General features: G+C 71.1%; 56 protein-coding genes and 1 pseudogene (2 of these 57 only partly in view). 42 read left to right on the forward strand and 15 right to left on the reverse strand.

Going from position 1 to position 55,690, the window contains the following annotated elements:
- Positions 1–654: the 5' portion of a cytochrome P450 gene (locus tag NQU54_RS04835; RefSeq protein WP_257629921.1), read on the reverse strand. 564 nt of this gene lie to the left of the window's left edge; only the first 654 of its 1,218 coding nucleotides appear in the window; the start codon lies at positions 652–654; its stop codon lies off the left edge, out of view.
- A gap of 121 nt (positions 655–775) precedes the next feature.
- Entirely contained in the window at positions 776–2,269 is a 1,494-nt protein-coding gene (locus NQU54_RS04840) for an MFS transporter (RefSeq protein ID WP_257629922.1), read from the reverse strand.
- 276 nt (positions 2,270–2,545) lie between these two features.
- Here NQU54_RS04840 and NQU54_RS04845 point away from each other — a divergent pair, with 276 nt between their 5' ends.
- The gene (locus NQU54_RS04845; RefSeq protein ID WP_069868705.1) at positions 2,546–3,217 is read left to right on the forward strand and encodes a TetR/AcrR family transcriptional regulator; all 672 of its coding nucleotides are present in this window, start codon (positions 2,546–2,548) and stop codon (positions 3,215–3,217) included.
- A 342-nt stretch (positions 3,218–3,559) separates the two neighbouring features.
- Here the strand turns inward: NQU54_RS04845 and NQU54_RS04850 are convergent, their stop codons facing one another.
- Both NQU54_RS04850 and NQU54_RS04855 read right to left on the reverse strand, forming a co-directional pair.
- Positions 3,560–4,729 carry an amidase gene (locus NQU54_RS04850; protein WP_306278365.1) on the reverse strand — a complete coding sequence of 390 codons (1,170 nt, stop codon included), beginning with the start codon at positions 4,727–4,729 and terminating at the stop codon, positions 3,560–3,562.
- Positions 4,722–5,297 carry a TetR/AcrR family transcriptional regulator gene (locus NQU54_RS04855; protein WP_257629923.1) on the reverse strand — a complete coding sequence of 192 codons (576 nt, stop codon included), beginning with the start codon at positions 5,295–5,297 and terminating at the stop codon, positions 4,722–4,724. The genes NQU54_RS04850 and NQU54_RS04855 overlap by 8 nt, the downstream gene beginning before the upstream one ends.
- Positions 5,298–5,394: 97 nt before the next feature.
- On the opposite strand from NQU54_RS04855, the gene NQU54_RS04860 reads away from it, so the two are divergent.
- Entirely contained in the window at positions 5,395–6,321 is a 927-nt protein-coding gene (locus tag NQU54_RS04860; RefSeq protein WP_257629924.1) for an oxidoreductase, read from the forward strand.
- Between the two features lie 70 nt (positions 6,322–6,391).
- On the opposite strand, the gene NQU54_RS04865 is transcribed toward NQU54_RS04860, so the two are convergent.
- From NQU54_RS04865 to NQU54_RS04875, 3 genes are all read right to left on the reverse strand, one after another.
- Complete coding sequence (locus tag NQU54_RS04865) at positions 6,392–7,315, reverse strand: GNAT family N-acetyltransferase (RefSeq protein ID WP_306278385.1); 924 nt, start codon at positions 7,313–7,315, stop codon at positions 6,392–6,394.
- A 408-nt stretch (positions 7,316–7,723) separates the two neighbouring features.
- Positions 7,724–8,896 (reverse strand): 4-hydroxybenzoate 3-monooxygenase, encoded by a 1,173-nt coding sequence (locus NQU54_RS04870; protein WP_257629926.1) that lies wholly within the window; start codon positions 8,894–8,896, stop codon positions 7,724–7,726.
- 228 nt (positions 8,897–9,124) lie between these two features.
- Positions 9,125–9,691: a TetR family transcriptional regulator gene (locus NQU54_RS04875; protein WP_257629927.1), complete on the reverse strand. Its 567-nt coding sequence runs from the start codon at positions 9,689–9,691 to the stop codon at positions 9,125–9,127.
- 102 nt (positions 9,692–9,793) lie between these two features.
- On the opposite strand from NQU54_RS04875, the gene budC reads away from it, so the two are divergent.
- The gene (gene budC / locus NQU54_RS04880; RefSeq protein WP_257629928.1) at positions 9,794–10,564 is read left to right on the forward strand and encodes a meso-2,3-butanediol dehydrogenase; all 771 of its coding nucleotides are present in this window, start codon (positions 9,794–9,796) and stop codon (positions 10,562–10,564) included.
- A 20-nt stretch (positions 10,565–10,584) separates the two neighbouring features.
- Positions 10,585–11,550: an alpha/beta hydrolase fold domain-containing protein gene (locus NQU54_RS04885; RefSeq protein WP_257629929.1), complete on the forward strand. Its 966-nt coding sequence runs from the start codon at positions 10,585–10,587 to the stop codon at positions 11,548–11,550.
- Between the two features lie 168 nt (positions 11,551–11,718).
- Here the strand turns inward: NQU54_RS04885 and NQU54_RS04890 are convergent, their stop codons facing one another.
- Positions 11,719–12,201 (reverse strand): hypothetical protein, encoded by a 483-nt coding sequence (locus NQU54_RS04890; protein ID WP_069868375.1) that lies wholly within the window; start codon positions 12,199–12,201, stop codon positions 11,719–11,721.
- Positions 12,202–12,506: 305 nt separating this feature from the next.
- Between NQU54_RS04890 and NQU54_RS04895 the strand changes: the two genes are divergently transcribed.
- Positions 12,507–13,127, forward strand: coding sequence for a hypothetical protein (locus tag NQU54_RS04895; protein ID WP_257629930.1), 621 nt, complete (start codon positions 12,507–12,509; stop codon positions 13,125–13,127).
- Positions 13,128–13,279: 152 nt separating this feature from the next.
- Here NQU54_RS04895 and NQU54_RS04900 read toward each other — a convergent pair whose 3' ends face one another.
- A complete protein-coding gene (locus NQU54_RS04900; protein ID WP_257629931.1) occupies positions 13,280–13,624 on the reverse strand; it encodes a hypothetical protein in 345 nt (114 codons plus the stop codon).
- 267 nt (positions 13,625–13,891) lie between these two features.
- On the opposite strand from NQU54_RS04900, the gene NQU54_RS04905 reads away from it, so the two are divergent.
- From NQU54_RS04905 to NQU54_RS04950, 10 genes are all read left to right on the forward strand, one after another.
- Positions 13,892–14,887, forward strand: a complete 996-nt coding sequence (locus NQU54_RS04905) for a substrate-binding domain-containing protein (protein WP_257629932.1) — start codon at positions 13,892–13,894, stop codon at positions 14,885–14,887.
- Between the two features lie 65 nt (positions 14,888–14,952).
- Complete coding sequence (locus NQU54_RS04910; protein WP_069868701.1) at positions 14,953–16,014, forward strand: galactitol-1-phosphate 5-dehydrogenase; 1,062 nt, start codon at positions 14,953–14,955, stop codon at positions 16,012–16,014.
- Positions 16,011–17,528 carry an FGGY-family carbohydrate kinase gene (locus tag NQU54_RS04915; protein WP_257629933.1) on the forward strand — a complete coding sequence of 506 codons (1,518 nt, stop codon included), beginning with the start codon at positions 16,011–16,013 and terminating at the stop codon, positions 17,526–17,528. Before NQU54_RS04910 ends, NQU54_RS04915 begins: the two co-directional genes overlap by 4 nt.
- Complete coding sequence (locus NQU54_RS04920) at positions 17,525–18,508, forward strand: sugar-binding transcriptional regulator (protein WP_257629934.1); 984 nt, start codon at positions 17,525–17,527, stop codon at positions 18,506–18,508. Before NQU54_RS04915 ends, NQU54_RS04920 begins: the two co-directional genes overlap by 4 nt.
- On the forward strand, positions 18,505–20,043 hold the full coding sequence (locus NQU54_RS04925) for a sugar ABC transporter ATP-binding protein (RefSeq protein WP_257629935.1): 1,539 nt from the start codon (positions 18,505–18,507) through the stop codon (positions 20,041–20,043). The genes NQU54_RS04920 and NQU54_RS04925 overlap by 4 nt, the downstream gene beginning before the upstream one ends.
- On the forward strand, positions 20,040–21,047 hold the full coding sequence (locus NQU54_RS04930) for an ABC transporter permease (protein WP_257629936.1): 1,008 nt from the start codon (positions 20,040–20,042) through the stop codon (positions 21,045–21,047). The genes NQU54_RS04925 and NQU54_RS04930 overlap by 4 nt, the downstream gene beginning before the upstream one ends.
- Entirely contained in the window at positions 21,040–22,005 is a 966-nt protein-coding gene (gene deoC, locus NQU54_RS04935; protein WP_257629937.1) for a deoxyribose-phosphate aldolase, read from the forward strand. The genes NQU54_RS04930 and deoC overlap by 8 nt, the downstream gene beginning before the upstream one ends.
- A 3-nt stretch (positions 22,006–22,008) precedes the next feature.
- Positions 22,009–23,448 (forward strand): aldehyde dehydrogenase family protein, encoded by a 1,440-nt coding sequence (locus NQU54_RS04940; protein ID WP_257629938.1) that lies wholly within the window; start codon positions 22,009–22,011, stop codon positions 23,446–23,448.
- Entirely contained in the window at positions 23,441–24,322 is an 882-nt protein-coding gene (locus NQU54_RS04945) for an aldehyde dehydrogenase family protein (protein ID WP_257629939.1), read from the forward strand. The genes NQU54_RS04940 and NQU54_RS04945 overlap by 8 nt, the downstream gene beginning before the upstream one ends.
- Positions 24,323–24,426: 104 nt before the next feature.
- The gene (locus NQU54_RS04950; RefSeq protein WP_257629940.1) at positions 24,427–24,723 is read left to right on the forward strand and encodes a CbiQ family ECF transporter T component; all 297 of its coding nucleotides are present in this window, start codon (positions 24,427–24,429) and stop codon (positions 24,721–24,723) included.
- A 51-nt stretch (positions 24,724–24,774) separates the two neighbouring features.
- Here NQU54_RS04950 and NQU54_RS04955 read toward each other — a convergent pair whose 3' ends face one another.
- Positions 24,775–25,515, reverse strand: coding sequence for a class I SAM-dependent methyltransferase (locus NQU54_RS04955; RefSeq protein WP_099016329.1), 741 nt, complete (start codon positions 25,513–25,515; stop codon positions 24,775–24,777).
- A gap of 124 nt (positions 25,516–25,639) precedes the next feature.
- Between NQU54_RS04955 and NQU54_RS04960 the strand changes: the two genes are divergently transcribed.
- On the forward strand, positions 25,640–25,771 hold the full coding sequence (locus NQU54_RS04960; RefSeq protein ID WP_257629941.1) for a transposase: 132 nt from the start codon (positions 25,640–25,642) through the stop codon (positions 25,769–25,771).
- Between the two features lie 5 nt (positions 25,772–25,776).
- Positions 25,777–26,037, forward strand: a complete 261-nt coding sequence (locus NQU54_RS49970) for a transposase (protein WP_372505796.1) — start codon at positions 25,777–25,779, stop codon at positions 26,035–26,037.
- On the opposite strand, the pseudogene NQU54_RS04965 reads toward NQU54_RS49970, so the two are convergent.
- A pseudogene (locus tag NQU54_RS04965) lies at positions 25,952–26,254 on the reverse strand (IS21 family transposase); the annotation flags it as partial. The gene NQU54_RS49970 and the pseudogene NQU54_RS04965 overlap by 86 nt on opposite strands.
- 39 nt (positions 26,255–26,293) lie before the next feature.
- Between NQU54_RS04965 and NQU54_RS04970 the strand changes: the two are divergent.
- Entirely contained in the window at positions 26,294–26,659 is a 366-nt protein-coding gene (locus NQU54_RS04970; RefSeq protein ID WP_372505783.1) for a TetR family transcriptional regulator C-terminal domain-containing protein, read from the forward strand.
- A 105-nt stretch (positions 26,660–26,764) separates the two neighbouring features.
- On the opposite strand, the gene NQU54_RS04975 is transcribed toward NQU54_RS04970, so the two are convergent.
- Positions 26,765–27,718, reverse strand: a complete 954-nt coding sequence (locus NQU54_RS04975; RefSeq protein WP_257629942.1) for a quinone oxidoreductase family protein — start codon at positions 27,716–27,718, stop codon at positions 26,765–26,767.
- Between the two features lie 50 nt (positions 27,719–27,768).
- Here NQU54_RS04975 and NQU54_RS04980 point away from each other — a divergent pair, with 50 nt between their 5' ends.
- On the forward strand, positions 27,769–28,350 hold the full coding sequence (locus NQU54_RS04980) for a TetR/AcrR family transcriptional regulator (protein ID WP_069868331.1): 582 nt from the start codon (positions 27,769–27,771) through the stop codon (positions 28,348–28,350).
- Between the two features lie 134 nt (positions 28,351–28,484).
- Here the strand turns inward: NQU54_RS04980 and NQU54_RS04985 are convergent, their stop codons facing one another.
- A complete protein-coding gene (locus NQU54_RS04985; protein ID WP_167459976.1) occupies positions 28,485–28,637 on the reverse strand; it encodes a hypothetical protein in 153 nt (50 codons plus the stop codon).
- 363 nt (positions 28,638–29,000) lie between these two features.
- On the opposite strand from NQU54_RS04985, the gene NQU54_RS04990 reads away from it, so the two are divergent.
- From NQU54_RS04990 to NQU54_RS05065, 16 genes are all read left to right on the forward strand, one after another.
- A complete protein-coding gene (locus NQU54_RS04990; RefSeq protein WP_231981714.1) occupies positions 29,001–29,726 on the forward strand; it encodes a LamB/YcsF family protein in 726 nt (241 codons plus the stop codon).
- A complete protein-coding gene (locus NQU54_RS04995; protein WP_257629943.1) occupies positions 29,723–30,496 on the forward strand; it encodes a 5-oxoprolinase subunit B family protein in 774 nt (257 codons plus the stop codon). Before NQU54_RS04990 ends, NQU54_RS04995 begins: the two co-directional genes overlap by 4 nt.
- Positions 30,489–31,460 carry a 5-oxoprolinase subunit C family protein gene (locus NQU54_RS05000; protein WP_257629944.1) on the forward strand — a complete coding sequence of 324 codons (972 nt, stop codon included), beginning with the start codon at positions 30,489–30,491 and terminating at the stop codon, positions 31,458–31,460. Before NQU54_RS04995 ends, NQU54_RS05000 begins: the two co-directional genes overlap by 8 nt.
- 28 nt (positions 31,461–31,488) lie before the next feature.
- Positions 31,489–32,718 (forward strand): aminotransferase class I/II-fold pyridoxal phosphate-dependent enzyme, encoded by a 1,230-nt coding sequence (locus NQU54_RS05005; protein ID WP_257629945.1) that lies wholly within the window; start codon positions 31,489–31,491, stop codon positions 32,716–32,718.
- A 285-nt stretch (positions 32,719–33,003) separates the two neighbouring features.
- Positions 33,004–34,329: an MFS transporter gene (locus NQU54_RS05010; protein WP_257629946.1), complete on the forward strand. Its 1,326-nt coding sequence runs from the start codon at positions 33,004–33,006 to the stop codon at positions 34,327–34,329.
- A gap of 61 nt (positions 34,330–34,390) precedes the next feature.
- Positions 34,391–35,425 (forward strand): M24 family metallopeptidase, encoded by a 1,035-nt coding sequence (locus NQU54_RS05015; RefSeq protein WP_257629947.1) that lies wholly within the window; start codon positions 34,391–34,393, stop codon positions 35,423–35,425.
- A gap of 80 nt (positions 35,426–35,505) precedes the next feature.
- On the forward strand, positions 35,506–36,318 hold the full coding sequence (locus NQU54_RS05020) for an aldo/keto reductase (RefSeq protein WP_257629948.1): 813 nt from the start codon (positions 35,506–35,508) through the stop codon (positions 36,316–36,318).
- 261 nt (positions 36,319–36,579) lie between these two features.
- Positions 36,580–37,626 carry an NAD(P)-dependent oxidoreductase gene (locus tag NQU54_RS05025; protein WP_257629949.1) on the forward strand — a complete coding sequence of 349 codons (1,047 nt, stop codon included), beginning with the start codon at positions 36,580–36,582 and terminating at the stop codon, positions 37,624–37,626.
- A complete protein-coding gene (locus tag NQU54_RS05030) occupies positions 37,623–38,390 on the forward strand; it encodes an SDR family NAD(P)-dependent oxidoreductase (RefSeq protein WP_257629950.1) in 768 nt (255 codons plus the stop codon). Before NQU54_RS05025 ends, NQU54_RS05030 begins: the two co-directional genes overlap by 4 nt.
- Positions 38,383–39,408, forward strand: coding sequence for a sugar phosphate isomerase/epimerase family protein (locus NQU54_RS05035; RefSeq protein ID WP_257629951.1), 1,026 nt, complete (start codon positions 38,383–38,385; stop codon positions 39,406–39,408). The genes NQU54_RS05030 and NQU54_RS05035 overlap by 8 nt, the downstream gene beginning before the upstream one ends.
- 37 nt (positions 39,409–39,445) lie before the next feature.
- Positions 39,446–40,234, forward strand: a complete 789-nt coding sequence (locus tag NQU54_RS05040; protein WP_257629952.1) for an SDR family NAD(P)-dependent oxidoreductase — start codon at positions 39,446–39,448, stop codon at positions 40,232–40,234.
- A complete protein-coding gene (locus NQU54_RS05045; RefSeq protein WP_257629953.1) occupies positions 40,231–41,001 on the forward strand; it encodes an SDR family NAD(P)-dependent oxidoreductase in 771 nt (256 codons plus the stop codon). The genes NQU54_RS05040 and NQU54_RS05045 overlap by 4 nt, the downstream gene beginning before the upstream one ends.
- A gap of 66 nt (positions 41,002–41,067) precedes the next feature.
- Positions 41,068–42,108, forward strand: coding sequence for an alcohol dehydrogenase catalytic domain-containing protein (locus NQU54_RS05050; protein WP_257629954.1), 1,041 nt, complete (start codon positions 41,068–41,070; stop codon positions 42,106–42,108).
- A 24-nt stretch (positions 42,109–42,132) separates the two neighbouring features.
- Positions 42,133–42,810, forward strand: coding sequence for a 4-carboxy-4-hydroxy-2-oxoadipate aldolase/oxaloacetate decarboxylase (locus tag NQU54_RS05055; RefSeq protein ID WP_257629955.1), 678 nt, complete (start codon positions 42,133–42,135; stop codon positions 42,808–42,810).
- Positions 42,807–43,712, forward strand: a complete 906-nt coding sequence (locus tag NQU54_RS49705; protein WP_257629956.1) for an NAD(P)-dependent oxidoreductase — start codon at positions 42,807–42,809, stop codon at positions 43,710–43,712. Before NQU54_RS05055 ends, NQU54_RS49705 begins: the two co-directional genes overlap by 4 nt.
- A gap of 202 nt (positions 43,713–43,914) precedes the next feature.
- Complete coding sequence (locus NQU54_RS05065) at positions 43,915–44,838, forward strand: LysR substrate-binding domain-containing protein (RefSeq protein WP_257629957.1); 924 nt, start codon at positions 43,915–43,917, stop codon at positions 44,836–44,838.
- A gap of 163 nt (positions 44,839–45,001) precedes the next feature.
- Here NQU54_RS05065 and NQU54_RS05070 read toward each other — a convergent pair whose 3' ends face one another.
- On the reverse strand, positions 45,002–47,143 hold the full coding sequence (locus NQU54_RS05070; RefSeq protein ID WP_257629958.1) for an amylo-alpha-1,6-glucosidase: 2,142 nt from the start codon (positions 47,141–47,143) through the stop codon (positions 45,002–45,004).
- Positions 47,144–47,275: 132 nt separating this feature from the next.
- Between NQU54_RS05070 and NQU54_RS05075 the strand changes: the two genes are divergently transcribed.
- The 4 genes from NQU54_RS05075 to NQU54_RS05090 all read left to right on the forward strand — a co-directional run bounded on the left by NQU54_RS05075 (position 47,276) and on the right by NQU54_RS05090 (position 51,832).
- Entirely contained in the window at positions 47,276–48,340 is a 1,065-nt protein-coding gene (locus tag NQU54_RS05075; RefSeq protein ID WP_257629959.1) for a LacI family DNA-binding transcriptional regulator, read from the forward strand.
- 107 nt (positions 48,341–48,447) lie between these two features.
- Positions 48,448–49,692: a sugar ABC transporter substrate-binding protein gene (locus NQU54_RS05080; RefSeq protein ID WP_257629960.1), complete on the forward strand. Its 1,245-nt coding sequence runs from the start codon at positions 48,448–48,450 to the stop codon at positions 49,690–49,692.
- A gap of 6 nt (positions 49,693–49,698) precedes the next feature.
- The gene (locus NQU54_RS05085; protein WP_257629961.1) at positions 49,699–50,934 is read left to right on the forward strand and encodes an ABC transporter permease subunit; all 1,236 of its coding nucleotides are present in this window, start codon (positions 49,699–49,701) and stop codon (positions 50,932–50,934) included.
- Positions 50,912–51,832, forward strand: coding sequence for a carbohydrate ABC transporter permease (locus NQU54_RS05090; RefSeq protein WP_257629962.1), 921 nt, complete (start codon positions 50,912–50,914; stop codon positions 51,830–51,832). Before NQU54_RS05085 ends, NQU54_RS05090 begins: the two co-directional genes overlap by 23 nt.
- Positions 51,833–51,887: 55 nt before the next feature.
- Here the strand turns inward: NQU54_RS05090 and NQU54_RS05095 are convergent, their stop codons facing one another.
- On the reverse strand, positions 51,888–52,556 hold the full coding sequence (locus NQU54_RS05095) for a GntR family transcriptional regulator (RefSeq protein WP_257629963.1): 669 nt from the start codon (positions 52,554–52,556) through the stop codon (positions 51,888–51,890).
- Positions 52,557–53,062: 506 nt separating this feature from the next.
- Between NQU54_RS05095 and NQU54_RS05100 the strand changes: the two genes are divergently transcribed.
- From NQU54_RS05100 to NQU54_RS05110, 3 genes are all read left to right on the forward strand, one after another.
- Positions 53,063–53,974 carry an ABC transporter permease gene (locus NQU54_RS05100; protein WP_257629964.1) on the forward strand — a complete coding sequence of 304 codons (912 nt, stop codon included), beginning with the start codon at positions 53,063–53,065 and terminating at the stop codon, positions 53,972–53,974.
- 32 nt (positions 53,975–54,006) lie between these two features.
- On the forward strand, positions 54,007–54,720 hold the full coding sequence (locus NQU54_RS05105; RefSeq protein ID WP_257629965.1) for an ABC transporter ATP-binding protein: 714 nt from the start codon (positions 54,007–54,009) through the stop codon (positions 54,718–54,720).
- Positions 54,721–54,827: 107 nt separating this feature from the next.
- Positions 54,828–55,690, forward strand: partial view of an NrtA/SsuA/CpmA family ABC transporter substrate-binding protein gene (locus NQU54_RS05110; RefSeq protein ID WP_257629966.1) — the 5' portion only. Its footprint extends 262 nt past the window's final position; only the first 863 of its 1,125 coding nucleotides appear in the window; it begins with the start codon at positions 54,828–54,830; its stop codon lies off the right edge, out of view.

Below are 55,690 nucleotides of genomic sequence, written 5' to 3' on the forward strand. Positions count from 1 at the left end.
GATCAGCGTGCTGAGCAGGTCCTCGCCCGGCTCGGTGTGCTTGGCCGCGATGAGCGTGGCCATGTACTGGTTGAGCTCGGTGTGCGCGGCCCGGGTCTCGTCCGTCGTATAGCGGGAGACGTTCAGAAACGCGTCGGACCAGTAGGAGAAGCGGTCCCGGTCCTCGGCGGGCACGCCCAGGAGATCGCAGATCACATAGACCGGGAACGGGAAGCCGACCGCGGCCTTGAGGTCCGCGGGCTGTCCGTGCTCGACCATGTCCTCCACGAGGGACTCCGCGATGCTCACCATGCCGGGGCGCAGCGCCGTCATGCGCTTGGCGGTGAGGTACTTGCCCACCTGCCGTCGCCACCGCTGATGGGGTTCACCCCGGTCGGGGATGGCCAGCGAGGTGTCGCCGTTGGCCGCCGGGCCGCCCGCGCCGTCGGGGGCGATCCGGGCGGCGTTGTCCGTGGCGGTCGGGCGGCTGAAACGGGCGTCGGACAGCAGGCTTTTGACGTCGTCGTAGCGGGTCAGATAGGTGGCCTTGTCACCGCTCGGGAGCTCGGCGGTGGCCATCGGGCACCGCTCGCGCAGCCGCTGCCACTCGGCCGGGGGATCCAGCGGGCCGTCGCCGGTCAGCGGCAGACGGATGTCCGGGTCGTGTCGGCTCATATGAGACCTCCTGGTGGGGGTTGGGTGTTCCGGTCCGAGGACGCGGGTCACCTCCGGGGCGCCGGGGCGCGGTGGCCTGCGCCGGGGGAGGGGTACGGGGCCGCCGATGGTTACGGGGGCGCTAGACCTTGGGGGCGGGCACATCCACGAGCGCGGACGGCTCGGCGGTCTCGTGGACGGCCGGGTCCGCGGTGGGCAACGGACGCCGGCGGGGGATGAACGAGGCCACCACGAACGAGAGGAGGGAGGCTCCGGCGCCGATGGCCATGACGATCTTGAAGCTGTTCTCCGAGGGCAGTGCGTGGCCCGCGAAGTCGGTGGTCAGCTGCGCCAGGATGACCCCGGCGACGGCGCTGGCGGTAGAGGTGCCGATGGAGCGCATCAGGGTGTTGAGGCTGTTGGCGGCGGCCGTCTCGGAGGGATCCACCGCGCCCATGATCAGCGAGGGCATCGCACCGTAGGCGAAGCCCACCCCGGCGCCGATGACGCAGGACACCAGGACGAGCTGCCACACCTGGGACATCATCACGATGTTCAGGCCGTATCCGGCCGCCACTATCAGGGCGCCGGTCATCAGGGTGGTCTTCGGCCCCTTGGCGGCGGAAAGGGCCGCGGACACCGGCGCGCAGGCCATCATCACCAGGCCCTGCGGGGCCATGACCAGGCCGACGGTCAGCATCGACCTGCCCAGTCCGTAGCCGGTCGCCTCGGGCAGTTGCAGGAGCTGCGGAAGGACGAGGGACATCGCGAACATCGAGAAGCCGAAGGACATCGAGGCGATGTTGGTCACCAGCACCTGGCGGCGGGCGGTGGTGCGCAGGTCCACCAGGGGTGCGGCGATCCGCAGCTCGAAGAAGCCCCAACCCGCCAGCACGACGACGGCCGCGGCGAACAGGCCGAGCGTGGTGCCGCTGCCCCAGCCCCAGTCGGCGCCCTTGGAGATCGCCAGCAGCAGACACACCAGACCCACGGCCATCCCGACGGCGCCCACCGCGTCGAACCGGCCGCCCGTGCGGACCTCGGACTCCGGGACGAGGGCGAAGACCAGACAGGTGCCGAGGGCGCCGATGGCGGCCGAGACCCAGAACAGCGTGTGCCAGTGGAAGTTGTCGGCGATGAACGCGGCGGCGGGCAGACCGAGGGCGCCACCGATGCCGAGGGACGCGCTCATCATGGCGGTGGCGGTGCCGAGCCGTTCGGCCGGCAGCTCATCGCGCATGATGCTGATGCCGAGCGGGATGACACCGGCGGCCAGGCCCTGGAGCACCCGCCCGACGATCATCGACGTCAGGGAGTCGGACAGCGCGCACAGCACGGCCCCGGCCACCAGCAGGACCAGGCTGAGGAGCAGCATGCGGCGCTTGCCGTACATATCGCCGAGGCGCCCGACGACCGGGGTGGCGACCGCAGCGGCCAGCAGGGTGGCGGTGATCGCCCAGGCGGCGTCCGCGGCGTCGGCGTGCAGCAGCGTCGGCAGCTCGGGGACGATCGGGATCACCACGGTCTGCATCAGCGAGACCACGATCCCGGCGAAGGCCAGCACCGCCACGACGAGGTTCGGTTTCGGCGGCGCGGGCTCTCCGCTTCTGACGGGCTGGGCGAGGGCGTCGGGCATGGCGAGGGGCCTCCGAATAGCGGGAATGGCGGACCGCCTGGCCGTTGGCGCGCTTCGGACGGTCCTCCGACTGGGCTAAATTTAACTCAGTCGATTGATTTAAATCGACTGTAGCAGAGCCCTCGGACGCGGTGGAGCATGCCGGCGATCAGCCCACGGCGTCCCTGGTCAGTAGGCTGGTCGTGCTCTCCTCCCGCCGTCCCGGTGGAGGACCCGCGACGGTTTCGGGACCGGCCGTCGCGGACGCGGTACGCGGTCCCGGTGAGGTGGCGGACGATGTCGGGCAGAGGGGTCCGGGAGGCGCAGGTCGAGGCGACCCGGGCGGCGATCCTGGACGCCGCGGAACGGCTGTTCGCCGAGCACGGGGTGCATACGGTCTCCAACCGTCAGATCAGCATCGCCGCGGGGCAGGGAAACACCGCCGCCGTCGGCTACCACTTCGGCACCAAGACCGACCTGGTCCGGGCGATCGCCGGCCGGCACGCGAAGGCCATCGCGGAGATCCGCGACCGGGTACTGGCCGAGGCCGGCGACTTCACCTGCGTCCGGGACTGGGCGGCCTGCACGGTGCGTCCCGTCACCGAGCACATGGCCGCTCTGGGGAGCCCCTCCTGGTTCGCCCGGTTCAACGCCCAGGTGTCGGCCGACCCGGCGCTTTTCGAGGTGATGATGAACGAAGACGACCTCGTCTCCGCGTCACGGGAGCAGTTGCGGAACGTCCTCGACCGGTTCCTCCCGGATCTGCCGCACCAGGTGACCGCCGTACGGGTGCTGATGGCCCGTCACCTGATCGTGCAGATGTGTGTCGAGACCGAGCGGGCCCTCGCGGAGGGCTCTGCCACGGCCCGTCTCAACTGGGAGGACACCGCCTCCGACCTGGCCGACGCGATCACCGCCCTGTGGGAGGCGCCGGTCACGCGGCGCCCGGGAGACGCGGCGAGCAAGTGAAGACCGACAGGGTGCGAGGGGCTCCGGCGCCAGTTCGCCACGCCGTACCGCACGCTGAGGAGGCAGACCGGTGACCTCCGCCCCGGGAGCGGGACGCCACCGAGACCGCCGACGCGTCTTCCCACCGCCGCACGGCGGTATCCGAAGTCCGGCCCCGAGATGGCCTGGGTCGCCGAACTGGCTCGGGTCGCCGAGCTGGCCCGGGTCGCCGAGCTGGTAGCCGTGTGCGCGAGCGCCGCCCGGTCGTCCAGTGGACCGCGGCCGGGGTGCGGGGCCGTTGGCCCCGCCGCCACGCGGGCCCTTCGGCCTGGCCCCGGCGGTGGCTGTTGAGCCGCGCGTATATCAGCGGCAGCGGCTGGAGGTCTCGGCGAGCGCGAGCAGGTCTGCCTCACGGCCGTGCCGGGCGATGAACTGCAAGCCGACCACGTCGCCTGCGGGGGTGCGCCCGGCGGGAAGGGAGACGGCGGGATGGCCGGTGATGTTGAACGCCCAGGTCAGGGCCACGTTCATGCGGTTGCCCGGCCCGCTGTGGCCATGGGGCGGGTGCGGGGTGGTGGGGGTGGCCAGCACGTCGTAAGCGCCGAACAGAGCGTCCACGGCGGTGTGCAGCTCGCGGCGGACGGCCTCGACCTGTTCGGCTGGGGCGGCTCGGTGGCCGCGCAGGGCCATCCAGCACGGCGCTGGATCGGGCAGACGGATGTCCGGCTCGTCCACGAGCAGTCGGTCCGCGTCGCCGAACGCGGTGCCCACGAAGGAGCGGACGCGAGCGGCGACCTCGGGGTCGGTGTCGACGATGCCCAGCGTGGCGGACCAGGCCGCGCGCAGCGGGCGCCGAACCGGCGTACCCGTGCCTGCGTCGGCACCGGCGAGAGCCTTGAAGGCGGCGCGCAGGTCCTGGGCGTCGCGGGCGAGGGGTCCGGCGATGTTCAGCCCGGCGGCGTCGCGGGCGGGTACGGTGCCGTTGGTGGGTTTGAGCCCGTAGACGGCGCACCAGGCCGCCGGGATGCGCACCGAGCCGGCGCCGTCGCTTCCCGTGGCGAGCGGCACCATGCCGGAGGCGACCGCGGCCGCCGATCCGGCGGATGAACCACCCGGGCTCCAGGCCGGGTTGAGCGGATTGAGGGTCGGCCCGCGATCGGTGTGCCCCCAGGTCTGCCAGTCGGCGGCGTTGGAGACCACAGGAACCGAGGTCGCCCCGACGGGGACGCAGCCCGCTTCGATCATTCGCTGTGACTGGACGCTGCCCGTGCCTTCGCCGGCCTTGATGCCGATCGGGACTCCGGCCAGCGGAAGCCGCTCTCCGGCCTCGACGCGGGCCTGCACCTCGGCCGCGTGGGCGCGGGTCGTATCCGCCCACACCTCGGTGAAGGCCCGAACGCCCGCGTCGCGCTCGGCGATGGCGTGCAGTGCCGCTTCGGTCATGGCCTGTGCGGTGCTGCGGCCCTCGCGGACCAGCGAGGCGATCTCGCACGCGGACAGCTCCGCCCACCGGGCTGTGGCGATATCAGGCATCGGCGGGCTCTTGCGGGGTGATGAGGCGGCGCACGGCGTCGGTGATCGTGGTGCGCCGCTGCTCGGGAGTGACCAGATGACGCACGTCCTCCGTGTGCTGCTGCCACATGTTCGCCAGCGCAAGCACCAGGGCGAGGATCTCCCCGGCCGGCTTGTCCCGCGTGACGCTGCCGCGCCGCTGTGCCGCCTCGATGGCCGCGATCTTGTCTGCCATCGAGCGGGCGACGATCTCGGGCATGGCGCCCTCGGCGCGCTCCAGCGCGTACCACGACAGAAAACGCATGACCTGTGGATGCTGTGCGGCGGCATCGTGCAGGCGGCCCGCATAGCCGGGCAGGTCGTCGGCGTCGATGGGAACCGCGCCCACCGTCTGCTCGACGATCGCCTCATAGACGGCCTCGAACAGGCCCTCCTTGCCGGCGAAGAACGAATACACCAGGCCAGGGCTGATGCCGGCCCGCTTGGCGAGACGGTCCACACGAGCCCCCGCCACCCCGTACTCGGCGAACTCCGCCAGGGCCGCTTCCATCAGCTGCTGACGCTTGCGGTCAGGATCACGCGTTGCCATGGCCCCACCCTCGCGTAATGAACGTTCATTTGACAAACGGCCGCGTCGCCACCCGTGCTGAGGCTAGTAAATGAACATTCATTTAGGAAGGTATTCCATGGCCGTCCCGCACTGGACCCCCGCCGACATCCCCTCGCTCGGCGGCCGTACCGCCCTCATCACCGGCGCCAACAGCGGCATCGGCTACCGCACCGCCCAGGTCCTGGCCGAACGCGGCGCCCGTATCCTGCTCGCAGGGCGCCGCCCCGCCTCGCTGGCCGAGGCCGCCCGCCGCCTGCGCGCCGACGTACCCGGCGCCCAGCTTGAGACCGTGGAACTCGACCTCGGCGATCTATCCGCGATCCGCGATGCGGCCGCCCCGCTCGCCGCGACCGAGACCCTTGACCTCCTCATCAACAACGCCGGCGTCATGGACGTCCCCGAGCGCCGCACCACCAGCGACGGCCTCGAACTCACCGTCGGCACCAACCACTTCGGACACTTCGCCCTGACCGCCCACCTCATGCCCGCCCTGGCACGCTCCACAGCCGCCCGCGTCGTCACCGTCAGCGCCATCGCCGCCACCTGGCGCTCCGGTGACCTCGACGATCTGATGAGCGAACGCCACTACCGCCCCATGGGTGCCTACGCCAAGTCCAAGCGCGCCAATGTCGTCTTCACCCAGGAACTCGCCCGCCGCCTCGACGGCACCGCGCACCGCGCCCTGGTCGTCCACCCGGGCTCGGCCGTCACCAACTTGCAGCGCCACACCTCCAGCGGACGGATGGGCCGCCTGTTCGTCGCCCTCGCCGCCCGCACCCTGATGGGCACCGCCGACGGCGCCGCCTGGCCCTCTCTGTATGCCGCGACCCACGCCGAGGCCGTCAGCGGCACCTTCATCGGCCCCGCCGGACGCGACCAGACCTCCGGCACCCCCAGGCCGGTGCCCCTGCCCGCCCGGGCCGACAGCCCGGACCAGGGTGCCTGGCTGTGGCGCGAGAGCGAACGGCTGACCGGCGTCCCGTTCCCCGCCTTGCAGACCTGACCGACCGACTGCCCTGCACCACGCCCGCGCAAACGGCCACCGCACCACCGCACACCCGCGGCCCTCTGGGTCAGCTCCAGGTCATGGTGATCTGGCGTTCGAAAATGACGTACCCGACGCGCTGGAAGGCGCTCGCCATGGGAGTGTTGCCGAAGTCTGTGGCCGCCCGGATGCGCGGGACGTCCTGTGCGATGAGGATACGGGTGCCTTCGGCGAGGATCTCGTCGATGTAGCCGTTGCCCCGGTGTTCGGGCAGTACGGCGAGGTAGCCGATGACGGGGTTGTAGTCATTGCGGGCCGGGGTGACGAACCCGACCGGCTCGCCGTCCGGCAGCGTCGCGATCCGCCACCAGTCCTGTGGGCTCCGAAAGTGCGCGAGTTCGTCCTCATAGTGTCTGATCGCCGCTTCGCGGGCAGACATCCGGGTCAGGTCGTCCCTGCTGTGCGCGTCCAGCGTTCCATCCAGGACCAGCGTCATCAGGGCGAGGATTTCCTCGGTGTCGCGGACCGGCCGGAACGCCAGTCGCTGTCTCGGCGTGGGGAGTGGCGTCCCGGGACGCCACTCCAAGCGCAGCCGTTCGACGAGCAGGCGGGCGCCGGTTCGCTCCAGGGCGAGCATGCGGTCCTCGACGACGTGCCTGGCCACGTCGTCCTCGCGCCAATCGGATGGGACGACACGGTTGTACTCGGGCGGACGGGTGCTTGCGGGGATGACTTCGGCCATGGCGATCTGGAGCAGCCGCACGCCGATGTCCACGCGATCACGATCCGGGCTGCTGTCGTCGATGTCGAAGATGTCCAAAAGGAAGGGTGTGTCATCTCCCGGCCGGCCCCACCATGCGGCTCTGGCCAGCAGACGCTCGCCGTGAAGGGCGACCCACATCCATTCCGGACGTCGGCGGCCGGTGGCAAGGTCGTCCGCCAGTTCCTCGTTGAGGGTGTAGGGCAGTTGGGAGAAGAGGCCGAGTTCTTCGCATCCGGTGATCGGACGCATGGTCAGTTCGTTCTGATTCACGGTCACGGCACGCTCCGGTGAAGGCGCCCGTCCGCTCCGGGGTCAGATGTGGTCCGCACCCCGGGAGGGCACAAGCGCGATGGTCATGGCGATCATGGGCTTATCCCTCCTCCCGCCGTCATGGCCCCTCACCCTCGTGGCGGGGGTTCCGCCGTAACGTCTATCCAAGCGCGGCCCCGTCCGCAAACCCTTTTCGATGACATCGTCGGTACCGCCCAGCGGAGGAGTCGCCCACACGCGGGCGGACACCGACACCCGGCCACCGGGCGTGCGGCCGTTGACCGCGTTCTTGCCATGGTGACGGGTGCGGTGTCCGGTGAGACCGGGTGGCTTCGACTTATTCGGCTGGCCCCGAGTGGGCCGAATCAGCCCTGGCCCTTGGCCGATTTACCGGGACGGGCGATTCGCCGGCAGCGGCTCCAGCATGGTTTCCAGATTCTTTCGGGCGATCTGCTTGCGGAACTCCCCTTCGTAGGAGGTGTCACCGGAGTCATGCATCGTCTCGGTCATCTGGACTGCGGATGCCTGCCGCTCCCAAGTGTGGTTCAGACAGGTGTCGGAGTAGCTTTCGAGCAGAGTGGAATCGTGCTTCTCGACCCACTGGATGACCGCCCGCGCAAGCACCTCGGCGTCGTGGAGGGCGAGGCTCATCCCTTGCGCGCTCATCGGGGAGATGAGGTGCGCCGCGTCCCCGAGAAGGTAGAGCCGGCCGTGGCTCATCGGGCTGAACACCACCCCGCGGAGCGGCACGACCTGCTTGCTCGTGATCGGGCCCTTGGGCGCCACGGGCCGGCCGAATCGAGCTTCGAGTTCGCTCCAGATGCGCTCGTCCGGCCATTGTTCGACGGTGTCGGTGAGCGGGCACTGAAGGTAGAGACGACTCGCGTTCGGGCCGCGAGTGATCTGTGCGGCGAAGCCGCGAGAGTGCACCGCCAGCACGGCCAGGGGATCTGCCGGTACCTCCGTCATGACGGTCAGCCAGGCGTACCCGAACTCATGGGTGGCGCAGGTGAGGATGTCGGCGGGGACGGCGGTCCTGCTGACGCCGTGGTAGCCGTCGCTGCCGGCGACGAAATCGCAGCTGAGGGTCTTTGTCGAGCCGGCGGCGTCCCGGTAGCGAACCAGAGGATGCTCGGTGTCGATGTCCTGCGGCGAAACGTCTTCGGCCTCGAAGCGAAGGTCGCCGCCGTCGCGGAGGAAAACCTTGATGAGGTTCCGGACGAGGATCTGCTGGGGGCAGTACGCGCCGTCGACATCATCCGCGTCGTCGGAGTCCATCCGCCACTCCCGCTTTTCGCCGTCGATCAGCAGCGGCAAACCCGCATCGGAGGAGCCGTGGCTGTAGCCCTCCACGACCTCGCCCACCCCCCACTCGTGCAGCACACGCACCCCGTCGGCGTCGAGAGAGCCGGCCCTTTGCCGCTGCTCCACGTATTCACGGCTGTGCTTCTCCAGGACGATGCAACCGATTCCCCTCCGCAGGAGGAAATTGCCGAGTGCCAGTCCGGCGACTCCGCCTCCCACGATAACGACGGTTGTGTCCTTGCCGGTTCGAGTCATCTGTTTCCGAGCTCCTTGCAGACAGTGGGGCCGAACGCGCCAGAGCGTGAACGACCGTGCCGCCCGGATGGGGCGGGCGCACTGACCACCACGATGGACCCGGCAGCCGACGCCGCCCACTGATGAATGTGCGCCGGATACCGAAAAGCCGCCAACCTGGTGTCATTCGACCCTGTCTCCCGCCCGGGATGATGGACGGGCTCGGATGGCGTGGCGGTCGACCCCCCGCTACTTGAGAGCTGCGGCGGCTAGGCGCAGTTCGCGAAACGCCTGGTCGAGCTGGTCATGGAGGGGAACGGATGGTTCTTGCATCCAGCGGTGGGTGGCGACGGCGAAGGTGTCCATGGCGACCTGGGCGCACAGGGGTGCGGTCCGGGGATTGACGCCCCGGGCTCGCAGGGCGTCGGTCAGCGCGTTCACCAGGAGGGCGCGCTTGGCCAGGGAGCGTTCCTGGAGGGCGGGAGTCTCGGCGATGAGCCGGACGCCGGGCTCGGTGAGCGGGCGGTTGCGTTCGAACAGGGGCACCGTCTCGTGGAAGGCGGCGCGCAGGGCCGGCAGCGGTTTCATGCCGTGCGGGACGGCGGCGACGGCCTGGACGAGCAGATCACGCAGTTCGGTTTCGCCGTCGAAGAGCATCTCGCGTTTATCGGCGAAGTGGCGGTAGAAGGTGCGCTCGGTCACGCCGGCGCGTGCCGCGATGGCTTCGACCGGCGTCTGGTCGAAGCCATGTTCGGTGAACAGTTCCAGCGCGGCCCGCTGAAGCCGCTGACGCACCGCTTCCCCGCTTCTTGGCATGAATCCACCCTACCACTTTGCGTCAGTCTATGACACGAGTTAGCGTCACAGCCTGACGCTAAAAACGTCAGTCTCTGACGCCAAAGATGAGAGGTCTCTCGCGTGGAACAGCGATTCGACGGGAAGACGGTGGTCGTCACCGGCGCCAGCTCCGGGATCGGGGTCGGCATCGCCAGGCGGTTCGCCCAAGAGGGAGCGAACGTGGTCCTCGCGGCACGGCGCAAGGACCGGCTGGACACGCTCGCGGCCGAACTCGGGACGGAACGGACGCTCGCCGTGGCCACCGATGTCACCAGCCAGGATGCGGTCCAGGCGATGATCGGCGCCGCCGTGGACCGGTTCGGGGGCCTGGACGTGCTGGTGTCCAACGCCGGTCTGGGCCTGGGCAAGGATTTCGAGGAGATGACCCTTGACGACTGGCGGCTCGTCATGAGGACCGATGTCGACAGCTGCTTCTTCGGGGTGCGGTCGGCGCTGCCGCACCTGAAGCGGACCCGGGGCAGCATCGCGCAGATCGCCTCGGCGTCCGGGCTGGGAGGTGACCGGATGCTCTCCGCCTACAACGCGGCCAAGGGCGCCGTCGTGAACTTCACCCGCGGGCTCGCCCACGACCTCGGCCAGTTCGGCATCCGTGTGAACGCCGTAGCCCCCTCCTTGACCATCGGGGAGGAACACGCCGTCGACCACCCCGACGCCGGGAATCTGATCGAGCGGTTCAACCAGCGGCGGGCGCTGCCCGGGTACAGCACCCCGGCCGACATCGCCGGCTCGGTCGCCTTCCTCGCCTCCGACGACGCCCGCTTCATCACCGGGGCGATTCTGCCGGTCGACGGCGGCATCACCGCCGGCAGCGGCCAGCCTCCCCTGTTCTGATCCCGGAAAGGACCACGACGATGGCCTACGACATCGACCCCGAACTCGCCGCGGCACTGGCCGCCATGCCCAAGGGCCCCAACGGCGCCATGCTGGACTTCTCCGACATCCCCGCCTTCCGCGCGCGGATGGAGGCGGCCGGGGCCCAGCTCCCGGCCCCCGCCCCGGACCCGCGAGTCAGGATCGAGACGCTCAGCATCCCGCGCGAGGACGGGACCGCGCTCGACGTGGTGATGTTCCACCCCGGTGGCATCGACCAGCCCCGCCCGTCCCTTCTCTACTTCCACGCCGGTGGGCAGGTCCTCGGCAGCGCCCATGACCGCACCTCCCACGCGTACGCCGCGACCATGGCCCCGCGACTCGACATCGTGCTGGCCGTGGTCGACTATCGACTCGCGCCCGAAACCCGGGCCCCGGGAGCGGCCGAGGACGGCTACCTGGCCTTCACCCACCTCACCGAGCACGCGACCGAGCACGGGATCGCCCCGGACCGGATCGGGCTCGCCGGGGCGAGTGGCGGCGGGGCGCCCGCCCCGGCCACCGCGCTCATGCTCCGCGACCGCGGCGACCGCCGGCCGCGGCTGCTGTCGCTGAACTACCCGATGCTCGACGATCGCAACGAGACCCCGTCCAGCCACGAGATCGTCGACCTCGGCATCTATGACCGCCGGGAGAACACGTACGCCTGGGCCGCCGTGCTGGGCGACCGCGCGGGCGCCCCCGATGTCCACCCGTACAGCGCGCCCGGCCGTGCCACCGATGTGACCGGTTTGCCGGACACCTTCATCGCCGTGGCGCAGTACGACGTCTTCCGCGACGAGAACATCGACTTCGCGCGGCGGCTGATCGCCGCCGGTGTCCCCGTCGACCTGCACCTCTACGCCCATGCCTGCCACGCCTGGGACATATTCGCCCCGAACTCGGCCCTCGCCGGGACCTTCGAACAGACCTGGTACGACTACCTGCGCCGCCACCTCCACGGGTAGGGCGCCCCGGCGACGCATCCGCTGACGAAGCCGAAGCCGGCGGCGGGGCACGCTCCCCGCCGCCCCACCGGCACGGACGTGGCACCTCCGGTCGCCTGTCCGGACGGCCGGGCCGTGGGTGACACGGTCGGTCACGAGACGGTTGACCGGTCGAATCACCGGGAGCGCTCAAGCAATCCCGTGCATGGCTCCCCGCGGCCAGATCACCTCGACATCGACCCCGTGACTGCGCGCGTAGGCCACCAGATGCGCCGTGACGTCCCTTCCGTTGGACGGCGAGCCGTCCCATACCGCGAACACACGGGCGCAGTTGCGCAGCAAGCTCTCGTCCGCGCTCACACACGCGCCGCGGTCACCGGGGTCGAACTCCACCAGCCGCACCTGCTGCGACAGCAGCAGCAGTTCACCCGCGGCCTTGCGGTCGAGCTCGGCCAACTGCGCGGGCACACCGTTGCGCGACGGCAGGACCGTCACCAGGGCCAGCCCCGCCTTACGGGCGGCTCTTCCGAACGCCACCGGCAGCCCCTTTCCGGCGCGGACCAGACCGGCTCTGCCCGCACGGGCGAAGTCGCCCAGCCGTGACCGCAGTTCCTCCTCCATCAGCGCGAGCGTCGACGCGCTGAGATCGGGATGCCCTACGACAGCGATCATCCCTGACTGTCCTTTCTGCCCACCGTCCATTGGCCTGCTTGATCATCTCCAGGCTCGGGCGCAGTGTGCCAGAGCCGTGCGGTAAAGAGGAAAGGGTCGGTCGGCCCTTGTGACGGCCGGAACACCGGCCTTCGCGGGGCCCGTGCCCTCGGCGGCGGATCGGGCGGCCGCGCCCCAACTGGCCCTCTCGACAGGGCCGTCCAGCCCCATGGCCGCGGACTTTCGGCATCCGGCGCGACCGGGCCCGCAGGACGAGAGTGAGGGCAACGGGCAATGAGAAGACCCTAATCGAAGGGATCACCGCCATGGCCATAGACGAGCACCCGCACCGGAGTACGGGGTTCCACCTGCTTTTCCGCAGGAACCGTACGGGCTCCACGGCCGCCATGTCGGCAGACACCGTCACCCACGACGCGCGGGCCTACACCCTCGCGTCCCTGCGCCTGCTCACCGGGTTCGTCTTCCTGTGGGCGTTCCTGGACAAGACCTTCGGCTTCGGCTACGCGACCGCTTCCGGCAAGGGCTGGACCGACGGTGGGTCGCCGACGAGAGGGTTCCTCGGCTCCGTCGCCGTCGGGCCGATGGAGTCGACCTTCCATGCGTGGGCCGGTGACGCATGGGCGGACTGGCTGTTCATGCTGGGTCTGCTCGGCATCGGCGTGACCGTCATGGCCGGTGTGGCGCTGCGGCCGGCCGCGGTGGCGGGCACGGTGATGATGGCGTTGATGTGGGCCGCCGAGTGGCCGCCGGCCAAGCACCTGTCGGACGGGTCGCCGAGCATGTCGTCGAATCCCTTCGTCGACTACCACGTCGTCTACGCGCTGGGGCTGATCGCCGTGGCGGCCGCGGGGGCAGGCACCACCTGGGGCCTGGGCCGCCTCTGGGCGCGGCTCCCGATCGTCCGCGACCACGCCTGGCTGCGCTGAATCCCATCGGCGCGACGGTCCCGCGTACCGGACCGTCGCGCCCAGTCCCGCACGGCCCCGAAGGCCCCGCCGAACCGGGCGGGGCCTTCGGCGCGCGATCGCATGGGCAACGCGAAGATCCCGGCTCAACAGGGGCGATGCGATCGTGCGCGTCACCAGATCAGGGCCGCGACCACGGCGTGGACCACGGCCGCGACGACGCTGCCGCCAGCCTGGCGCATGTTACGTCGCCCGAATCCGATCGTCGCGTCCACCGCCTGTGAGACGGCTGCGCAGAGCAAGCACACGCCGGGTACGGCTCCCGTGGCGAGGAACGGCACGACGGCGGCAAGCACACCGAACGGAACGGCTTTGGCCGCATACATCCGTGCGTAGAAATGAACGCCGACGCCTTCGGCACCCTCCCCGGCGAGCGCCGAGGGACGAAGCGCCGCAAGCACCGCGAAGACGACGCCACTCGCGGCAAGAATCGCGTTCAAGGCGAAGAGAACGATCACGACGCAAGTCTGCACGCGCTGTCAAGGCGAGGCGCCGGAGCGGTTGCGGCGGGGGAAGCGGGCAAGCCTTTCCGCCCGGCTGCCACGACGTCTGGTCACACTCTGTCGGCCCAGCGGCGACCTACCCGCGACTTCATCGCGCTGAGTGACTGAACTGAGGCACTGCGTTCCGGCTCGTGCTCATACGAGCAAAAAAATGCGCGCCCGTTGCTGTGAGGTTAATTCCAGATCTACTGTCCCTCGCCAGGACCACATCTGGAGGCCCATATGCGCATCAATCGCATTCTCGGGATCTTTTTCGGAACATTTTCTCTCCTGGCGCTCGCCGCCTGTTCGGTGTCGACCAGCCCCGGTGGCTCCGGCGGCTCCGGTTCACACAAGAGATCCGGAGCGCTGACCATCGGCTTCAGCCAGGCCACCCAGCAGTCGCCGTTCTACGTCCAGCTCCGCCAGGGCGCGCGGAAGGCCGCGGAGAAGGCCGGGGCGAAGCTCTACTTCGCCGACGCGGGCGGCGATGTCACCAAGCAGAACAACGACATCCAGGACCTCATCACCCGCGGTGTCGACGTGCTGATGGTCAACCCCGTCGACCCCAAGGGGGTCAAGGCGGGGCTGGCCGCCGCGAAGTCCGCCGGAGTGTCCGTCGTCACCGTCGACCGTCCGGTGCCCTCCGGGGCCGCCGCGCATGTGGGCCGGGACAACACCGCGATGGGGCAGCTCGTCGGCGAGCGGATCGCCAAGGAGCTGGGCCCCAAGGGCGGCAAGATCATCGAGATCAAGGGTGACGCGGGCGGTGCCGTGGCGCGCGACCGCAGCGCCGGGTTCCACAAGGCCGTCGCCGCCAACAAGAAGATCCGCATCGTCAGCGGCCCGTACTGCGACTACATCCGCTCCAAGGCCGTCACCGCCATGCAGGACCTGCTCCAGACCAACCCCGACGTCAAGGTCGTCTACGCACACAACGACGACATGGCACTCGGCGCCCTCCAGGTGCTCAAGGAGAACGGCCGCTCCGATGTGAAGGTCGCCGGGGTCGACGGTCTGATGGAGGCGGTCAAGGCCATCGACCAGCACGGCCCCTACAGCGCCACGGCCCTCAACGACCCGATCTCGCTGGGCCGGACCGCGGTCAAGACCGCCGAGGACGTCGCCGACGGCAAGAAGGTCGCCGCGTCCATCGACGCCGGCACCGCGCTGGTCGACCGGGACAACGCCCACAAGTACGTCGGCGGGACGACCTTCGCCTCCGAGGGCGCGCGGTGACCCGCGCATCCGGCCCGGACACCCACTCCCCGGACACCCACCCTGTGAAAGGAAACGACACCATCATGCCGGAGACCATGCGAGCCGCCGTGCTGCACGCCCCGGGCGACATCCGCGTGGAGCGCCTACCCGTACCGGAGCCCGGCCCTCGTGAGGCGCTGGTGCGCGTCGCCGCCTGTGGCGTCTGCGGTTCGGACATCTCCCGGATGCTCCGCCCCGAGGTGGCCTACAACCTGCCGCTGATCTGCGGCCATGAGTTCTCCGGCCATGTGGTGGCGCTCGGCTCCGAACTCGCCGCCGCCGGTACGGTCCGGGCCGGCGACCTGGTGGCCGTGCCGCCGCTGATCCCCTGCCGCCGGTGCGGCCCCTGCGACCAGGGGCGGTACAGCCTCTGCGAGGACTACGACTATTTCGGCAGCCGCCGGCCCGGGGCCTACGCCGAGTACGTGGCCGTGCCCGAGGACAATCTGCTGGTGCTGCCCGCCGACCTCGACCCGCGGGCCGCCGCGATGCTCGACCCCGCCGCCATCGCCCTGCACGCCATCTGGCGCACCAAGCTGCGCGCGGGCCACCGGGTGGCCGTGGTCGGCGCCGGCCCCATCGGGCTGTTCGCCATCCAGTGGGCGCTGCTCCAGGGCGCCAGCGAGGTGCTCTCGATCGATGTGAGCGAGGAGAAGGCGGCCATGGCGCTGGAGGCCGGTGCCACCCGGACCGCCACCACACCCGAGCAGGCCCGGGAGCTGGCCGGGCCCGGCTTCGACGTCATCGTCGAGTCCGCCGGGGTTCCCGCCACCGCCGACCAGGCCGTGTCGCTGGCCGCCCGGCACGGCCAGGCCGTCTTCATCGGCATCCCGCACGATCCGGTGGTGCTGCCCAAGTCGACCTTCAGCGCCTTCCTGCGCCGCGAGATCACCTTGCACGGCGCGTGGAACTCCTTCTCCGCACCCTTCCCGGGAGACGAGTGGCGGCTCGCCGCACAGGCCATGGCGGACGGCCGGCTGCGCTGGAAGTTCATGATCACCCATGAGCTGGACCTGGACGACCTGGGCGACACCATACGCAAGCTGGGGGAGCGGTCCATGTTCAGCTCCAAGGTGCTCTTCCTGCCCAACGGAGACCGTCCATGACCGCGCTGCTGGCCATCGACCTCGGCACGGAGAGCGCCCGCGTCTGCGTCTACGCGGCGGACGGCGCCACGCTGGGCCGTGGCGAGAGCGGCTATCCCACCGTCTTCCCGCACCCCGGCTGGGCCGAGCAGGATCCCGAGGACTGGTGGCGTGCCGTGGTCTCCGCGGTCAGGGCGGCACTCGCCGAGGCGGGCTCGCCCGCCGTGGCCGGGCTCGCCGTGGCCACCACCGCCTCCACCGTCGCCGTCCTCGACGCCGCGGGCCGCCCGCTGCGCCCGGCCCTGCTGTGGATGGACGCCAGGGCCAGCGCGGAGTCCGAGCTCACCGCGGCCGCCGACCATCCCGTACTGGCCTACACGGGCGGTGCGGACGCCGTCGAATGGCTGGTGCCGAAGGCCATGTGGCTCGCCCGGAACGAACCGGAGACCTATCGCGCGGCGCACCGCATCACCGAAGCGGTCGACTATCTGGTCTGGCGGTTGACGGGGGAGTGGGCCGGGTCGCGGATGAACGCCGTCTGCAAGTGGAACCACGACCCGCTCGGCGCCGGGCTCCCCGACGACCTGTACGCGACGTTCGGCGTCCCCGATCTGCGCGACAAGCTGCCCGAGCGGATCGTCCCGGTGGGCGATCCGGTGGCCCCGGTCGGCGCCGCCGCCCGCGAGGAGCTCGGCATCCACGGGGAGGCGGTGGTCTGCGCGGGCGGTATCGACGCCCATCTGTCGCTGCTCGCCATCGGCGGGGCGCGCACCGGACTGGTCTCCATGGTCTCGGGCACCTCCACCGCCTTCATTACCGAGATCGGTGCCCCGGTCTTCCCACCGACCATCTGGGGCCCCTACCCCGACGCCCTCAACGCCGGAAGGTGGCTGATCGAGGGCGGCCAGGTCAGCTCCGGCTCCGTCCTCACCTGGGCGGGGGAGTCCCTGCTGGGACGCCCCCGCGCCGAACTGCCCCGGCTGATCGCCGACGCCGCGGCCCTGCCGCCCGGCGAGCACGGGCTGCTGGTCCTGGACTACTTCATGGGCAACCGCACCCCGCTGCGCGACCCGAGGCTGCGCGGCGCCGTGCTCGGTCTGACCCTCGCCAGCCGCCCGGTGGAGATCTACCGGGCGGCCGTGGAGGGGGTGGCGTACGGCACCCGCCAGGTCCTGGAGTCCTTCGTGGAGGGCGGGGTGCCGGTGGACGAGGTGTATGTCTCCGGCGGCATCCGCCACAATCCGCTGTGGCTGCGCACCACGGCCGATGTGCTCGGCCGTCCGCTGCGGCTGGTCGAGGGCGACAACCTCACGCTGCGCGCGTGCGCGGTCATCGCGGCGGCCGGCACCGGGCAGGCCGGTTCGCTCGCCGAGGCCGCGGCCGGTCTCGCCCTCCCCACCCGGACCGTGGAGCCCGACGGCACCCACCGCGAGGTCTACCAGCGGGGCTATGCCGACTACCGCGCGGCGACCGCCGCCACCCGCGGCATCGCCCACCGGCTGACCACCCCATGGGGATCGGAGGTCCCCGTATGAGCGGTACCGAGGACGAGGCACTGCTGTACCAGGTCGCCTCCATGTACTACGAGCAGGACCTCACCCAGGAGCAGATCGGCGAGGACCTGCACTTCACCCGCTGGAAGGTCGGCCGGCTGCTGGCCGAGGCACGGCAGGCCGGGATCGTACGGATCCAGGTGGTCCACCCCAAATCGCGGATGCGGGGCCTGGAGGAGCGGCTGCGGGACGCCTTCGGACTGCGGGACGCCGTGGTGGTCGCCCGCGGCCAAACCGACGACGAGGAGGCGCTGCGGGCCAGGGTCGCCGAGGCCGGGGCCGACTATCTCGCCCGGCTGCGCCCGTCCCCCCGGCTGCTCGGGGTCTCCTGGGGCCGCACCATGGATCTGCTGGCCCGCGGCCTCAACCCGGGCTGGACCCACGGCGTCCACGTGGTGCAGATCAACGGCGGGCTCAGCCGCTCCCGCCGGCCCAGCTCCGCCCAGGACATGGCCAGCCGGATCGCCCATCTCGGCGAGGGCACCCTCACGGTGCTGCCGGCCCCGGCCATCGTGGAGCAGGAGACCACCCGCCGGGTGCTGGAGCGGGACAGCGCGGTCGCCGACGTCCTCACCCAGGCCGCCGAGGCGGACACGGTGCTCTTCAGCCCCGGTGCGATCGGCGCGGACTCGGTGCTGGTCGGCTCGGGCTACCTCACCGCCGACGACGTGGAACGGCTGGCCAGGGCCGGCGCGGTGGGCGATGTGGCGGGACGCTTCATCGGCTCCCGGGGAGAGGTCATCGACCAGGCGCTGGACGACCGCACCCTCGGTCTGCCCCTGGAGGCCCTGCGCCGCAGCCCGGTGTCGGTCGCGGTGGCCTCCGGAACCGCCAAGCACACCGTGTGCGCGGCCGTGGTCAGCAGCGGGCTGTGCAACACCCTGATCACCGACGACCACACCGCCTCCCATCTGCTCAATCCCGCTTCCTGCGAACGGCTGTCCCGGAAGGAGAGGCCATGAACGCGTCCGGCACCGGCGGGCCGTCGGAGCTGACCCCGCGCCTGAGCATGCGCGGCATCGTCAAACGCTTCCCCGGCACCCTCGCCAACGACCACGCCGAGCTGACCGTCCTGCCCGGTGAGACCCACTGCCTGCTCGGCGAGAACGGCGCGGGCAAGAGCACCCTGATGAAGATCCTGGCCGGCTCCGTACAGCCGGACGAGGGCGAGATCCGCCTCGACGGTGAACCCGTGCGGCTCACCAGCCCCCAGGCCGGTATGGCCGCGGGCATCTCGGTGATCTACCAGGAACTCGATCTGGTGCCCGATCTGACCGTCGCCCAGAACCTGCTGCTCGGCCGCGCCCCGGCCAGGGGCCCGGTCATCCGCCGTGGACGGCGGGCCGAACTGGCGCGGGAGGCCATCGACCGGGTCGGCGGCGACTTCCCGGTCAACGCGGTCGTCCGCGAACTGCCCATCGCCGCCCAGCAGCTCACCGCGATCGCCAGGGCGCTCACCACGCAGGCGCGGGTCATCGTCATGGACGAACCCTCCGCCACCCTCGGCGAGAACGATCTGCGCAAGGTGTTCGACGTGATCCGCTCCCTCACCGCGGAGGGCCGCTCGGTCATCTACATCTCACACCGCATGGACGAGGTGATGGAGATCGGCGACCGGGCCACCGTGATGCGCGACGGCCGCTCGGTCTCGGTCCACGACCTCGCCCGCGCCACCCCCGACGAACTGGTCGCCGCGATGATCGGCGAGTCCCGTGAGCTGGTGCGCCCCACCGACCGGCCACGGCCCGAGGGCCCCGCGCTGCTGGAGATCCGCCGGGTGCACCGCCCCGGACTGATCGACGTCCGCGACATCGAGGTCCGGCCCGGCGAGGTCGCGGGCCTGGCGGGGCTCGGCGGCGCGGGCCGCACCACCTTGCTGTCGGCGCTGTTCGGCGACACCGGGGCGTCGGTCTCGGTACGGCTCGACGGCGCCGAACCACGGCTGTCGAGCCCCGCCGCCGCCGTGCGCGCCGGATTCGCGCTGGTGCCGGAGAACCGTAAGGAACAGGGGCTGATGCCCGGTCTGTCGGTGGCGCGCAACGCCGCCGTCACCGCGCTGGGCCGGCCGCCCTGGCTCGCCCCGCACACCGCCGGACGCCGCAGGGCCACGCCCGCGCTGAGCGGTCTTGGCGTCAAGTACTCCTCGCCCGACCAGCCGGTGGGGAAGCTGTCGGGCGGCAACCAGCAGAAGGTCGTGCTCGCCAAGTGGATCGCCAAGGGCGGCCTGCGGGTGCTGCTGCTCGACGAGCCCACCCGGGGCCTGGACGTGGGAGCCAAGGCCGATCTGTACCGCCAGGTGCGCCACCTCGCCGACCAGGGTGTCGCGGTGCTGCTCGCCAGCAGTGAGCTGAACGAGCTGACCGCCAACGCCGACCGCGTCTGGGTGCTGCACGAGGGCCGCAACGTGGCCTGCTACGACCCCAGGACCACCGACGAGGCCACCATCGCCCACACCGTCATCACCGGAGAAACCCCCGCAACGAAGGCCGCATCATGACCACCTCCTCCGCAGTGGCAGAGCCGAAAGCGGCAGCCACCGGCACCCGACGGCCCCGGCCCCGTGGCGCCGAACTCATCGTCAAATTCAACCTGGTGCTGGTGTTCCTCGCCCTGTGTGTCGCGGCGAGCCTGCTGACACCCGACTTCCTCACCACCCGCAATCTGTCCAACCTCCTCCAGCAGTCGGCGCTGACCGGCATCGTCGCCATCGGCATGACCCTGGTCATCCTCACCGCGGGCATCGACCTGTCGGTGGGCAGTGTCGCCGCCTTCGGCGGGATGACGGTCGCGCTGCTGATCGGCGACGATGTCAACGTCGTCCTGGCCATCGTCGCCAGTGTCGCCGCGGGCGCCCTGTTCGGGACCGTCATGGGCGGGCTCTCCGCCTATCTGTCCCTGCCCGCGTTCATGACCACCCTGGCCGGGCTCACCGCCATCCGCGGACTGACCTACCTGCTCACCGACGGCGAGCCGACCAGCGCCGGCCTGCCCCACTCCTTCCAGCTGCTCGGCGGGGGCTTCATCGGCTACATACCGATCGTCGGGCTGATCTTCGTGGCCGTCACCATCGCCGCCGGACTCGTCCTGCGCGGCACCACCTTCGGCGAGTACATCTACGCCGTCGGCAGCAACAAGGAGGCCGCACGGCTGTCCGGACTGCCGGTCCGGGGCGTCATCACCGCCGTCTTCGCCATCTCCGGAGCCCTCTCCGCACTGGCGGGCGTGCTGCTGACCTCACGGCTCACCATCGGCCAGCCCACCGCCTTCAACGGGCTCGAACTGGACGCCATCGCCGCGGTGGTGCTCGGCGGCACCCATCTCTTCGGCGGCCGCGGCGGGGTGATGGGGACGTTCGTCGCGGTCCTGCTGCTGTCGGTGCTGCGCAACCTGTGCAACCTGATGGGACTGGGCTCCTTCTTCCAGATGGTCGTCACCGGGCTGATCCTGATCGTCGCCCTGATCCTCAACATGCTGATGGAGAAGCGAGGCGTCCGTGCCTGACACCGCTCCCGCCCCCGGACTGCCCCGCGCCACCGACAACGCCTCGCTGCGCGCCTTTCTGCACGGCCTCCCGGGCGTCGACGAGGTGGGCGCCCGCGCCCGCGCCGCCGCCCTGGCCACCCGCTCCCTCAAGACCACCGCCAAGGCATACGCCATCGACCTGGCCATCCGGATGGTCGACCTGACCACGCTGGAGGGCGCCGACACTCCCGGGAAGGTACGCGCCCTGTCCGCCAAGGCCCGCCGGCCCGACCCGGACGACCGCGGCGTCCCGCATGTGGCCGCCGTCTGCGTCTACCCCGATCTCGTGCCCGTGGCCGTGGACGCCCTGCGCGGCAGCCCGGTCGCCGTGGCGTCGGTGGCCACCGCCTTCCCCGCCGGTCGGGCGCCCCTGGAAGCCAAGCTCGCCGACACCCGCCAGGCCGTCGCCGACGGCGCCGACGAGATCGACATGGTGATCGACCGGGGCGCCTTCCTCGCCGGTGACTACCGCAAGGTCCACGAGGAGATCGTCGCCGTCCGCGAGGCGTGCGCCCGGCCCGGCGGCGAACCGGCCCATCTGAAGGTCATCCTGGAGACCGGCGAACTGGCCGCCTACGACAACGTGCGGCGCGCCTCCTGGCTCGCCATGCTCGCCGGAGCCGACTTCATCAAGACCTCCACGGGCAAGGTGAACCCCGCCGCCACCCTGCCGGTCACCCTCGTCATGCTGGAGGCGGTCCGTGACTTCCGCGCCGCCACCGGCCGTCAGGTCGGCGTCAAACCCGCCGGGGGCATCCGCACCACCAAGGACGCGCTGCGCCACCTGGTACTGGTCAACGAGACCACCGGACCCGACTGGCTCGACCCGTCCTGGTTCCGGCTCGGTGCCTCCAGCCTGCTCAACGACCTGCTGATGCAGCGGACCAGACTGGCCACCGGCACCTACCCGGGCCCCGACCACTACACCCTGGACTGACGCATGGCCGACACCACCTTCGCGTATGCCCCCGCACCCGAGTCCCGGGCCGTCGTCTCGCTGCGCCCCGCGTACGGACTGTTCATCGACGGCGCGTTCACACCCCCCACCGAGCGACTGATCACCACGGTCAACCCGGCCGACGAGGAGTCGCTGGCGGAGGTGTCCGTCGCCGACGAGGGGGACGTGGACCGCGCCGTGACCGCCGCCCGGCGGGCCTTCGAGCAGGTATGGTCCCCGATGCCACCCGCCGAGCGCGGCAAGTACCTCTTCCGGATCAGCCGCATCATCCAGGAACGCGCCCGTGAACTGGCCGTCCTGGAGTCCCTGGACAACGGCAAGCCCATCAAGGAGTCGCGGGACGTGGACATCCCGCTGGCCGCCGCGCACTTCTTCTACTACGCCGGCTGGGCCGACAAGCTCGCCCACGCGGGCTTCGGCGCCGCACCCCGGCCACTGGGCGTCGCCGCCCAGGTCATCCCCTGGAACTTCCCCCTGCTGATGCTCGCCTGGAAGATCGCCCCGGCCCTCGCCACGGGCAATACGGTGGTGCTCAAACCGGCCGAGACCACCCCGCTCACCGCCCTGCTGTTCGCCGAGATCTGCCAGCAGGCAGAGCTGCCCCCGGGCGTGGTCAACATCGTCACCGGCGCCGCCGACACCGGACGCGCCCTGATCGCCCACCCCGGCACCGACAAGGTGGCCTTCACCGGTTCCACCGAGGTCGGCCGGGAGATCGCCCGCACGGTGGCGGGCACCCGCAAGAAGCTCACCCTGGAACTCGGCGGCAAGGGCGCCAACATCGTCTACGACGACGCGCCCCTCGATCAGGCCGTCGAGGGCATCGTGAACGGCATCTTCTTCAACCAGGGCCATGTGTGCTGCGCCGGATCCCGGCTGCTGGTCCAGGAGTCCATCGCCGAGGAGGTGCTGCACCGGCTCAAGGAGCGCGTCTCCCGGCTCAGGCTCGGCGACCCGCTCGACAAGAACACCGACATCGGCGCCATCAACTCCGCCGAACAGCTCGCCCGTATCCGCGCCCTCGCCCAGACCGGCCGGGACGAGGGCAGCCAGGACTGGGCCCCCGACTGCGAACTGCCCGCACACGGCTACTGGTTCGCGCCGACCATCTTCACCGGGGTCACCCAGGCCCACCGCATCGCCCGGGAAGAGATCTTCGGACCGGTGCTGTCCGTCCTCACCTTCCGCACCCCGGACGAGGCGGTCGAGAAGGCCAACAACACCCCCTACGGCCTGTCGGCCGGAGTGTGGACCGAGAAGGGAAGCCGCATGCTGTGGACCGCCGGCCGGCTGCGCGCCGGTGTGGTGTGGTCGAACACCTTCAACAAGTTCGACCCCACCAGCCCGTTCGGGGGCTACCGCGAATCCGGGTACGGGCGCGAGGGCGGACGGCACGGACTGGAGGCGTACCTCGATGTCTGAGTTCCCCGTGCCCGCCGCGGCCCGACTGCCGGTGCGCAAGACCTACAAACTGTACCTGGGCGGGGGATTCCCGCGATCCGAGTCGGGGAGGAGCTATCCGGTGACCTCAGCCGAGGGCGAACCGCTGGCCCACGCCGCGCTGGCCTCGCGCAAGGACGCCCGGGACGCGGTGGTCGCGGCCCGCCGCGCGTTCGCCCCGTGGGCCGCCCGTACCGCCTACAACCGCGGACAGATCCTTTACCGCGTGGCCGAGATGATGGAGGGGCGGCGCGCCCAGTTCGTCCAGGAGACCATCGACGCCGAGGGCCTGGATACGGCGCGGGCCGAGGAGGTGGTCTCGGCCGCCGTCGACCGCTGGGTGTACTACGCGGGCTGGACCGACAAGGTCACCCAGGTGCTGGGCGGCACCAACCCCGTCTCGGGGCCGTACGACAACCGCTCCGTACCCGAACCCACGGGGGTGGTGGCGGTCCTCGCGCCACCGAAGTCCCCGCTGCTGGGCCTGGTCTCGGTGATCGCGCCGGTGATCGCGACGGGCAACACGGCGGTGGTGGTGGCGAGCGAGCCGCATCCCCTGCCCGCCGTCACCCTGGCAGAGGCCCTGGCCACCTCGGACCTGCCCGGCGGTGTGGTCAACATCCTCACCGGCCGCCTCGCGGAACTGGCCCCGCCGCTGGCGTCCCACGCGGATGTCAACGCGCTGGACCTGGCGGGAGCCGGTGAGCGGGCGGCCGAACTGGAGGAGGCGGCGGCCACCACCCTCACCCGCGTCCTGAGACCGCGACCGTCCACCGACTGGGCGGCCGCACCGGGGCTGTCCAGGATCACCCCGTTCCTGGAGACGAAGACCGTGTGGCATCCGGTGGGCATCTGACCGCTCCCGCCCGGTGGCGCCCCGGCCCGGGCCCTGTACCGGGGCCGGGGCCGGTCGGCGGCCGAATGTCGACGACCGGATGAAAGGGCGTCGATGACTGGGCGGTGACCCTCGGGCTGACCCTGCGGGCGTTCCCCATATTGAGCCAGGAGTTCCGGGTACTTTTCGCTGCTCGCCGGTTGCGCCCACGCACTGCCGCGACCACCCGGCGGGAGCGTTGGCGTCGATGGCGGAGCGAGGTGATCGACATGCTGGCCACCGCGATGACGGCCTCGCTGAGGCGCGCCGACGAGATGGGCGACGCGATCACCGCCCGGGGTGGCTCGGGTCAGATCTCAGACCGGCCGTCGCGACCGATGCCGAGTGATGCCGTCGCCCTCACCGTGGTGCTGGCCCTGTGAGTGGTGTCCGTCGTGATCCAGTGGTGCCTTCATGTCTCGGCGCGGCGGAACTTACGGTTTGTGGGTTACCCAGAGCAGTTCCGCCGGCCAGCGGTGTGCCCAGTCGGGTGGGTCGGTTTCGTTGTAGCCGTTGGGTGTTCCGAGTTCGGGCCGCGGCTCGATGAGGTCGTCGATGATGAGACCCGCGCCGCGCAGGACCTTGACCCAGTCGCCGTAGGTGAGCTGATAGCTGGTCGCGCCGTTGTCTTCGGCGATGGTGTTCAGCCCGAAGTAGTCCTGCTGGAGCGTCGTGGTCACGCGGCTGGCGGCTTCGTCGTAGCAGGCTTCGAACCATGGGCTGGCGACGTTGAACACCAGGCGCCCGCCGCGGCCCAAGACGCGTGCGGCCTGCGGGACGGCTAGGTGCGGGGGCGCCCAGCTGAGCCCACCGAAGTCGCAGAACACCAGGTCGAAGCTGTCGGCGGCGAAGGGGAGTTGTTCGGCGGCGCCTTGCACCAGCGGGTAGCGGGCCGCTCCCATCGCGCGGGCCGCTGCGGCGAGTTGGGCTTCGGACAGGTCGAGCCCGACCACGGTGGCGCCCTCGGCGGCGAGCGCCCTGGACCACTGGCCGGCGCCGCAGCCGAGTTCGAGGACGCGCTTGCCGGTGACGTCGCCCAGGGCGTGCAGGTGCGCGTCGGGGATGGAATACATGCCCCACAGCCGGGGTGTGGCGCCGATTTGCGGGTCGTGCTCGTGCTGGTAGGCGCTGCTGATCTGGTTCCAGAGCCGCCGGTTGGCGGGGATGCTGTCCACGTGCCGACTCCAGCACTGCCTGCCGGGGGCGGTCAACACGATTAGGGCACTCGCCGGCCCTCGCCTCGGTCCGACCCTGGCTCGGCCCATGATCCGCCGGACGAGCCCTGGGTAGTGTCTTCACATGGCATCGTTGGTGGATCATGGTGTGGTGATACGTCGCCATGAACTGTCCGATGCCGAGTGGGAGTTCGTCCGGCCACTGCTGCCCGAGTCGTTGCGGGGCGGAAGCGGCTGGACGACCGCAGGGTCCTGAACGGGATCGTATGGAAGTTCCGGACTGGGACGGCCTGGCGGGATGTGTCCGACCGTTACGGGCCGTGGGCCACGCTGCATACGCGTTTCCGCAGGTGGGCGGTGGACGGGAGGTTCGACGGGTGTGTCGGTCGGTTCCACGATCGTCCGCGCCCACCAGCTCGGGATCGGCCGGCAGTCAGGTGCGGATGGTCATGCCGTAGTGCCGCCCGATCTCGACGATGTCCGGGTTGCGGACCGCGATGTTCGCGATGTGCTCGGTCGTGACGGTCCTCTCGTTGTCCGTGAGCGCGTAGGTGGGGACGCCGCCGATCCGCCGCAGGGTGGCATCCAGGCAGGCCACGATGGTCGGCAAGGTCTTGTCGAAGACCGGGATGACGACCCGGAACCGTGACCAGGCCAGCCATGCGCACCACAGCGATGTACGTCGTCCGCCGCTGCGCGGGCCCTCGCCCCAGCCCCATTGCAGCCAGAGCGCCGGTTCTCGGGCGGCCGCCGTGCGAGCGCATACCTGGCCCGGGCCATGGAGGAGCCGACCGCCCTCGGTGTCGCCACCGCGATCCTGGCCGGCACCGTCCGGACCACCACCCGCCCGGCCAGTCCCCGCGGATGCCTGGGCGTCCAGGGCGCCCTGACCGCCAGCGACTCCGGGCAGGAAGTCTGTGACCTCCTCGTCGCCTGGCGCAACGACGGCTACTCCCGCGTCCGGGAGCGGTTCCAGCGGGCCGTCGACGACGGCGACCTGCCCGCGGAGACCGATCCGGGGCTGCTGGCCCGCTATGTCACCACCTTCGCCTACGGCATCGCCGTACAAGCCGCGAGCGGTGTCGGCCGCGATGAACTCCAGGAGATGGCCGACGCCGCCCTGCGCAACTGGCCACTCTTCTGAGCTCGTGGCCCCTCTCGGCTCATCCCGGCGCCGCCGCCCCCGAGAGCGCACTACCGGCCACCGTCACGGGGCACGGGGCACGGGTCATGGGTCACGGATCATGGGTCACGGGAACAGCAGCAGTTTCCCTGTGGTCGTACGCGACTCGATGTCCGCGTGGGCCTTTGCCGCCTCCGCCAGCGGGTAGCGGCCACCGATCCGGACGATCAGCTCGCCCCTCTCGACGAGCGCGAACAACTCGGCCGTGCGCGCCCTGAGTTCCTCGGGTGTGCGGACATGGTCCTCGGTCACGGGGTAGGTGAGGCGGGTGCTGCGGGGGATGTCGTTCATCGCGATGGTCGGCACATCACCGATCAGCGGCCCGTAGAACACCATCGTGCCGTGTGTACGCAGTACTCGCAGCGATGCGGCGAAAGTGGTCGCCCCGGCGCCGTCGAACACCACATGCACACCCTCGCCGCCGGTCAGCTCGCGCACCGGCTCCACGAACGCGTCACCGGTGGAGACCAGGACGTGGTCGGCGCCCGCGTCGGCGGCGGACCTGACCTTCTCCGGTCGCGACACCAGGCCGATCACGGTGCCGCCGCGCGCCTTGACGATCTGGGTGAGCAACATCCCGACCCCGCCGGCGGCCGCGTGCACCAGCGCGACATCCCCCGGTCGCACCGGGTGGGACACGGTGGCGAAGTGGTGCGCGGACAGGCCCTGCACGAGCAGGGCCGCGGCCGTCTCGTCGTCGACGGCGTCGGGCACCGGGACGACGCCGTCCGCCGGGAGCACGATCCGCTCGGCGTAGCTGCCGTGGCTATTCGTCAGCCACGCGACCCGATCACCCGGGGCGAACCCGTGCACGCCCTCGCCCGTCTCCGCCACCACACCCACACCCTCCGCGCCCGGCACCTCGGCCAGGGCCTGTCCGCGGATGGCGGTGTCGAAGAAGTTCACACCCGCCACGCGAACGTCCACCAGAACATCTCCCGGGCCCGGACGAGGTGCCGGCCGCCCGCGCAGCCGCAACACCTCCGGTCCCCCTGCCTCGTTGATGACAATCGCTCTCATGCGGGCGAAGGTATGTTCCAAAAAATGTACCTGCAAGTACACTTTGGTCCGTGACCACCAGGAAAGGCGCCGCGACCCGCCTGCGCATCGTCGAAGCCGCCGCGGCCGAGATCCGGGAACGCGGCACGAACGCCACCACGCTCGATGACGTATGCCGGCGCAGCGACACCGGCAAGGGGCAGATGTTCTACTACTTCCCCGATGGTCGGGAGCAGCTCCTGCTCGCGGTCGCCGAGCTCGAAGCCGAGCGTGTCTTCGATGATCAGGAGCCCTACCTGAGCGAGCTCACCTCGCGCGCGGCATGGGAGGCGTGGCGTGACCTCATCGTCGAGCGCTACCGCGACCAGGGGCTGCACTGCCCGCTCGGGGTGCTGATCGCCGACGTGGGCCGGTACAGCCCGGCCGCGCAGGCCGTATCGGCGCAACTGGTGCGTCGGTGGCAAGAGTGCGTCCGCGCCGGCATCGAGGCCACGCAAACGGCCGGCGAAGCCGATCCGGCCCTCGATCCCGACCGTACGGCCGCGGCCGTGATCGCCGCCGTGCAAGGCGGTGTCACCGTCCTGCTCTCCACCGGCTCCGCGGAACATCTGGAGGCCGGGCTGAACCTCTGCCTCGACCACCTGTTGACGTAGAGCGACAAGCGCCAGCAGTGACGCCCGGCCCTCGGCCTGTCCTCGGCCTGCCCTGCACCCGCCGCGGAAGGCGAAGCGCCTGCCGGCCCCGTCGGCAGGCGCTCACGCGAGATCGAGGTTCATACCCGGGGGTGTCAGGTGAAAAGCACCATGTAGGACGAGGTGAGCCCTGAGATCAGCCAGAACGATCCAAACGTGATACCGACGATGATCAGTACCGCGAGCGCGCTGTCGATCTTTTCCACCAGCGGAGTCGGAGGCTTGGACTCCAGGTCATGTGAACTCATTCCCTCAACATATGACAAGAAGTATGTGTGTGTGGCGCCTCGTTAAGGTTTCTGTGGCCGCCGGTTCACCGGACCCGGCGTCGACGTGCTGGGAGCGGTGTCGCAGGTGGTGGGGGTGCGGATCGCCCTCGACGCCGTGCGCACCCCATCGCGAACGCCTATGCGGCCATGGGGCTTCGTGATGTGACCTTCTGTCCCGACCCCGCCGGATCTAGCGTCTGACCTGGACACGGTCCCTGTTCGGACCTGTTGATACGAGCGCCGGACGCGGTTCGGCGCCGTCCCGAACCGGCAGGAAAGGAGCCTCACGTGCCTGTCGTCGATCTGGTCGCCGATCTCGGAGAGAGTTTCGGGGCCTACACCATGGGCAATGACGCCGAACTGCTGAAACTGCTGACCTCCGCGAATGTCGCGTGTGGATTTCACGCGGGCGACCCGCGGGTCATGGACGCGACCGTACGGGCCTGTGTGGAGCGCGGCGTCGGCGTCGGCGCACACCCCAGCTTCCCCGACCTGGTGGGCTTCGGGCGCCGGGCGATGGACCTGACCCCGGACGAGGTGCGCACCGATGTGCTGTACCAGATCGGGGCGCTGGCCGCGTTCACCCGTGCGCACGGCACCCGCGTCGGGCACCTGGCACCGCACGGACGCCTGGGCAACCTCGTGGTCACCCGGCGGGACTACGCCGAGGCGGTCGCGGACGCGGTCGAGGCGTTCGACCCGTCCCTGGTGATCCTCATGCAGGAGGGCGAGATGGCCGCCGTGGCGCGCGAGCGCGGTCTGCGGATGGCCATGGTGGGCATCGCCGACCGCGCCTACGAGGACGACGGCACACTGGTGTCCCGATCCGAGCCCGGAGCCGTGCTCCACGACCCGGACGAGGTCACCCGCCGGACCGTGCGGATGGTGACCGAAGGGGTCATCACCAGCCGGAACGGCACCGACATACCGGTGCGCACGGACTGTGTGCAGCTGCACGGCGACGGTCCCGCGGCGCTGGAGCTCGCGACACGCATCCGTGGCGAACTCCGGGCCGCAGGGGTCCACCTGGCGTCGCTGGACGAGGTGCTGGGCGCGCGGGCCGCATGACGGACACGTGGACAGCGACCACGGTCGCCATCTCGCCGTGTGGCGACGCCGCTCTGCGCGTCACCGTCGACGGTGCCGACACCGACCGGGTGTGGGCGGCCGTGCACCGGCTCGCGGGATGGCTCAATCACGGTGTGATCGGCCCCTCGGTGACGGCCGTCCCGACCTACGACGCGGTGCTCGTGGAATTCGACCCGTACCACACGACGGGGGAGTTGATCGCGTCGCACATCCGCGCATGGGACACCACGGCCGGCGAGCACGAGGAGAGCGCCGGCGCCGTCCTCGACGTGCCGGTGCTGTTCGGCGGCGAGGCGGGCCCCGACCTGGAATGGGTCGCCGAGGTGGTCGGCCGGCCGGTGCCGGAGGTCATCGACCTCGTCTGTGTCAAGGAGCACCTCATCCGCTGCCTCGGCGGCCCGGCCGCGTCGGCCATGATGGACGGACCCGACTTCGACGTGCCCATCCCGCGGCTGGCGACCCCGCGGCTGCGGGTGCCGCCGGGCGCGGTCTCCGTCGCGGGTCGGCAGGCGGTCATCGGCCCCGTCGCCGCGCCGAGCGGCTGGCGGCAGATCGGACGCACCCCCCTGGACATCCTGCGAACCGACAGCCACTCCGGGACCGGCACCCACCCCGACACCGACGGCCACCCCGACCTCGACACCGTCGTACCGTACCGGCCGGGGGACCGGGTGCGGTTCCTGCCGATCGACGAGGCCGGCTACGCCGACCTGCTCGGCGCCGCGATGGGGCCCCGCCACGATGGCTGACCGCCCCGAGCTCCGGGTCGAGTCCGCGACGGCGTGCGTGGTCACCGACCTCGGCCGGGTCGCGGGTCCCGCGCGTGGCCTGGCCGTCAACGGCGCGCTCGACCAGTTCGCCGCCCGCGCCGCGAACGCGCTGGTCGGCAACGCGCCCACGGCCCCGCTCATGGAGGCCACCGGCTTCGGTGTCACCCTCCGCCCCAGCCATGACGTCCTGATGTCCATCACCGGCGCGCCCGCCGAGCCCACCGTCGACGGCCGGTCGCACCCGGCCTGGGCGCCGCTGTCGGTGCGCGCCGGCGAGAAGGTGCGGGTGGGCATCTCCGACGCGGGGCTGCGCGCCTACGTCGCCGTGCACGGGTCCTTCGACGTTCCCCGGCTGATGGGGAGCTGCGCACCGGACTCGATGATCGGGTTCGGCACCCATGTCACCTCCGGCACCTCCCTGTCCCTGTTCCGCTCTCACCCACCGCTGGTCAACCGGCGTTTCGGCGCCACCGTGTTCGACTTCGGCATTCCCCGCGACGTCGGCCGTGTGTCCGCGGTGCTCGACGCGGTCGACGGGCCCGATGCCGCCGAATTCGGCCCGGGACTCCAGCGGTTGTACGACTCCCGGTACACGGTCACCCCGCGCATCGACCACGTCGGGCTGCGCGTGGCCGGGCATGTGCCCCAGCGTTCGATCACCGGCGAGGTGCTGTCCCGCGGTGTGCCGATCGGGGCGGTCGAGGCTCCGGCGGGCGATGAACTGCTCGTCCTGATGCGCGGCCGTGGAATCACCGCGGGATACCCGGTGCTCGCGGTGCTCACCTCGCGCGCACTGGACAACGCGGCGCAGCTCAGGCCGGGGCAGCAGATCCGCTTCCGCCGGACGACCGCCGCCGCGGCCACCGCCGCCTACCTGGAGCGACGACGGCTCCTGGACCGGATCGCACTGCGGGCGCGCACCGCCTTCGCGGAACTCCGCTGACCCCTCCCACCATCGAAGGAGAAAAGGGATGCCCCTTTCCGAAACCCTCCCGGGGCCCGCCCCCGCCGAACGGATGTCGCGCGTCAAGGAGTCCCCGAGTTCCCAGGTCGCGGACCGGGTGCGGGCCTTCCGGGCGGAGGGCCGCAAGGTCCTCCCGCTGACCATCGGCGAGCCCGATTTCGACACGCCGGACCATGTGAAGGACGCGGCGATCGCCGCGATCCGCGCGGGTGAGACCAAATACACCTCGGCGAACGGCACGCCCGCGCTTCAGAAGGCGATCACCTCCCGTCTGCTGCGGAAGACCGGGCAGTCCTACGCGACGGACGAGATCTGCGTCGGCGGCGGCGCCAAGCAGCTCATCTTCCTGGCCTTCATGGCGACGCTGGACGAGGGCGACGAGGTGATCGTCCCGGCCCCGTACTGGGTGTCCTATCCGGACATGGTCTCGGTGAACGGCGGGCGCCCCGTGATCGTCGGCACCACGGCCGGGGAAGGGTACAAGCTCACCCCGGACCGGCTGCGCGCGGCCATCACCGAGCGGACGAAATGGGTCGTGCTGAACACGCCCAACAACCCGACCGGCGCGGTCTACGGCGAGGAGGAGTTGCGCGGGCTCACCGACGTCGTCCGCGCCCACCCGCACCTGTCGATCCTCTGCGACGAGATCTACGACGAGATCAACTTCGGTGCGCGGCCGGTCCCCAGCGCCGTGACCGTCGCCCCCGACCTTCGGGAACGCGTCTTCCTCGTCAACGGCGTGTCCAAGGCGTACGCCATGACCGGGTGGCGGATCGGCTACGGCGCCGGTGCGGCGCGGCTGTGCGCGGCGCTCGGCACGCTCCAGTCGCAGAGTTCGTCGTGCCCGTCCTCGGTGAGCCAGGCGGCGGCGGTCGCCGCCCTGGACGGCGGACGGGAGTTCATCGACCGCACGGTCGCCATCTACACCGAGCGCCGGGACCTGCTCGTGTCCGGGCTCGACGCGATCGACGGGCTGCGCCCGGCGGTTCCCGAGGGCGGCTTCTACGTGTGGACGGACGCCTCCGCGCTGACGGGCGCCGTGACCCCCTCGGGCACGCGGATGACCTCCGACGCCGATCTCGCGGAGCACTTCCTGGAGACCTCTGGAGTCGTGGTGATCACGGGTGACTCCTATGGCTGCCCGGGGCATTTCAGGGCCAGCTTCGCATTGTCCTCCGACACCATTCGAGAAGCCGTGGCGGGGCTCGCGCATTCGGTGTCCCTGCTGCGCCGCTGAGAAATATCCGGACCGCGGGAGGCACTTCGCGGCCGACAGAAATAAGATTCCGCGATGGCGGCATAGGAAGCCCAGTTGGACATGTGCCGAGGTATACCCACCGGCAATACCGAGGAAATAATGACGGGCCAGCGTACCTGGTGCCGGTGACCCGCCGCACCGCAAAAGCGCGGCCAGCGTCCGGGCTTTTCTCGAGGAGCCACGGAGCGGGTTGGTCCCGATGACCGGTCGGCCGGCGTCAACTTTCAGGTGACGACGACGTCACCTTCGTGAAAGGTAGTGCCCGTGAACAGCAAGGTCTCCGCGGCTCCGCCGCTCGCCCCAACGTCCCCGACCGGCCCCCGGGCGACGAAGGTGTCCATCATCGGTGGTCTCGTCGGTGTCTTCATCGAGCTGTACGACAACGCCGTCTACGGCTTCGTGGCCGGCACCCTCGCGGTGGTGTTCTTCCCCAGCGACGCTCCCACCACGAGTGTCCTGCTGACCTTCGTGGCCTTCGCCATCCCCTTCTTCTTCCGGCCGGTGGGCGCCGCGGTCGCCGGGTCGTGGGGGGACCGGATAGGCCGCAAACGCGTCCTGCTCGTGCTCATCACCCTGATGAGCCTGTCCACCGCCCTGGTCGGCGCCCTGCCGAGCTATGGCGCGGCGGGCGTCTGGGCGCCGATCGGTCTGGTGCTGCTGCGGTTCGTCCAGGGCTTCGCGATGGGCGGCGAGCCCGGCAACGGCAACTCGTTCCTCGCCGAGCACGCCGGTGAGGGGCGCCGGGGACGCGTGGTCAGCTACGCCAACGCCGCCACGTTCATCGCGATGCTGCTCGGCACCCTCTTCGCCGCCGTGCTCACCGCGACGCTCAGCACCTCGTCCATGGAGGCGTGGGGCTGGCGGCTGCCGTTCCTGCTCGCCCTGCCGCTCGGTGTGGTGGGTCTGGTCGTCCGGCGGCTGTCGGACGAGTCGCCGGAGTTCGTCGAGGCCGAGGAGGAGGGCGAGGTGACCCGCAGCCCGCTGAAGGAGGCGTTCACCTCTCCCGAGATCCTTCGCGCGATGGGGCTGACCATCGTGCTGCCGCTGCTCAACAGCTCCGGCTACTTCGTCCTCTTCATCTACATGCCGTCGTACATGAAGAACGAGATGCACTTCTCGGCCGTGGAGGGGCTGCTCGTCACGGCCATCATGCTGGCCGTCGGTACGTTCGCGGTGCTCCTCGCCGGACGGCTGTCGGACCGGGTGGGCCGCAAGAAGATGCTCAGCACCTCGGCGTTCGGCATGGTCGTCATCGGCTTCCCCTGCTACTGGCTGCTGACGCGGGGTTCCCTCGCCACGGCGGTGGTCGGCGCGGTGCTCATGTCCGTGTGTTTCGCCGGCACCAACGGCGTGATGCAGGTGACGCTCGCGGAGCTGTTCCCCACCCGCGTGCGCACCGTGGCCTACGGCGTCGGCTACAACCTCGGCACCGCGATCTTCGGCGGTGCGGCTCCCCTGCTGGTGGCGTCGCTCATCGCCGCGACCGGCAGCATCTGGATTCCCGCGATCTACCTCGTACTGACCTCCGCCGTCGCCGGATTCACCGCGCTGCGCATCCGCGAGACGGCCTTCGAACCCCTCAAGCGCTGAGGGCGTCATCAGCCGGACAGCACACCGCTCACCACACATTTTCCGAAAGGACGGTGGTCTCGTGGCGACAGCGGCCACACGCCAGGCCGGAGCCGGACTCGACAGACTCCGCGGACAGTTGGACAAGGCGGGCTTCACGGCCCTGCTGCTGACCTCGCCCGGAGGGCGCCGGTACGTGCTGGGGGCCGCTCCCGTCCACGCCGACGCGACCGCCGTCCTGCTCACCACCGACGGCACGGTGGCCACCGCGGTCGGCGACCTCTCCGCCGCGGTCGACGCCGTGCTGCGGGCGGCCGGTGTCGCGGACGGGGTGGTCGGCGCGGAAGCCGATCTGCCGTGGGAGGTCTTCGGGCAGGCCGGCGGCTCGGGTGTGCGGCTGCGCCCCGCCGCCGACCTGGTCTTCGCCGAACTGGCCTGCTGCCAGCCCGATGAGCTCCCGGCGTTCGCCGCCGCCGCCGAGGTCACCGCCGTCGGCTATACGGCGGTCATGGACCATCTGCACGTCGGCATGGACGTACGGGAGTTGTCGGGCAACGTCGACCGGTCGATCCGCCGCGCCGGTGGCCTGCTGGGGTGGTACGACCCGTACGGCGCGGCCGGGGCGGCCGGTTCGGATCTGGTGACCGTCCGGGGTCACGACCCCGGCACCGCACGGCTGACCGCCACCACCCCGCTCCGCTATGTGCTGCACCCGCTGCTGAACGGGGTCGCGGGGTACGCCGCCGCGACCGCCGTGCTCAGCCGGGCCGACGGGCCGCTGCGTACCGCCGGCGACACGTGTGCCGCCGCGACGGCCGCGCTGCTGGCGGCGCTGCGACCGGGCGCCCCGCTGCGCGAGGGCTGTGCCGCGTTCGAGCGCGAGACCGGCGAGCACCCGGCGGCCTGCCGGATCGTCGGGCTGCGCGGCGGCGGGGCGTCGCCGCCACTGCCGCCCGACAGCGCGGTGATCGCAGAGCCCGGCATGGTGCTCGGGGTGCGGACCGAGGTACCGGTGCCCGGCCGGGGCGCGGTCGAACTGGCGGAGACCGTCGTGGTGACCGCCTCGGGCGCGGAGCCGCGGGCGGGGACGCCGCTGCGCCTCGTCGAACTGTACTGACCCACCGAACCGCCACGACGGTACGGCCCGCGCGAGGGCGCGGCCTTGCCGACCGTGTGAACCATAGGAGGCAAACCGTCATGGACACGACCCTCCCGTCCGGAGCGAACGGGGTGCCCACGGCCGACGCGGGCGGCCGCGCCATGCCGCTGATCGGCTTCGGCACCCATCCGATGCGCGGCGACCAGGCCACCGAGGCCGTGCTGACCGCGCTCTCGGTCGGCTACCGGCTCGTCGACACCGCCACCCGCTACCGCAACGAGGCGGCCGTCGGAGCGGCCCTCGCGGCCACCGACCTGCCCCGCTCCGACCTGTTCGTGACCACCAAGATGCCGCCCGACCAGGTCGGCAGGGAACGGCTGACGCTGGAGCGGAGCCTTGCCGCGCTGGGCTGCGACTACCTCGACCTGTGGCTGATCCACTGGCCGCCGGGCGGATATCCGGGCGTCACCAGCTGGCGGGAGTTCGTCCGTGCCCGCGAGGAGGGCCTGGTACGGGCCATCGGGGTGAGCAACTACTCGGTGGCGCTCATCGACGCGCTGCACGAGGAGACCGGGGTGTACCCGGCCGTCAACCAGGTGCAGTGGGGGCCGGGCGACCACGACCCGGACTTCGCCGAGGCGATGCGCCGCCGCGGAGTGGTGCTCAGCGCGCACAGCCCGCTGCGCAGCACCGATCTGGACCATCCGGTGCTCGTGGACATCGCGCGGCGGTACGACCGCTCGGCGCGCGACATCGTCCTGGCCTGGAACCTGTGTCACCGGGTCGCGGTGACCGTGAAGTCCGCCCACCGCGACCGGATGGAGCGGAACCTGTCCGCGGCCGGCCTCACGCTGTCCCCGGCCGACGTCGAGGCCATCGACGGCCTCTCCATGGCGATGACAGCGCGCTGACCCCACCGGCCGGCGCCCGGTGACACCGGAATGCCGGCCGGTCCGGCATGCGAATATCACGGCGGCCGGACCATCCGGGGCCGTCATATTCGCATGCCTTTCACCGAGGGCCGCACACATCCCGCTTACGCCCTCCTGAACCCTTCCATCGGCAATTGTGATGCCGCCATGCGGAATCCCTCTTCGCCTTTTTCCAGCGGATCCGCGTGCCTACGCTCGGAGGGAGGTTCCCCGATCTCCCGATCCCCGAGAAAGGCCGTCGTGGTTTATCAGGTCGTGGTCACACGAGGTTATGCCCAGCCGGACGGGAGCACCGTATTCGGTGATATCGGACTCTCCCGGCTCACCGACGCCGGACTGGCATGGCGGGTGCTGGAGGAGGAGGTCGAGGAGGTGCGGGCCGACCAACTGGAAGGGGCGGACGCGGTCCTCGTACTCGGGCCCGAGCGGGTCACGGAAGCGTCCATACCGGCGTCGGGGCGGCTGCGGCACATCGCACGGTTCGGAGCCGGTTTCGACGCCGTCGACACCGACGCCTGCACCCGGCGCGGTGTCCTGGTGACCAATACCCCCGACGCGGTGCGCCGCCCGGTGGCCGACTCCGTGGTCGCCCTGCTGTACGCCCTGTCGCACCACCTGGTCGTCAAGGACCGGTTGGTGCGGGAGGGACGGTGGGCGGAGCGCGCCCGGTGGCGTGGCTCGGGGCTGACCGGCGCGACGGCGGGCATCGTCGGGCTCGGTGGCATCGGACTGGAGACCGCGCGCCGGCTGCGTGCGCAGGGGCTGCGCGTGCTGGGGTACAACCGCGGCGACCGCGGCCGGGAGGCGGCCGATATCGGCATCGAACTCCGCCCGCTGGACGAGGTCCTGGCGGCGAGCGACTACGTGATCGTCACGGTCGCCGCCAACCCCGGCACACGGCACTTCATCGGGGAGCGGGAACTCGCGCTGATGCGGCCGACCGCCCGTTTGATCAACGTGTCGCGCGGTGTGGTGGTCGACGAGGAGGCGCTGGTCGCGCGGCTGTCGGACGGCCGGCTGGCCGGTGCGGGCCTGGACGTGTTCACCGAGGAGCCGCTGACCGCGGACAGCCCGCTGACCGCGCTGGACAACGTCGTCCTCGCCCCGCATTCCCTGTGCTGGACGGACCAGTACACCGCCGCGGTCTCGGCGAGCGTGACGGCGTCGCTCATCGCGGTGAGCCATGGCCGGCAGCCCCGCGAGACGGTCAACGGCCCCTTCCCGGCGGGCACCTGGCCCGGTACGCGGGCCTGTGGTGGCAACGAGGACGAGAGGGACAGGACATGACGGAGAACGTCGGACGCCGCCGTACGGCGGTCATCACGGGAGCGGCGTCGCGGCGGGGCATCGGCCGCGCGCTGGCGGGGCGGCTGGCGTCCGCGGGCTGGGGGCTCGGCCTACTCGACATCGACGGGGAGGTCGAGAAGGCCGCGGTCGCGCTCCGCGCCGAGCACGGTGTCCCCGCGGTCGGCGCGGTCGCGGACATCGCCGACCCCGACTCCGTCCATGCCGCCGTCTCCGCTTTCGAGGCTGAACTGCCGCCCGTCGCGGCGTTGGTGAACGGTGCGGGCGTCAGCTCGCCGGTGCCGTTCCTCGAAGCGGACCTCGCCACCTGGGAACGTGTCATGCGGACCAACGCCACCGGCACGTTCGTGGTGAGCAGGCGCATCGTGCCCGGCATGGCCGAACGCGGCTACGGCCGGGTGGTGAGCCTCGGTTCGACGGCGATGCAGAACGGCGGCGGCACCTACAGCAAGTCCGTGTACGCCGCGTCCAAGGGCGCGATCGAGGCGTTCAGCCGCGCGCTCGCGCTGGAGGTGGCGCCACGGGGGGTGACGGTCAACGTGGTCGCGCCGGCCACCATCGACACCGACATCATGGGCGGCCGGATCACCGACGACCGCAAACCCGCGTTCCTGGCCCAGCTCCCCGTCGGGCGGCTCGGCACGACACATGATGTCGCCGCGCTCATCGAGTTCCTCGTCGGCGAGGAAGCCGGGTACATCACCGGCGCGACCTACAACATCAACGGGGGTCTTCGCATTGGCTGAGACCCCGGCGCCCCCGGCGGCGCCCGCACCCCGCACCCCCGCCCGGACCGAGCGCCCGTCCCTGGCCGTACCGTCCCGCATCCCCGCGCCGCACGCGCCGCGGGACTGGCCGATCGCCGCCGCCATGCTCCAGTTCCCGCCGCACGCGGCGGACGGCACCCCGGTGGCGGAGCTGGAGCCCGGCGAGTGGCGCCGCCTCCTCCAGCCCGTCGTCGACGAGGGGTTCACCCATCTGGAACTGTCCACCGCCTGGCTGCCCCTGGGCGACCTGGACCGATCCCGGCTGACCGCGCTGCGCGACGTCCTGGACGACGCCGGGCTCGCGGTACCCGGTGTCGGCGTCGTCCGGCGCAGCGTGCTGCACCCGGAGCGCGGGGGAGACAACCTCGCCTTCTCGCACCGGACCATCGACGCGGCCGCCGCCCTCGGCGCGGACGTCGTGTGCCTCGGACTCCATGACACCCTGAGCCCGGAGCAGCGCCGTGCGCTGTGGTTCTGGACGGTCCCGGGCGGCGATGTGCCCCCGTCCGCCGACCCCGAGGCGCGCGCACTGGCCGTCCGTCTCTTCCGGGAGCTCGGCGACCACGCCGCCGACGCCGGGGTGGAACTCTCCCTGGAACTGTACGAGGGCACCTACCTGGGCAGCGCCGACGAAGCGGTCCGGTTCCTCGACGACATCGGCCACGACAAGGTCGGGCTCAATCCCGACCTCGGCAACCTGCTGCGCGCGCAACGGCCGGTCGACACCTGGGAGTACCTGGTCTCGGTGACCGCGCCTCGCACCAACTACTGGCACGTCAAGAACTACGCCCGCCTGGAGGACCCGGCCACCGGCACCGTCCTCACCCACCCCACCTCCCTCGAACTGGGGGTCATCGACTACCGCGCCGCGGTCCGCTACGCGATCTCCCACGGCTTCGGTGGCACCTTGGTGGTCGAGCACTACGGCGGTGACGGCCTGAGTGTGGGCGCCACCAACGCCGCGTATCTGAGGCGCGTCCTGCCCCGGGCTCGCTGACCCGCCACCCGCCCGCCGAAAGAGTGGAGAACCCACCGTGACACTTCCCCCGCCACCCGCCGCCGACTTCCCCCATGAACGCACAGCCATTGTCACCGGAGCCGCCTCGCCGCGCGGCATCGGCCGGGCGACCGCCGCCCGGCTCGCCGCCGAGGGCTGGTCGGTCGCCGTGCTGGACCTGGACGAGGCCGCCTGCCGTGACGTCGCCGCGCGTATCGCGGACGAGCACGGTGTGGCCTGCCTCGGCATCGGAGCCGACATCCGCGACCGGGACGCGGTGCGGGCCGCCGTGGACCGGGTGAACGGCGAACTGCCGCAGCTCGTCGGGCTCGTCAACAACGCCGGGGTGAGCTCGCCCGTGCCGTTCCTGGAGGTCTCGGAGGCCGAATGGCACCGGGTGATCGACGTCAACCTCCACGGCACCTTCCACGTCACCCAAGCCGCCGCGAAGATCATGGCCGAACGGCGGCTCGGCCGCATCGTGAACATCTCCTCCACCTCCGCCGAGCGCGGTGGCGGCGTCTACGGGCGCGCCGCGTACTCGGCGTCGAAAGCGGCGCTCCTCGGCCTCTCCCGCACCCTGGCGAGGGAGCTCGGACCGTACGGCATCACCGCCAACTCCGTGGCGCCCGGCTCCATCGACACCGACATCATGGGCGGCCGGCTGACCGACGAGCGCAAGGCGGTGCTGCTGAAGGACCTGCCCGTCGGGCGGATCGGCACCGTGCGCGACGTGGCGGCGGTCGTCGCCTTCCTGCTGAGCGAGCACGCCGGCTACCTCACCGGCGTCACCTACGACGTCAACGGCGGGTCGCACATCGCATGACCCACCCCCATACGAAGGGCGACACCATCGTGGACGTACCGTTCACCGCCGATCTGACCGGCAGGACCGCCGTGGTCACCGGAGCCAGTACCGGGATCGGACACGCGATAGCCGACCTCTATCTGCGCAGCGGCGCCACCGTGGTGGGCATCCACCGCCGCGAGGCCACCGGACACACCGGCGCCTATATACCGGTGGCCGCGGACCTCGGCGACCCGGCGCGGGTGCGCGCCACCGCCGAGGAGGTGCTGCGGGAGCACCGGGTCGACATCCTGGTCAACAACGCCGGACTCAACATCCGCCACCCGGTCGAGGACTTCCCGGCCGAGGACTGGGACCGGGTGCAGCAGCTCAACGTGCGGACGGTGGTGGAGCTGACCCAGCTGTTCGGCCGGCCGATGCTCGAGCGGGGGACCGGGGCGATCGTCAACCTGGCCTCGATGCTGTCCTTCACCGGTGGCTTCACGGCCTCGGCGTACGCCGCCTCCAAGGGCGCCGTCGGCCAGTTCACCAAGTCGGTGGCGAACGAATGGGCGCCCAGGGGCGTCCGTGTCAACGCCATCGCGCCGGGGTTCATCGACACCGAGATGAACGTCGCGCTCGTCGCCGACGAGACCCGCAACCGCCAGATCCTCGACCGCATTCCGGCGGGCAGATGGGGAACCGCACAGGACATCGCGGGCGCCGCGCTGTTCCTCGTGTCCGACGCCGCCCGGTTCGTCCACGGAACCGTGCTGCCCGTCGACGGCGGCTACCTCGGGCGCTGAGCCCGTACCACCCCTCGATGGCCCCCGGTACAACCGCCCGCCCACACCGAGGAAAGGAACCTCGCCGTGAAAGCCGTCGTCGTCCACGCAGCGGGAGACCTGCGCGTCGACACGCTGCCCGACCTCCGGGCGGCACCGGACCGGGTCGTGGTCCGCGTCGTATACGGAGGCATCTGCGGCTCCGACCTGCACTACGCCGCGCACGGCCGCAACGGGCCGTACACCGTCACCGAGCCGCTCGTGCTCGGCCACGAGGTGGTCGGCGTCATCGCGCAGGTCGGCCGGGACGTACCGGACGCACCGGCGGTCGGCACCCGTGTCGCCCTCCACCCTGCGACGCCCTGCGCACCGGGCGGTGCCGCCGCCCCCACCGGTCTGCATCTGCGTCCCGGCGGCAGCTACTTCGGCAGCGCCTCCACCCGGCCGCACACCCAGGGCGGCTTCGTCGAACTGCTGGAGGTGCTGCCCGGCCAACTGCGGCCACTGCCCGCCGAACTGCCCCTGCGCCGGGCCGTGCTCGCCGAACCGCTGGCCGTCGCCCTGCACGGCGTGGCGCGGCTGGGCGAACGGGTCCGCGGAGCGAAGGTGCTGGTCAGCGGCGCGGGTCCGATCGGTGCCCTGGCCGTCGCCGCGCTTCGGCACGCGGGCGCCGCCGAGATCACCGCCGCGGACCTCCAGGACTTCCCGCTGACGACCGCCGCCGCGGTCGGGGCGGCGGCCACCGTGAATCTCTCCCGTGGCGGCACCGTCGCGGAGTCCTCCTTCGATATGACGGTCGAGGCGGCGGGCGCCGTCGCCTCGACCGCCACCGCGCTGCACGCGGTGCGCCCCGGTGGCGCCGTGCTCCAACTCGGCATGCTGCCACGCGAACCGGTGCCGGTCGCCATGTCGACGGTCATCGCCAAGGAACTGACGCTGTACGGGTCGCAGCGCTTCGACACCGAACTGGACGCCGCGCTCGCCGTGCTCGCCGCGGACCCGTCGTTCGACGCCGTGCTCAGCCACGAGTTCGCCGTCGACGCCGCCCCGGAGGCGTTCGGCTGCGCGGCGGACTCTTCCCGGTCGTCCAAGACGGTACTGCGCGTCTCCGCCGACCCCGACTTCTGAGCCCCGAGGAAAGGACACCCCGCCATGATCCACGTACGCACCGAGATCGACCGCCCCTCGCCGGAGGTGGTGGCCGCGCTCGGCCGGTTCTCCGCCGCGACCATCCACGAGGCGCAGGGCCGCAAGGGCGCGCTGGCGCACCGGCTGAAGCCCGTGGACCCCGCCATGTCGTTCTGCGGACCGGCCTTCACGGTCGAGGCACAGGCTGGCGACAACATCATGGTCCAGGTCGCGATCTCCTACGCCCGGCCCGGGGACGTCGTCATCGTCGCCGGCTCGGAGTTCGAGCAGGCCGGGTCCTTCGGCGACGTCCTCGCCACCGCCTGCCAGAGCAAGGGGCTGGCCGCGTTCGTCACCGACTCCGGGGTGCGCGACAGCGCGGACCTGCGGATGCTGGGCTTCCCCGTCTTCTCCGGCTCGATCTGCATCGAGGGGACGGTCAAGGAGACCCTCGGCCAGGTGAACCGCCCGATCTCCATCGGCGGGCGGATCGTCCGGCCCGGCGACATTCTGCGCGGCGACGCCGACGGCATCGTCGTGGTCGACCCGCTGGAGGCCGAGGAGGTGGTCCGGCTGTGCCGGCGGCGCGAGGACCATGAGGCGCGGATCCGGGAGCAGCACCGCCGCGGGGACCGGACGCTGATCGAGGTGCACGGACTCACCGAGAAGCTGAAGGCCAAGGGCCTGGTCGTCGAGGAGTGAGGACGGGAAGGGACGCACCGACGGTCGCCGTGGTCGGCCTGGGCCCCATGGGCGCCCCGGTCGCCCGGCACATCGCCCGCGCGGGCTTTCCGCTTCAGGTGTGGAACAGGACTCCCGCGCGGGCGGAGGAGTTCGGGGACCGGGGTGTCGCACACCCCGCCGACCTGCGGGCCCGGGTGGTGCTGTCGGCCCTGCCGGACATCGACCAACTCGACGAGATCGCTCCCGACCCGGTGGTGCGCCGCTGGGCCGGGCACGGGACGGCGTACCTGGTCGTGCTGAGCACCACGTCACCCGACAAGGTCCGCCGCCTGGCCGGCCGGCTCGGCCGGTGGGGCGTCACCGTGCTCGACGCGCCGATGAGCGGCGGTGACGCCGGTGCTCGCGCGGGCACGCTGAGCCTGATGGTGGGCGCCGCCCCGGAGGCGTACGCATGCGTGGAGCCGGTGCTGAGGTCCTTCGCCGCCACCGTCGAACTCATGGGCCCGCCCGGCGCGGGAACCGCGGCCAAGCTGTGCAACCAGGTGATCGTGGCCGGGACCCTGGTGGCCGTGGCCGAAGCCGTCGACCTGGGCCGCCGGTCCGGGCTGTCCGGGGAGCAGCTGGTCCGTGTGCTCCGGGGCGGACTGGCCGCCAGTGCCGTGCTCGACGCCAAGGCGGCGAAGATCCTGCACCGTGAGTACGGCCTCGGGGGAAGCACGGTCAACCAGGTCAAGGACCTCCGTTACGCGACCGGGCTCGCCGATGCCCTCGGCGCCCGCCTGCCGCAGACCCGGCACACCCGTGCCCTGTTCGAGGAGGCGCTCCGCCGGGGGCTCGGCGCCATGGACCACGCGGCCGTGTACGAAGCCGTCCGCGCGGAAGGAGGCACGGTACGCGGCACCGGGCCGCCGCCCGCCTGACGGGGCACCGGGCGGCCGCGCCCCCGGTGCCCGGCCGCCCCGCACGGTGCCGGTCCGCGCTCTTCCGGTTCGCGCACCCATTCCGCCGACGGGCCCCAAAGGGTACGTTCACCTGCATGTCTCTGGTCATGCGGCCGCCCACCCGCTGCCCACGGCGAGGGCCGCTGCCCCAGAAGAAGAGCGCCACCCGAGGAGGAGCGCGATGGACACCCGCAGGCTCGGTTACTTCGTCAGGGTGGTCGACATCGGCAACATCACCCGGGCCGCGGACTCGCTGCACATCACGCAATCCGCGCTCAGCCAGCACATTTCGGCGTTGGAGAACGACTTCAAGAGCCGGCTGCTCGAACGGACCGGCCGTGGTGTGGAGGTCACGGCCTCCGGACGCTCCCTGTACCGCTACGCGCAGGGCATCATCCGCCTCGAGAAGGCCGCGCGGATCGACCTGCGGGCCGGCGGCGACACCCCGGCCGGACTGGTGACCGTGGGCCTGGCCTCGTACAGCATGGCGCCCGGCCTGGCCGTGCCGCTGCTGCGGGCCGTGCGCGAACGGTATCCGAACATCCAGCTCCAGCTGATCCAGAACCTGACGGTGGTGATGAGCCAGGCCGTGCTGCTCGGCCAGGTGGACATGGCGCTCATCTACGACCCCGGCTATGTCAGAGGGGTCGTCTTCGAGCACATCCGCGAGGAGGAGTTCCACCTGATCACCAGCGCCAGGACCCCGCCGGTCAGCAGCCGCGGCGACACCGTCACCCTCAAGGAGGCGAGCCGTCTGGACTTTCTCATGCCGAGCGAGCTGCACACCGTCCGTCGCATCACCGAGGCCGCCTTCCACGCCGCCGGACTGCACTGCTCGGTCGTCGCCGAGGTCGAGCCGGACTCGGTGCTGCGGGACGCCGTGGTGAACGGGCTCGGCGCCACGGTACTGCCGCTGTCGGCCGCCAGGGCCCACTTCGCCCCGGACGAGGTACGCATCTACCGGTTCGCCGACTCCCGGCTGTATACCGCGATGTCGCTGTGTACCTGCGAGGTGCAGCCGCTGTCGCACGCCGCCGCGCTGGTGGCGGACCTGGTGCGCACGCTCGTACCCGCCCCGGCCGCCCCCGGCCGGAAGCCGGTCTGAACGCCCGACCGGTCCCGGCCCCGGGGGCGGGGCGGGTCCGCGCCGCCGACGTCGCGAGACCGGTGGCAGTGGCGTCGCCATCCACCGTCACCCCGTCCGGGCGACGCTCTTCGGCACTTCTGTCGCCGGGCGGAGCCGCCGCCGGGGCAATGGGGGCGCCGCGTCAGGCCGAGACCACGGTCAGCCCCTCCGGTGCCGTCGTGTTCACCGTCCCGTCCGCCGCCAGCGCGATGTCCAGCCGGGCCCCGCCGACCTGGAGCCCCGTCACCGTCAGCGGGGCGTAGGCCCCGGCGAAGGCGGGGGCCACCGTGACCGTGCCGCCCGGGACGTCCGCGTCCAGGCCGAGGGCCGAGCGCAGCACCAGGACCGAGGAAGCGGCCGCCCATGCCTGGGGGCGACATGACGCGGGATAGGGCGCGGGGCGCGGGCCCGCTTCGGCGCCGTGGCCGGCGAAGAGCTCGGGCAGCCGCCCGGCGAACCCCGCCGACGCCGTCAGCAGGCCCGCCGCCAGCGACGCCGCGGCGTCCGGGAAACCGGCCCTGACCAGGCCGTGTACGGCGATCGCGGTGTCGTGCGGCCAGATCGAACCGATGTGGTAGCCGTACGGGTTGAAGCCCACCGAGTCGCTGCTCAGGGTGCGCAGACCGTGGCCCGAGTCGAGGCCGGGGCCGGTCAGCCGGGCCGCCAGCGCGGCGCTCTCCTCCTGGTTCAGCAGGCCCGTCCCCAGAAGGTGGCCGAAGCCCGAGGTGACCGAGTCCACCGGCCGGCCGTCGCGGTCCAGCGCGACCGCCGGGTACGCACCCCGCGCGTCCTCCACCCAGAAGCGCTTCCGGAAGCGGGTGGCGAGCCCTTCCGCCCATTCCTCCCACGCGTCCGCGCCCGGCCGGCCGAAAGCGCGCAGCAGCGCCGCTCCGTCCCGCGCCGCCTCGTACGCGTACGCCTGCACCTCGCACAGCGCGATCGGCGGGTCGGCGAGCCGGCCGTCGCGGTGGCGGATGGCGTCGCCGGAGTCCTTCCAGCCCTGGTTGGCCAGGCCCCGGCCGGTCCGGTCGACATACCTGAGGAAGCCGTCGTCGGCCGCGGCCGCCTGGTCGCGTATCCACGCGAGCGCCGACTCGGTGTGCGGCAGCAGCTGTTCCACCTGCTCGGGGGCCAGGCCCCAGCGCCAGGCGTCGTGGAGCAGGGTGATCCACAGGGGGGTCGCGTCGACCGTGCCGTAGTACACCGGCGGGACGGCGAACGCTGCGTTGAAGTTCTGGGTGCCGCGCCGCACTTCGTGCAGGATCTTCCCCGGCTGTTCCTCCGTGGCCGGGTCGGCCACCGCCCCCTGGCGGCGGGCGAGCGTGCGCAGCGTACCGGCCGCGAGCTCGGTGCCGAGCGGGAGCAGCATACGGGCGGCCCACAACGAGTCGCGGCCGAAGAGGGTCAGAAACCACGGGGCTCCGGCGGCCAGGAACTGATCAACGCCGCCGGTGCCCTCCGCGGACCGGGGGTCCACCAGGCGCAGCCGGTCCGCGTCGGCGACCGACTGGTCCAGCCACTGGTCGAAGCGCCGGTCCGCGCTGCGCAGGGCCGGGGTGCGCCACGGTACGGCGTCCGCGGGGGCGGCCGGGAACTGGTCACCGTCCGCGTGCGCCGCCGTGCAGCGCAGCGTGGCCGTCCACGAGGCGCCGGGAGCCAGTTCGACGTCGAACGACAGCCGGCCCTCCGGCGCCTCCAGGGCATCCGGCGCCGGCTCGCTGACCAGGCGTACGGCGAACCCGTCGCGGGACCACGCCAGACCGCTTCCCCCGGGGCCCGCTCCACCCTCTTCCCGCGCCGGTACCGGGTCCGGGGCGTGGCCCGTCTTCACCCGCTCCATCGGGGCGAGGTCCGTACCGGCGGTGACCGTGAGCCGGAAACCGACCCGCTGGGTGCCCGAGTTGGTGACCTCGAAGCTCTCCTCCAACCGCCCGGAGGAGACGGTCCGGCGGCGGTTCAGGGCGACCGCCGGGTCGGGCGTCACCTCGCCGAGCCCGCGCAGGATCGCCCGGAAGTCCGCCCGGTCGGCCCCCCTGAGCCCGCCGACGACCGGCGCCAGGGCAATGGGCCCGGCCGTGACGGTCAGATGGGACAGCGCCCTGCTGTCGCCGTGGTAGAAGCCGTCCGCACCCCCGCCGAGCTGTCCATCCGCGCGCGAGATCACAAAGCTCGGCGCGTACAGCGTGACGACCGCGTCGTGCAGGAACGGCTGGAGGTCCGTGGCCACCGGAGTGGCGGCCGTGGCCGGTCCGTTGGTGTCCAGGGCCTTGACAGTGGTGTCCAAAGGAGTAGAACCTCTCAGCATTAGATCGATCCAAAGACATTAACGCCCTCTTCAGAGCGCTGACAATGCCTTTGTAACGCTCAAATCAAGCTCGTAGGCCCAGGTTCAGACCTTCGTACGCCGGAGACCCGTATGCCCCGCTCCACCAGCAGTCCCTCGCCCAAGGGCAGCCCGGTGACCCTTGCCATGGTCGCCCGCCGGGCCGGTGTCTCCCCGCAGACCGTGTCCAACGCGATCAACTCGCCGGACCTGCTGCGCCCCGAGACCCTGGAGCGGGTCCGCGCGGCGATCGACGAGATGGGCTACCGCCCGAGCCGTGCCGCGCAGACGCTGCGCACCCGCTCCAGCAAGCTGATCGGCTACGGTATCCAGCCCGTTCCCGGCGGCGACACGGCCCCGGTCATGGACCGCTTTCTGCACGCCCTGTCGCAGGCCGCCGACGAGGCCGGCTACCGGATGCTGCTGTTCGCCTGCCCGCCCGGCGGCCCGAGCCTGGAGGGGTACGAGGAACTGCTCGGCCAGCACGACGTCGACGGCTTCGTGCTCAGCAACACCGCCCGCCAGGATCCGCGCCAGGCGTGGCTGGCCAAGCGCGGGGTGCCGTTCGTCGGCTTCGGCCGGATGTGGTCGGGGCGGCAGATCGGCGATTGGGTCGACGTCGACGGTGCCTCGGGCACGGACGCCGCCGTGGAGCACCTGGTCGCCCTGGGACACCGCAGGATCGCCTTCCTGGGCTGGCCGCGTGGCTCCGGCGTCGGTGACGACCGCGCCGAGGGCTGGCAGCGGGCCATGCGCCGGCACGGGCTGCCGACGCGCGGGCGGCGCGCCGAGAGCGCGGGGGACGTCGAGGCGGCCCGTAGCGCCGTCAAACCCTTACTGGACGCGGGTGCCACGGCCGTGGTCGCGGTCAGCGACACGCTGGCACTCGGCTGCTACCACGCGCTGCGCGAGCGGGACGCCGCCCCCGGCCGGGACGTCGCCGTGGTCGGCTTCGACGACTCGCCGACCGCCGGGATCCTCTCGCCCTCCCTGTCCACGGTCGCCCAGCCGCTGGAGGCGGTCGGCAGGGAGTGCGTGCGGCTGCTGCTGGCCCGGATGGCCGACCCGGCCGCGTCACCGGGACGTGTCCTGCTGGAGCCGTCCCTCGTCGTCCGCGACAGCACCGCGGCGCCGGGTTCCGACGCACCGGGGCCCTGACGACCGGCGCTCCGCCGCGTCGGCGCCATGAGGCGCCGCGCCCCGAACATCACCTCTCCTCCACCCCCCTCGAGCCGCACGCACCATCCCGAAACCACGGAGGAATCATGACCCCCCGCACGGCCACCGCCGCTCTCGTCACCTGCGCGGCGCTCCTGGCCGCCACCGGCTGCTCGTCGAGCTTCGGCGGCGACAAGAGCACGAAGCAGGACACCGACGCCAAACAGCACCTGAAGGTCCTGATAGCCACCTCGGGCGACGCCGAGACCAAGGCGGTCAAGGAGGCCGCGGCCGCGTACGAGAAGCAGTCCGGCAACAAGGTGAGCGTCGAAGCCGCCAAGGACATGAACCAGCAGCTGGCCCAGTCCTTCGCCGGGCACAAGCCGCCGGACGTCTTCTACGTCAACTCCGACCAGTTCGCGAACTACGCCAAGGGCGGCTCCCTGTACCCGTACGGCGACACGATCAAGGACGCGGACGACTTCGCCGAGCCCCTGCGCACCTCCTTCACCTACGACGGGAAGCTGGTGTGCCTGCCCAAGGACACCTCCACCCTCGCCCTCGCCATCAACACCGACCTGTGGAAGAAGGCGGGGCTGACCGAGAAGGACTACCCCACCTCCTGGGACGAGCTGAGGAAGGTCGCGGCCAAGCTCACCGGCGGCGGGGTCACCGGCCTGGTCACCAGCGACGAGTACCAGCGACTCGGCGTCTTCATGAAGCAGGCGGGCGGATGGATCACCGACGCGAAGCAGACGAAGATGACCGCCGACAGCGCGCAGAACGCCGAGGGGCTCGGCTTTGTGAAGTCGCTGTTGCGGGACGGCTCGCTGAAGTACGCCAAGCAGGTCGACACCAGCTGGGGCGGCGAGGCACTCGGCAAGGGCAAGGCCGCCATGACCATCGAGGGCAACTGGCTGACCGGCGGCATGAAGCTGGACTACCCGGATGTGCCGTACAAGGTGGTCCCGCTGCCCGAGGGACCGGCCGGGAAGGCCACGCTGGCCTTCAGCAACTGCTGGGGCGTGGCCGCCGAGAGCGCCCACCGGTCGGCGGCCGTGGACCTGGTGAAGTACCTCAGCTCCGGTGAGCGGCAGCTGAAGTTCGCCGACGCGTTCGGGGTGATGCCCTCACGCACCAGCGCCCTCGCCCAGTACGCGAAGCAGGCGCCGGACGCCAAGGCATGGGTCGACGCCAACGCCTACGCGCAGGGCCCGGTGACCGTCGCCGGGTTCGACAAGGTGCTCAGCCAGTTCAACACCGAACTCCAGTCGCTGCGCACCACGGACCCGAAGAAGATCCTCGCCGCCCTCCAGCGCAACGGCGAACAGAGCCTCGCGAAGGGCAACTGAGCCGTCATGCCCTTCCGCACCACCCACCGCACGGCGCGCCGCATCCCCCGCGGCGCGTCGTCCGACCCCCGCCCGGCCCCCGGGGCCATCGGCGGGGACCCCCGTACGGCCGGTTCGCCGGGCGCGTCCGACGCGCCCGGCGGGTCCGGCCCCAAGGCGGCGCCCCGCACCCCTGACACCCCGCCCGCGGGGCGCCGCCACGGCGAAGGCGCCTGGGGCTGGCTGTTCGTCAGCCCCATGGTGCTGATCCTCGGCCTGTTCCTGGTGCTGCCGATCCTGATGGCCCTGTGGGTCAGCCTGCTGGACTGGGACGGGCAGTCCAACCCGTTCAGCGGGCAGGCGGAGTTCGTGGGCCTGGACAACTACCGGGCGCTGCTCACCGAGGACGGCCTCGACCGCACCCTCTTCGCGACCGCACTGCGCAACAACGTCTACTACGTGGCTCTGACCGTGCCGCTCCAGACCGGGCTCGCGCTGGTGCTGGCGCTGATCGTCAACCAACGGCTGCTGCGGGCGCGGGGCGCGCTGCGCACCACGTTCTTCTTCCCGTCGGTCACCAGCTCGATCGCGGTCTCCACCGTCTTCCTCTTCCTGTTCCAGGGCAGTGGTGCCGTCAACACGCTGCTGTCCTGGATCGGAGTGAAGGGCCCGAACTGGTTCGCCGATTCGCGCGGGGTGCTCTCGACGCTGCTCGGCGGCCTGGGCATCGTCGACCCCGACCACCCCGCGGGGGCGCTGGCCGATCACTCCTTCATGGGCCTTTCCTGGTACGAGTGGCTGTCCGGTCCGTCCGTCGCGATGTGCACGATCATTCTGCTGGCCGTCTGGACGACCTCCGGCACCTTCATGCTGATCTTTCTCGCGGCCCTCCAGGACATCCCGCGCGAGCTGGAGGAGGCGGCCGCCATCGAGGGCGTCAACCGCCGCCAGATGCTGCGCCATGTCACACTGCCCGCACTGCGGCCGGTGCTCTTCCTCGTCCTCACCCTGGGGACGATCGCCACCTGGCAGGTCTTCGACCAGGTGTATGTGATGGGCCAGGGCGCTCCGGGCAATACGACGCTGACACCGGCCTTCCTGTCGTACTCGACGGCCTTCGACGGCGCCGACTTCGGGCAGGGCGCGGCCATCGCGTTCATCCTGCTCGCGCTGATCCTGCTCATCACCGCGCTACAGCGCTGGGCGCTGCGGGAGCGCGGTCCCCGCCCGGGAGGAACCGATGAACGCCAAGGCCACGGCTGACGCCAGGGCCAGGGCCGCCACCGCGGCGCAGGGGCGCCCGGTGCTCGGCCGGTTCCCGCGGCCACTGCGGGTGCTGGGATACGCCCTGGTGGTGGGGGTCGGACTGGTGTATCTGCTGCCGTTCGCGCTCCAGCTGGTGAACGGGTTCAAGACGGACCCGGAGGCGGCGGCGCATCCCCTCGGACTGGTGCCCACCACCCCGACGACCGCCGCCTACCAGCGGCTGTTCGGGCTGAGCCAGGCCGGGGACGGGGTGCCGTTCCTGCGCTGGCTGGGCAACTCCACCCTGGTCGCGGTCCTGGTCACGGCCGGGCGGGTGCTGTTCGACTCGATGGCGGGGTACGCGCTGGCGCGGCTGCGCTTCCGGGGCCGCTCGCTGCTGTTCGGCTTCGTCCTCGGGGTGATGGCGGTGCCCGGGGTGGCGCTGCTGATCCCGAAGTTCCTGGTGCTGAACACCTTTGGGCTGTTCGACACCTACACCGGCATGGTCCTTCCGCTGATGGTGGACGCGGCCGGGATCTTCATCATGAAGCAGTTCTTCGAGTCGGTTCCCCGGGAGGTCGAGGAGGCCGCGCGGGTGGACGGCGCCGGGGTGATCCGGACCTTCTGGTCGGTGGTGCTGCCGATGGCCCGGCCCGCGCTGATCACCCTGACGATCCTGTCGTTCCAGGGCTCGTGGAACGAGTTCACCCACTTCCTGGTGGCCACGCAGTCCGGCCAGTACGAGACGTTGACGACCGGGCTCGCCCGATTTGTCTCGGGCGGGCTGGGCGGCGGTACGCAGTACCCGCTGAAGCTGGCGGCGGCTCTGCTGGCGACCCTGCCGGTCGCGGCGCTGTTCTTCTGTTTCCAGCGCTACTTCGTGCAGGGGGCCAACTCGGGGGCGGTCAAGGAATAGCGGTTCGCCCTGGACGGGGCGGTGCGCATGGCTGATGCGACGGTCGCCGCCTTCGCTATGCCGTGCCCCGCGCCGACCGGGCCAGCGCGCCGAGGCGCAGGTCACGGGTGCGGCTCTGGTGCGCGATCATGCGGTCGCGCGCGGCGGACGCGTCGCCGTGGCGTACCGCTTCCAGGATCCCGGCGTGCTCCGTGAGGATCTGGTCGAGGTTGTCGGGCAGGTCGGTGGCTGACGAGGTGTGCGCGTCGTATGTCTTCAGCTGGGCGTCCAGACGGTCCATCAGCTCGGCGATGGTGGGGTTGTGCCCGGCTTCGCGCAGCATCACATGCCACTCGCTGTTGAGGTTCCGCAGTTCGGCGGGATCGGTGGTGTCCGCCGTGCTTTCGTGGACGTGGACGAGCCGGGCGAGGTCGAGTTCCGTCCGTCGCATGGCGGCGGCTTGGACGATGGTCGACTCAAGGGCGATGCGCGCCTCGCAGATCTGGAGGATTTCCTCCGGGGTGCGGGTGCGGACCACGTAACCGCGAGTCGCCTGCTCGACCAGCCCGTCCTGCTCGAGCCTGATCAGGGCCTCCCGCACCGGGGTGCGCGACACGTTGTACTCGGTGCTCAGAGCCGATGGGATCAGTACGGTCCCCGGCCCCGCCTGCCCGTTGACGATGCGCTGCCGGATGCGGGCGTAGTGGCTGATGGCGCGTCGTCCATCGTCCTGTGAAGCGGTCACGTCTCTTCTTCCCTGTCCTCTCGTCCACCATCGTCCACCATTCGATACAAGTGTATACAGGTGTTTGCACGTAGATGCAGCTGTGGTTAGGATCCCCGCAAGTGTTCCGTAAGGTCGGCGCGCACGGCAGCCGGCCGTCCTCCATGCCCAGGGGAGTTCCAGATGCATCGCGATGCCCAGTCACGGCGGGGTTCCGCCCGCCTGGCCGTCGTGATCGCCTTCCCGTGGCGGACCGGGTTGACGTGCCGTCGGCACATCGACTTCATGCGTAGCTCCAGCGCACGCTGTCGCTGATCTTGATCACTTCGTAGTCTCACGTCCGGCCGGCCCGGCTCTCCTACGTGAGCGTTTCCCCGAGCACGTCGCCTTTGGCTCAGCCCGGGCAATGTGTCCTTCACGCCACCCGCCGCGCGCGGGAACCCTCCCACGGCCTCCCGCTCGGTTCGGCTCCCGCGTCGACTCCTCCGCGGTGCGGACCGAGGCGATCACTCCTGAAAGGGAGACCCATGCCCGAGCGCCAACTGCTCACAAAAGAAGGGGATCCGCCCCCTTCCGAACCGGTGGAGAGCGCCGGATCCGAAGCGGGACGCGCGCCGGTGCCGGCCTCGTCCCGATCCGCTGTCCTGCGCCGGATCGTCGGCCGGCTGCCTGCCGTCGGTCGTGCGGTCGGCCCCTGGGCCGTACCGCTGCTGGCTCTCGTGATCTGGCAGGTCACCGCCCGGACCGGCGTCCTCTCGCCCTCCGTACTGCCCGCTCCCGAGGTGGTGGTACGGGCGGGTTCCGATCTCGCCGCCACCGGCGAACTCCAGCGCCATATCCTCGCCAGCCTGCGCCGCATCGCGCAGGGGTTCGGGCTGGGCGCGGTCACCGGCCTCGTGCTCGGGTTTCTGGTGGGCATGTCCAAAATCGCGGACATACTTCTGGACCGCACACTGCAAATGGTCCGCACCATCCCGCATCTGGCCCTGGTGCCGCTGATGATCGCCTGGTTCGGCATCGGCGAGGAGCCCAAGATCCTTCTCGTGGCGTTGGGCACGTTCTTTCCCATCTACCTGAACACCGTCACCGGTATCCGCGGAGTGGACCCCAAACTGATCCAGCTCGGCCGCTCCTACGGACTGGGGCGATGGGCCCTGGTGCGGGAGATCGCGGTTCCCGGCGCGATGCCCACCATTCTGGCCGGCATCCGCTACTCCCTGGGCGTCGCCTGGATCACGCTCGTGATCGCCGAGACCATCTCGGCCGATGACGGAATCGGCTACCTCGCCCAGGACGCGCGCCAGATGCTCCGCACCGACCAGATCGTGCTCGCCATCGTGCTGTACGCCTGCGCCGGTCTGCTCGCCGACCTCCTCACCCGGCTCATCGAACGAAGGGTCCTGCGATGGCACCCCAACTACCGCCGCCCGTCCGCATGACGCCTCCTCACGCTTCGCGGGGTGCCGGGCTTTTGCTCGACTCAGTGGGTCGGCGGTACGGCGATCGGTGGATTCTGGAGAACCTCGACCTGGAGATCGAGCCCGGCTCCTTCGTCTCCTTCCTCGGCCCCAGTGGCGTCGGCAAGAGCACACTGCTGCGGATCATCGCGGGCCTCGAACAGCCCAGCACAGGCAGTGTCACCCTGCGCGGAAGCGGACCGGAGCCCGTCACAGCCCGCATGATGTTCCAGGAGGACCGGCTGCTGCCCTGGCGCAGCGTCGAGGACAACGTCCAGCTGGGCGTCAACGGCCGCGGGTACGAGGCGCGTTCGCTGCTGCGGGCCGTCGGCCTGGACGGCCGGGGAAGCGTCTGGCCGGCCGAACTGTCCGGAGGGCAGAAGCAGCGAGTCGCCCTCGCCCGTGCCTTGCTGCACCACCCTGAACTCCTGCTCCTGGACGAGCCGTTCGGCGCACTGGACGCCATCACCCGGATCAAAATGCAGCAACTCGTGGAACGGCTCTGGCTGGACCAGCCGCGCACCGTCCTGCTCGTCACCCATGACGTGGAGGAAGCGCTCGTGCTCTCCGACCGCGTACTGGTCCTGGCGGCCGGCTCGATCGGACGAGACCTGAGGGTCGACCTTCCTCGCGGGGATCGACGCGGACACCCCCGCCTCGTGGCCTGGAAGGAGGAGATCCTCCAGGACCTGCTCGAACCCGCGTCCGCCGGCACCGGAGCCGGCTGAATCAGCCCGGAAACCGGCTGCGGACCGGCTGCCCCCGACCCAGCCCCGCAGCCCCCGTACCCCATACCCCCCGTACCGCGTCCCCGTGGAAGGCCAAGGACCTCACCATGCCCAGACTCCGTCGTATCACGTCCCGCTCCGCCACCCCCACGACTGCTGTCGACGGACTCTCGCGCCGTGGACTCCTCGCCCTTGGCGGCCTCGCCGCCCTCACCCCCGCCCTCGCGGCATGCGGTGCGGACAAGACCGCCGCACCGGAGAACAAGCCGCTCGCGGACGGAGTGCCCCAAAAGCTCCGCTTCGCGGTCATCGGAAGCGGCAGGACCGGCATACCCGCGGCCCTCCGTTACAAGATGAACGGCGTGAACCTCGGCAAGACGCTCGGCGGCACGACCGTCTCCTGGCCGTCGGGGTTCACCGCCTCCCTGCCCGTCATGGAGGCTTTCAAGGCCGGAAGCGTCGACTTCTCCTTCGCGACCGCCACCGCCGTGGCCTACGCGGTCGGCGGCGACGTCCCCATCGTGCCGCTCGCCGCTTACCCGCTGCCCGGCACCGAGGTCGAGATCCTCGTGCCGCGCGGCTCGGCCATCCGCGGTGCCGCGGACCTCAAGGGCAGGCGGATCGCCGACCAGAAGGGCACGACCGGCACCTATAGCCTCATCAAGTACCTGGAGACGGCCGGACTGCGGCTGGACGATATCGACTACGTCAACCTGCCCGCCGCCGACGCGGAGTCCGCGTTCGCCAACGGCAAGGTCGACGCCTGGATCAGCTGGCAGCCCGCGATCGGCCTGGCCAAGGCCCGGCACAAGGCGCGCAGCCTGCCCGGCGTCAAGACGTACGACTACAGCTTCTACGTGGCCAGCGAGTCATTTGTGAAGGACTATCCCGAAGCGGTGGCGAAGACCGTGCGCGCCGTCCGCGACGCGCAGCGCGGCATCAACAGGTCGCCCGAGAAGAGCGTCGAGTT

It is taken from the genome of Streptomyces malaysiensis subsp. samsunensis (genome assembly GCF_024519315.1).
Taxonomy (GTDB): domain Bacteria; phylum Actinomycetota; class Actinomycetes; order Streptomycetales; family Streptomycetaceae; genus Streptomyces; species Streptomyces malaysiensis.

Bases quoted from the DNA above. Each gene is read 5' to 3' on its own strand.
- NQU54_RS04895 (WP_257629930.1), top strand. From the start codon at position 12,507: ATGGCCATAGACGAGCACCCGCACCGGAGTACGGGGTTCCACCTGCTT.
- NQU54_RS04885 (WP_257629929.1), top strand. From the start codon at position 10,585: ATGGCCTACGACATCGACCCCGAACTCGCCGCGGCACTGGCCGCCATG.
- NQU54_RS04985 (WP_167459976.1), bottom strand. From the start codon at position 28,637: ATGAGTTCACATGACCTGGAGTCCAAGCCTCCGACTCCGCTGGTGGAA.
- NQU54_RS05065 (WP_257629957.1), top strand. From the start codon at position 43,915: ATGGACACCCGCAGGCTCGGTTACTTCGTCAGGGTGGTCGACATCGGC.
- NQU54_RS05090 (WP_257629962.1), top strand. From the start codon at position 50,912: ATGAACGCCAAGGCCACGGCTGACGCCAGGGCCAGGGCCGCCACCGCG.
- NQU54_RS05045 (WP_257629953.1), top strand. From the start codon at position 40,231: ATGACCCACCCCCATACGAAGGGCGACACCATCGTGGACGTACCGTTC.
- NQU54_RS04915 (WP_257629933.1), top strand. From the start codon at position 16,011: ATGACCGCGCTGCTGGCCATCGACCTCGGCACGGAGAGCGCCCGCGTC.
- NQU54_RS04905 (WP_257629932.1), top strand. From the start codon at position 13,892: ATGCGCATCAATCGCATTCTCGGGATCTTTTTCGGAACATTTTCTCTC.
- NQU54_RS04875 (WP_257629927.1), bottom strand. From the start codon at position 9,691: ATGCCAAGAAGCGGGGAAGCGGTGCGTCAGCGGCTTCAGCGGGCCGCG.
- NQU54_RS04870 (WP_257629926.1), bottom strand. From the start codon at position 8,896: ATGACTCGAACCGGCAAGGACACAACCGTCGTTATCGTGGGAGGCGGA.
- NQU54_RS04890 (WP_069868375.1), bottom strand. From the start codon at position 12,201: ATGATCGCTGTCGTAGGGCATCCCGATCTCAGCGCGTCGACGCTCGCG.
- NQU54_RS04860 (WP_257629924.1), top strand. From the start codon at position 5,395: ATGGCCGTCCCGCACTGGACCCCCGCCGACATCCCCTCGCTCGGCGGC.
- NQU54_RS05100 (WP_257629964.1), top strand. From the start codon at position 53,063: ATGCCCGAGCGCCAACTGCTCACAAAAGAAGGGGATCCGCCCCCTTCC.
- NQU54_RS04865 (WP_306278385.1), bottom strand. From the start codon at position 7,315: ATGCGTCCGATCACCGGATGCGAAGAACTCGGCCTCTTCTCCCAACTG.
- NQU54_RS04910 (WP_069868701.1), top strand. From the start codon at position 14,953: ATGCCGGAGACCATGCGAGCCGCCGTGCTGCACGCCCCGGGCGACATC.
- NQU54_RS04940 (WP_257629938.1), top strand. From the start codon at position 22,009: ATGGCCGACACCACCTTCGCGTATGCCCCCGCACCCGAGTCCCGGGCC.
- NQU54_RS05085 (WP_257629961.1), top strand. From the start codon at position 49,699: ATGCCCTTCCGCACCACCCACCGCACGGCGCGCCGCATCCCCCGCGGC.
- NQU54_RS04960 (WP_257629941.1), top strand. From the start codon at position 25,640: ATGGCATCGTTGGTGGATCATGGTGTGGTGATACGTCGCCATGAACTG.
- NQU54_RS04840 (WP_257629922.1), bottom strand. From the start codon at position 2,269: ATGCCCGACGCCCTCGCCCAGCCCGTCAGAAGCGGAGAGCCCGCGCCG.
- NQU54_RS05080 (WP_257629960.1), top strand. From the start codon at position 48,448: ATGACCCCCCGCACGGCCACCGCCGCTCTCGTCACCTGCGCGGCGCTC.
- NQU54_RS04855 (WP_257629923.1), bottom strand. From the start codon at position 5,297: ATGGCAACGCGTGATCCTGACCGCAAGCGTCAGCAGCTGATGGAAGCG.
- NQU54_RS04845 (WP_069868705.1), top strand. From the start codon at position 2,546: ATGTCGGGCAGAGGGGTCCGGGAGGCGCAGGTCGAGGCGACCCGGGCG.
- NQU54_RS05005 (WP_257629945.1), top strand. From the start codon at position 31,489: ATGCCCCTTTCCGAAACCCTCCCGGGGCCCGCCCCCGCCGAACGGATG.
- NQU54_RS05020 (WP_257629948.1), top strand. From the start codon at position 35,506: ATGGACACGACCCTCCCGTCCGGAGCGAACGGGGTGCCCACGGCCGAC.
- NQU54_RS04975 (WP_257629942.1), bottom strand. From the start codon at position 27,718: ATGAGAGCGATTGTCATCAACGAGGCAGGGGGACCGGAGGTGTTGCGG.
- NQU54_RS05075 (WP_257629959.1), top strand. From the start codon at position 47,276: ATGCCCCGCTCCACCAGCAGTCCCTCGCCCAAGGGCAGCCCGGTGACC.
- NQU54_RS05030 (WP_257629950.1), top strand. From the start codon at position 37,623: ATGACGGAGAACGTCGGACGCCGCCGTACGGCGGTCATCACGGGAGCG.
- NQU54_RS04850 (WP_306278365.1), bottom strand. From the start codon at position 4,729: ATGCCTGATATCGCCACAGCCCGGTGGGCGGAGCTGTCCGCGTGCGAG.
- NQU54_RS04925 (WP_257629935.1), top strand. From the start codon at position 18,505: ATGAACGCGTCCGGCACCGGCGGGCCGTCGGAGCTGACCCCGCGCCTG.
- NQU54_RS05055 (WP_257629955.1), top strand. From the start codon at position 42,133: ATGATCCACGTACGCACCGAGATCGACCGCCCCTCGCCGGAGGTGGTG.
- NQU54_RS04920 (WP_257629934.1), top strand. From the start codon at position 17,525: ATGAGCGGTACCGAGGACGAGGCACTGCTGTACCAGGTCGCCTCCATG.
- NQU54_RS04990 (WP_231981714.1), top strand. From the start codon at position 29,001: ATGGGCAATGACGCCGAACTGCTGAAACTGCTGACCTCCGCGAATGTC.
- NQU54_RS05000 (WP_257629944.1), top strand. From the start codon at position 30,489: ATGGCTGACCGCCCCGAGCTCCGGGTCGAGTCCGCGACGGCGTGCGTG.
- NQU54_RS04945 (WP_257629939.1), top strand. From the start codon at position 23,441: ATGTCTGAGTTCCCCGTGCCCGCCGCGGCCCGACTGCCGGTGCGCAAG.
- NQU54_RS04970 (WP_372505783.1), top strand. From the start codon at position 26,294: ATGGAGGAGCCGACCGCCCTCGGTGTCGCCACCGCGATCCTGGCCGGC.
- NQU54_RS04995 (WP_257629943.1), top strand. From the start codon at position 29,723: ATGACGGACACGTGGACAGCGACCACGGTCGCCATCTCGCCGTGTGGC.
- NQU54_RS04930 (WP_257629936.1), top strand. From the start codon at position 20,040: ATGACCACCTCCTCCGCAGTGGCAGAGCCGAAAGCGGCAGCCACCGGC.